Genomic DNA, 57,112 nt, shown 5'->3' with positions numbered 1-57,112 from the left:
AGATCCGAAGTGGCCGGTGAGATCCGGCCGGGGTGGGCGGATCGCGAGCACGCCTGGAGCGGGATCTACGCCGGCGTGCTGGCCTTCTGCAACAACACCAAGAAGCTCGCCGAACGCGGCCTGCGGCCGATCCGGTCCTGGCAGGAGCTGCTCGACGAACGGCTGCGCGGGGGCGTCGCCATCGCCCACCCGGCCACCTCCGGCACCGCCTACACCGCCCTGTGGACGCACATGGAGCTGGGCGGCCGCGATCCCGACGCCGCGCTCGGCTACCTGCGCCGCCTCCACCCGAACGTGCTGAGGTACAACTCGTCCGGCAGCGCGGCCGCCGTTCAGGCGGCCAAGGAGGAGGCGGCGGTCGGCGTCGTCTTCTCCCATGACTGCGTCGCCGCGCAGGAGCAGGGCTACCCGAACCTGCAGGTGACCTTCCCCCGGGAGGGGACCGGTTACGAGCTCGGCGGCCTGGCCGTGCTGGCCGGGGCGCACAACCCGGACAGCGCACGCAGATACGTCGACTGGGCGCTGAGCGGGGCGTCCCAGCGCCTGGGGCCGCTGGTGCAGTTCTACGCCCTGCCCACGAACACCAGGGTGCCCGCGCATTCCAAGGCGGCCGACCCGGCGGTGGCCAAGCTGGTGCCCTACGACGTGGAGGCCGCCGGCGGCGCCAAGCGGACGCTCGTCGACAGGTTCGGCGCGGAGATCGCCCGGCCGCCTGTCTAGGAACAGCCCTCGAACTGCTCTAGGAACAGCCCTCGAACTGCTCTAGGAACAGCCCTCGAACTGCTCTAGGAGCAGCCCTCGAACTGCGGGACCGCGATCACCGACAGGTCGATGCCCGACTTGCCGAACCACTTGTCGAGCAACATGTGCGCCGTGCCGTCCTGGTACATCTGGGTGATCGACCGGTTGAGCTCCTCGCAGCCGTCGATGTCGCCCTTGCGTACGCCGATCGCCGTCCGTTGCTCGTTGAAAGCCGCGCCCACCAGGTGCAGGTCGACGCCCGGCGCGGTGAGCAGCCCCGCCAGGATCTGGCTGTTGGTCGAGATGGCGTCGATCCGGCCGTCCTTGATCATCTCCAGGCAGACGTCGTAGTCGGGTGCCTGCACGGCGATCGCCGGGACCCGGCGCTCGTCGATGATCCGCTGGGCGATGTTCGTGCCCCGCACCCAGCAGATCCTGCGGCCCTTCAGGTCGCGGACGTCGCGGATGGCGTCCTTGTCGGCGGGCCGTACCGCGATGTCCTGGAAGTCGACGTGGTACGGCCCGGCGAAGTCGATCGACTTCTTCCGCTCCGGGGTGACCGACATGTGGGCGAAGACCAGGTCGGCGCGCCCGTCCGTGAGCACGGTGAGCTGGTCGCCGGCCTTGATCTCCAGCCAGCGGATCCGCTTGCCCAGCCGGGAAAGCAGATCCTTGGCCACGTCGACGTTGAAGCCGTCGTAGGTGCCGTCCTCCCGCTTGAAACTGATCAGCGGGACGTCGGAGCGGATGGCGACGACCAGTTCGTCCTTGTCCACGAGCGACTCCGGCCGTCCGGCGCCGCAGGCGGTGAGCAGCAGGATCAGGCAGATCAGCAGTTTCCTCACCGGTACTCCCTGAGGCGTGGCCGGACACCGGCCAGGACGAGCAGAGCGCCGGCGGCCAGCCCCGCGGGGATCGACTGCCACAGCCTCTCCAGGGCTTCGTCGCCGCGGTCGATGGCCCGCTCGAAGTCGGACTCGTGCCGCCGGACCAGTTCCTCAAGCACCTTGTCGTAGCCTTCGTAGATCTCGGCGAGCTCGCCGTCCCAGAATTTGATCGCCGCACCGGCGGGCATCGTCCGCATCCGCGCGTCGGCCCGCTGGAACCTCTGGTAGGCGGCGAAGAGCCGCCGCCGGTCGTGGCCGGTCAGGCCGCCGAGCAGTCCCTGGAAGTTCAGATGCAGCCTGCTCTGGTAGTCGGGCAGGCTGGTGGACTCGACGGCGGCGATCGTCCGGGCCTTGTCCAGGAAGATGTGTTCGTAGGTGTCCTTGCGGACGCGGTCGAGCAGGTAGCGGCTCTGGTCCCCGTGCATGCTCCTGCTGATCGCCCGTGCTCTGGTCAGGGTGAGCACCACGTCGAAACCGCGCCGCTTGGCCTCCTCCAGCGCCTGGCCCTGCCGGTTGAGCAGCGCCGTACCGGTTACCGCGCCGGCCGCGGCGAGCACGACGGCGACCAGCAGAGCCGGCGCGAAGACCCGGCGGAACCTGCGGGCCAGGTAGATCTGCAGGGTCAGCAGGCAGGCCAGCGCGAGCAGCCCGGCGACGATGACGGCGGAACGGGCCAGCGAGGTGGCCGAGCGCTCGGCGGCGTGCGCGCGCCTGACGATCGTCCCCGTCTCCAGGGTCAGGTTGTAGGCCTGGGGGAGCAGCTCGCGGTGCATGAGATCGGTGGCCTGCTGATAGGCCTCGACCACATGGTCGGGAGGCCGCCCAGCGGTGTGCCCGGACTGCCTGTCCAGCAGCCGGGCCCAGGCCGCCAGCCGCTCGTAGCGGCCCAGCCCCTCGATCAGCGACTCGACGGTGCGCCGCTCGGCCGGGTCGTCCAGGGCCAGCCGGTAGGCCTTGAGGAGGCTCTCGGAGACCTCCAGCCGCCGCTGGTCGTAGCCGGTCAGATCGGCCTGCTGCTGCGGACCGTACTCCCTGCCCAGCAGCAGGGCCTCGGCCACCAGCGCGTCCATCTCCGACATCTGCCGGTACAGGCCGGTGGTGGCGAGCACCTGCGGCCCGGCGTCATGCCCGATCGTCCGCAGGCCGGCGCTGCTGCTGGCCGCGCCGGCCAGGACCGCGGCCAGCAGCAGCGCCAACGCCAGCAGGGACAGCCCGGCCAGCGTCCGCACCCGGCGGGAGACCGCCTGCTCGCGCAGGACCTGCGGCATCGTCGTCACCGCCACCGCGTGGCCCGGCGGGGGACGCCGGGATCCCTGGTGCGCACCGTCCCTCCCGGAGATCGACTCGTGCTCCGTCGAGCATGGCCGCGTGCGCGGCGCCTCCGCAAGAGGGCTGGGCCGTCGGGAGGGAGCCGCCCGGCGATCCCCGCATCGTTTCGTCCCGACTCCAGGCCCAGGACGGGCGGTGACGGGTATGGTCGGATTCCGATGCAAGCGGCTTGCAAGGAAAAGTGAAAATAGTCTTGTTATGGCGTCTGTGACTGAGCTCAGGCCCGGCGATCCCGCCAGCCTCGGGGGCTACGCGCTCCGGGGCCGGCTCGGCGAGGGAGGCCAGGGCGTCGTCTACCTCGGAGCCGACGGGGACGGCCGTCTGGCCGCCGTCAAATGGCTGCGCCCCCACCTGGCGACCGACGCCGTGGCGGCCGAGCGGTTCGCCCGGGAGGCGGCCGCCGCCCAGAGGGTGGCGCCGTTCTGCACGGCGCAGGTGCTCGCCACCGGGGTCCAGGACGGGCGGCCGTACATCGTCAGCGAGTACGTGGACGGCCCGTCCCTGGAGCAGGTCGTCACCCGGGAGGGACCGCGGCCCGAGGCGGCGCTGTACCGGCTGGCCATCGGCACCGCGACCGCGCTGGCCGCCGTCCACCGGGCCGGCATCGTGCACCGCGACCTCAGCGCCGCCAACGTCCTGCTCGGCAGCGAGGGCTGGCGGATCATCGACTTCGGCATCGCCAGGGCGCTCGACGCGACCCCCACCATCACCGTCACCCCCGTGGGCACCCCGGCGTACATGGCGCCGGAGCAGATCCTCGACCAGCGCGTCGGACCGCCCGCGGACATGTTCGCGTGGGGCTGCCTGATGGTGTACGCCGCCGGCGGGCGCGAGCCGTTCGCCGCCGAGTCGGCGCCGCTGATCGTCCAGCGGGTCCTGTACGCGGAGCCGGACCTCACGCCGCTCGGCGGGACGATGCGCGAGATGGTGGCCGCCTGCCTGGCCAAGGACCCGGCGCGGCGGCCGACTGCCGAGCAGGTGATCCGCCGCCTGCTGGTGCAGCCCTCCTCGCACCCGGCCGACGTGGCACAGGCCACCGCCGTCCTCGCCGTCCCCGGCCCGCCGCCAGGGGGACCGGGGCCGGTCCCCGGAGGAGCGCCGCCGTGGGCCCCGCCGAACGGCCCGGGCGGGTGGCCGTCCGGGCCGTCCGGGGCGCGCCCGTTCAACGCGCCCGCCCCGGGCACGTTGGGCGCGCCGCCTCCAGGCTCGGCCGGGGTTCGTGGTCTCGCCCCGGGCCCGGCGGGTGCGCCGGTTCCAGGCTCGGCCGGGGCGCCCGGTCCCGGCCCGTACCGAGGGCCGCAGCCCGTTCCGGCCGCCGGGAGCAAGGGGCTGGGGTTGGCCGTGGCCGTCGCGGCCACGGCCGTCGTCGTGCTCATCGCCGTGGTCGCCGTGGTGGTGGTGTACCTCCGGGACCGCCCGGATCCGGTCACCACCTCGGCCTCGACCGCGTCGCCGAGCCCCACCCGCACGCCCGTGCCCACCACCGGCCTGGCGACCTCCAGCCCGGCCGACACGTTCGGCACCCTGTACGAGAGCCCCGCGGACCCGGTCAGGCTCACGACGTACAAGCTGCGCGACCCCAAGACGCGGACCTGGGTGTACTACGCCCGCGACACCCTCACCGGTCCTTTCACGAAATATCCGGGTCTGTGGGAGAACCTGCTGTCGCCCGACGGCCGCTACCTCGCGGGCCGCGGCAAGGAGTTCGTCGACGGCCACGACACCGTGCGGATCACCGACCGGGAGACCGGCGACACCTTCACCGTGGCCACCTCCCGCCAGCCGCTCAGCGCGTACGTCCAGGCCTGGTCGCGCGACAGCACCCGCGTCCTGGTGAACCTCGGCAACCCCGTCAAGGGCGTGTGGCAGTCGACCGGGTTCGCGATCGTCGACGTGGCCACCCGGCAGGCGAGCCTCGCCTCGCTCAGAGAGGGCTCGCTCAAGGGCATCCGTTACGGCTTCGACCACCTCGACAGCGGCGTGGTCGCCCTGGCGAACGACACCACCCAGCAGGCGCTGCGCTTCTTCGACGCGACCGGCCGGCGGGTCAGACACGTCCCGAACGTCGGCGCCGCGGTCGCCGAGGCGCTCTTCTCGCCGACGGGCGAGCGGTTCGTCACCAACTGCCCGGGGCTCGGCAACGGCACGAACTGCGTGTACGACTCGATCACCGGCACCGAGCTCAAGCGCTTCACCTCGCCGTGCGTCAGCCTGGCCACCTGGTACGACGACGAGCACGTGGTGTGCTGGGTGTGGACCGGACCGGGCGCCAGGAACCAGTTACAGGTGCTCGACTTCACCGGCACGGCGGTGCGCACCCTGCTCGACATGCCGGCCAACGCGACGAACATGGACGTGATCTACACCTACAGCCGCCCGTAATCAGCTCAGCGTCTCCCACCATCCGTCCACGGCCGGGGCGGCGTCGGTGTCCACGGCCTCGCCCGGCCGGGGCACCACGATCGAGACGTCGCGGGCCTTGGCCTCGCGCCACAGCCGCTCCACCGGCTCCGCCCACGGGTGCAGCGCCAGCGTGAACGTCGCCCAGTGCACCGGCAGCAGCAGCCTGCCGCCCAGGTCGAGGTGGGCGTTGACCGCCTCCTCGGGGTTCATGTGGATGTCGGGCCAGGCGGGGCTGTAGGCGCCGACCGGCATCAGCGTCAGGTCGAACGGGCCGTGCGCCGACCCGATGCCGCGGTAGCCCTCGAAGTAGCCGGAGTCGCCCGCGTAGAACACCCGCCTGGTCGGCCCGGCCACCACCCACGACCCCCACAGCGTGTCGTTGCGGGTGAGCGTGCGGCCGGAGAAGTGCCGGGCGGCGGTCGAGACGAACCGCAGCCCCGCGACCTCGGCCTCCTCCTCCCAGTCCAGCTCGATGATCCGGTACGCGGGCACGCCCCAGCGTTCGAGGTGCGCGCCGATGCCCAGCGGCACCAGGAACGGCGCCCGCTGCGCAGCCGTCAGCGAACGGACCGTGGCCATGTCCAGGTGGTCGTAGTGGTCGTGCGAGATGGCGATCGCGTCCACCTGCGGCAGCTCGCCCAGCGGCACCGGCATCGGATGGTGCCGCTTCGGGCCGGCGAACCGGGCGGGCGAGGGCCGCCTGCTCCACACCGGGTCGAACAGCACCCGCCGACCCTCGATCTCCACCAGCGTGGTCGCGTGGCCGAACCAGACGGCCCGCACCCCGGCCGACGCGTCGCCCGCGGACGGCACCCGCAGCGGCACCGGGCCCGCCGGGCGGCGCTGGTCGCGGTCGCGGGCCAGCTCGCGCACCATGCCGGCCGGCGGCGTGGACACGAGGGTGGTCTCGGGCATCGGGTTGACGAACGCGCCGTCCCTGAACTGCGGCGAGCGCCGGATCCGGGCCGCGCGGTCCGGACCTGACGTCAGGGGGCGCACGCCCAGCTCGGCGGGCACGTCGCGCAGCGCCCAGCCCGCCGCCGCCAGGGCCGCCCCGCCCATGAGGATCCGTCGTGCCGTCCGCAGTCGTGCCATCGCTCACTCTCCCCTGGAGTTCCGTCTCATGGTTGCTCAACTGACCGAGCCGCGCTCGGTGTTCCCGTCACGGCGATATATCGCGAGACGCCAGGTTAGCGCGATCATGAGGGCGTCTCGTTCCCGTCCGCCCGCCTCGACGGGTACGGCCACGGGTTGGGCCGGCACCGGCCGAGCGACATCGACTGCTGCACCATGACGGGAGCGAGCCGGCCGGGTGCCGGACAGGTGCTGTGGCCGTGGCCGAGCCCGTGGCCCACCTCGTGGTTGACCAGGTAGCTGCGGTAGGAGGCCAGGTCGCCCCCGTACTGCGGGACGCCGCGCGCCCACCGCAGCGCGTTGATCACCGACCGGTGGCCGTTCCAGCAGGACAGGCGGCCCCCGGTGTCCAGCGGCAGGCACTGCGAGTCGGTCAGCGTGGGGCTCGACAGGGCCACGCGCAACCGGACCGGGCCGTGGTCGACGCGCTCGAACCGCGCCCATCCGCGCGGGTCGTTCAGGATGCGGTGCACCTGCGCCGCGAACGCCTTCCCGTCGAACGGCAGGCCGCGTTCGACCTCCACCAGGTAGCGCACCACGGCGCCCCGCCCCGGCCTTGCGGGGGCCGCGCCGGGCACGACCGCGTACCGGCCGGACGCGGCGCGCGGCACCCGTGCCGGGCGCGGCGGCGTGGCGGCGTCCGCGCGCGGTCCAGCACCGGGGGAGGGACGGCCCCGCATCGCCGGGGACCGCTCCTGGAACCGCTCCAGGAACGGCGCCGGCAGCACGCCGCACCCGGCGGCCAGCAGCCCCAGGACCGCCGCCGACGCCACGAGCAGCGCGGCACGCGCCGCTGGGACGGGCGACACCGGCACGACCGGCACTTCCGGCGACGCCTGAGACGCCCGCGACCCTTGCGACGCCTGCGACACGGACGCGCGCAGGACGGACTTCACTGACGGGCGCACACACGTCTCCCCACTCGATCGCGGCGGGGAGGGGACGATCATACGATGGGCCGCCCCCGGCTTCCCGGCGTTCCGGAGAAGTGACCCGGCGCACCGCCCGGGGGTGCGGGGAAGCGCCACCCGCCCGCCGAGCGTGCGATCCGGGCAGGCCGTAAACGCGTGGACGTCCGGCGCGCGGGGCCAGTAGAGTGCGGGACCATGTCGAGCCCGGAGGCGTCAAGACGCCGGCCACCGGTCGTCCGGTGGCCTCTCATGCTGTCGCGCTGATCGGCCGCGCCCTCGTGGGCGCCGGCCCCCGCGACTCTGCCACCGGAACGTCCTCGCGCGGGTTGTGCCCGGCCTCGACCGTGCGTCCCCGCACCCATGACCGTGTCCGTGCCGCGTCAGCGTGGCCCGGGCGACCGCGGTCACGGGTGCGTCCGCGACGCCGGCGGGCCGCGCGGCGGCCGCGCCTCCGGCCCGCGGGCCCGCCACGAGCCGACGTCCCCGATGGCTCACCGGGGACGTTCGTTCCCGCGCCCGCGTCAGCCGGTACCGCGTTCCGCCGCTCCCTCGTCGATCCATGACGTCGATCCACGACGTGGTTGCGGAGTCCTGCTGTGCCGTTCGCCCTCTACCTGCTCGCCCTGGCCGTCTTCGCGCAGGGCACGTCCGAGTTCATGCTGTCCGGCCTGGTGCCGGACATCGCCCACGACATGCGCGTGTCCGTCCCGGCCGCCGGCGCGCTCACCTCCGCGTACGCGGCCGGCATGGTCGTGGGCGCGCCCCTCATGGCCGTCATGGCACTGCGCTGGTCGCGCCGCCGGGCGCTGCTGACGTTCCTCGTCGCGTTCCTGCTCGTGCACGTCGTCGGCGCGGTCACCACCAGCTTCGCGGTGCTGCTGGCCACGCGTGCCGCCGGTGCGCTGGCCGGCTCCGGGTTCCTGGCGGTCGCGGTGGCGACGGCCGCCGCCATGGTCCCGCCGGACGCCAAGGGCCGCGCCACGTCCGTCCTGCTGGGCGGCGTCACCGTCGCCTGCGTCGCAGGGGTGCCGGCCGGCGCGCTGCTCGGGCAGGTGTGGGGGTGGCGGTCGGCGTTCTGGGCGGTCGCGCTGGTCTGCGTGCCCGCCGTCGTCGCCGTCGTCCGATCCGTGCCGGCGGGCCCCGCGGGTGGGGTCCCGGGCGGCGTAACCGGGTCCGGCGCCCGCGGGGAGGCCCGTGCGCTGCGCGACCGGCGACTCCTGGCCGTCCTGCTGCTCGGCGCGCTGGTGAACGGCGCGACATTCTGCGCGTTCACCTACCTCGCGCCGCTCGTCACCGCCGTGACCGGGCTGGGGGCGGCGGCGGTGCCGGCGGCGCTGGCGCTGTTCGGAGCCGGGTCCTTCGTCGGCGTCACGGTCGCCGGGCGGCTGTCCGACAGGCGGCCCGGCCAGGTGGTGGCCGTCGGCGGCGCGGCGCTGCTGCTGGGCTGGGTCACGCTGGCGGTCGCGGCGGGGAACCCGGTGGCGGCGCTCGTCCTGGCGTTCGTCCAGGGCGCCCTGTCGTTCGCGGTCGGCTCGACGCTGATCGCGCGGGCGCTCTACGCGGCGGCGGGCGCGCCCACGCTCGCCGGCGCGTTCGCCACGGCGGCGCTCAACGTGGGCGCCACCGTCGGGCCGTGGGCGGGCGGGCTCGCCATCGGCGCGGGGCACGGATTCCGCGGCCCGCTGTGGGTCAGCGCGTCACTGGTGGCGGTGGCGCTGCTCCTCGCCCTGGTCAGCCGGCCGTCCAGCCGTGCAGCCGCGTCAGGCGCGCTGCCACCGCGGCGAACCGGCGCGGATCGAGCACCGCGCCCTCACGCCTGATGTCGTCCTCGCCCAGCACGAACACCCGGTCCAGCCGCAGGTGGGACACGGTGCCGTCGCGGCCCCACGCGCCGATCTCCAGCCAGTCGGGGCCGTCGCCGCCCCGGCTGGACAGCATCATGCCGAGCAGCCGCCGCCCGGTCCGGCCGACGATCAGCAGCGGCCGGTCCTTGCCGCGCGCCGGGTCCTCCTCGTACGGCACCCACGCCCAGACGATCTCGCCCGGGTCGGCCAGGCCGTCGAGGTCGGGGGAGTAGGCCAGTGTCGCGGCCTGGGCCGTCGACCGGATCTCACGCACGGCGCCGCGGGCCGGCCGGGGGTCCTCACCTGGATCACGCACGCGGCGATCCTACGGGACCGGCCCGGACGCCCTCAGCCGCGGGGCCGGGCCCGTGACCGGCCCCGAGCCCCGCACCGGCCCCGCCCGGCGGCACGCCGCCCCGGCAGCGATGGCGTGATGTGTGGGATGCGTGTCGTTGACGCCACCACGCCTGTCTCCGCAGGCTGGAGGCGTGCAACAACGCCATGTCGTCTTCGTCGTCTACGACGGGTTCCAGTCGCTCGACCTGGTGGGCCCGTACGAGGTGTTCCAGTACGCGGGCCGCGCCACGGGCGGCTACGCGTGCGACATCGTCGCGCCGCTGCCCGGATCGGTGCGCTCGTCCAGCGGGCTGCCGGTCCACGTCCGGCACGGCATCGCGGACCTCGCACCGGACGGCGTCGACACGCTCGTGCTGGCCGGCGGCCGCGGCGTCTACCAGGCGCGGCACGACCCCGGCCTGGTGCGGTGGGTGGCGGCCGCCGGGGCAGGCGCGCGGCGGGTGGCCTCGGTCTGCAGCGGGGCGTTCCTGCTCGCCGCGGCCGGCCTCGCCGAGGGGCGTCGGGTCACCACGCACTGGGCGCGGGCCGGGCAGCTCGCCGAGGAGCACCCCGGCGTGCGGGTGGACCGGGACCCGATCTTCGTCCGCGACGGGAACGTGTGGTCCTCGGCGGGCGTGACCGCCGGGATGGACCTGGCGCTCGCCCTGGTCGAGGACGACCTCGGCCAGGAGGTCGCGCTGTCCGTGGCCCGGTACATGGTGCTCTTCCTGCGCAGACCCGGCGACCAGTCCCAGTTCAGCGTGGCGCTGTGGTCCGCGCAGCCGTCCACCGACCCGATCCGCGCCGCCGTCCGGGCCATCCACGGCGACCCCGGAGCCCCGCACGGCATCCTCGACCTCGCCAGACACGCCGGGCTGAGCCCGCGCCACCTGCAGCGCCGCTTCACCGCCGAAGTGGGCACCCCGCCCTCCGCCTACGTCGAACGGGTGCGCGTCGAGGCGGCCCAGCGGGCGCTGGCCGAGAGCGACGACCCGGTCGACGCCATCGCCCGCCGCTACGGCTTCGGCACCGCGGAGACCCTGCGCCGCACCTTCCACCGGCGGCTCGGCATCGCGCCGTCCGACTACCGGGACCGTTTCCGATCCACCAAGGAGTACCTGTGACCACGTACGGGCTGCTGATCTTCGACATCGCGGAGGAGCTGGACTTCGCCGGCCCGTGGGAGGTGTTCACCTGCTCGGCGATGCTGCGCGACGGCACCGACCGGGCGGTCCTCGTCGCCGAACGCCCCGATCCGGTGCGGTGCAGCAAGGGCCTGCGCGTCCTGCCCGACCACACCTTCGACGACCACCCGCCGCTGGACGTGCTGCTCATCCCGGGTGGCCGCGGCGCCCGCGAGGTGCAGCCGCACAACCCGGTGGTGACGGACTGGATCGCCCGGACCGCCGAACGGGCCGCCTGGGTGAGCAGCGTGTGCACCGGCGCGATCCTCACCCACGCTGCAGGTCCGGGACGCGGGCGCCGCATGGCCACGCACTGGAACTACGAGGACGCGCTGGAGGCGCGCGGCGACGTGACCGTGGTGCGTGACGCCCGCTACGTGGTGGACGGCAAGCTGGTCAGCAGCCAGGGCGTCTCCGCGGGGATCGACAGCGCGCTGTGGCTGGTCGGCCGGCTGCACGGCCGCGACCACGCCCGCGCCGTCCGCCGCTACCTGCAGTACGACCCCGCCCCGCCGTTCCTCGCCGACGAGCCGCTCGCGTTCTGACCGCAGGGGCCTCGCGTTCTGAACGCAGGGGCAGGGACCGGCCTGCCCTACCGGGCGGGACCGGCTTGCCCGCGCCGGGCGGGCAGGCTTGTCCGCGCCGGGCGGGCAGGCCGGGTGCGTCAGGCGGGCCGCTCGGCGCGGTCGCCCGACCAGTCGGTGTGGAAAGCGCCCTCCCGGTCCACCCGCTGGTAGGTGTGCGCGCCGAAGTAGTCGCGCAGCCCCTGCACCAGCGCGGCCGGCAGCCGGTCGCGCCGCAGCCCGTCGTAGTAGGCCAGCGCCGACGAGAAGCCGGGCGTCGGCACGCCGATCTGCACCGCCGTGGTCACCACCCGCCGCCAGGCGTCCTGCGCCACGTTCAGCGCCGCCGCGAACGTCGGGTCGGCCAGCAGCGTCGGCAGGGCCGGGTCGGCGTCGTAGGCGGCGCGGATCCGGTCCAGGAACTTGGCCCTGATGATGCACCCGCCCCGCCAGATCGTCGCCATGGCGCCCAGGTCGAGGTCCCAGCCGTACTCCTTGGAGGCGGCGGCCATCTGGTCGAAGCCCTGCGCGTAGGCGACGATCTTGGACGCGTACAGCGCCTGCCGCACGTCCTCGATCAGCTCGCGCCCGCCCACGCCCGACAGCTTCGGCCCCTCCAGGCCCGACGCGGCGGCGCGCTGCTCGGGGTGGCCCGACAGGGCGCGGGCGAAGACCGCCTCGGCGATGCCCGTCACCGGCACGCCCAGGTCGAGGGCGCTCTGCACGGTCCACCGGCCGGTGCCCTTCTGCTCGGCCTGGTCGACCACCACGTCCACGAACGGCCGGCCGGTCGCCGCGTCCACCTGGTCGAGCACCTCGGCGGTGATCTCGATCAGGTAGGAGTCGAGCTCGCCCTTGTTCCACTCGCGGAACACCTCCGCGAGCTCCGCCGGCGACGCGCCGAGCGCCTGCCGCAGCAGGTCGTACGACTCGGCGATGAGCTGCATGTCGGAGTACTCGATGCCGTTGTGCACCATCTTCACGAAGTGCCCGGCGCCGTCCGGGCCCACGTGCACCGCGCACGGCACGCCGTCGACCTTGGCGGAGATGTCCTGCAGGATCGGGCCGAGCGCCTCCCACGACTCCGTCGAGCCGCCCGGCATGATGCTGGGGCCGTTCAGCGCGCCCTCCTCGCCGCCGGAGATGCCGGTGCCCACGAAGTGCAGGCCCTTGTCGCGCAGCGCGGCCTCCCGCCGCCGGGTGTCGGCGAAGTGCGCGTTGCCACCGTCGACGATCATGTCGCCGGGCTCCATCAGCTCCGCGAGCTGGTCGATGACCGCGTCGGTGCCCGCGCCCGCCTTCACCATGATGATCGCGCGGCGGGGCCGCTTCAGCGACGCGACGAAGTCCGCCAGCTCCTCCGCCGGCAGGAACGTGCCCTCGCCGCCGAACTCCTTCACCAACTGCTGCGTACGGCCCGCCGAGCGGTTGTGCACCGCGACCGCGTAACCGTGCCTCGCCAGGTTGCGGGCGAGGTTGCGCCCCATGGTCGCCAGACCGGTGACGCCGATGTCCGCCAAGTCCATCTCAGATCCTCCTCAGGAGCTACGCACCATGCAGCCCCGCCGGTTCGGCAGGATATTCCCCGCGTCTCAGTCGCTCTGGCGTACCCCCAGCTCGTCGAGCCGGTTCAGCATGTCCGCCGGGTCGGCGTACACCCGGAACGCGCCCGAACGTTCGAGCTCGTCCCTGCCGTACCCGCCCGACAGCAGCCCGATGCCCAGCGCGCCCGCCCGGCGGGCGGCGAGCAGATCCCACACGCTGTCGCCCACCACCATCGCGTGCCGCGGGTCCACATCCAGCAGCGCGGCGCCGGCCAGGAACAGGTCGGGGTCCGGCTTGGCCCGGCGCACCAGGTCCCGGGTCACCATCGGCGTGTCGTCCGGCAGCCCCAGCAGGCCCAGCGCCAGCCGCGCCGTACGGGCGTAGCCGCTGGTCGCGATCGCCCACGGCACGCCGCGCGAGGTCAGCTCGGCCAGCAGCTCGGGGGAGCCGGGCAGCGGCCGGACCGACCCGCTGTGTTCGAGGTAGGCGTCGGCGTGCGCGACCTGCAGCTCGTCGATCTGCTCCTGGGTGAGCTTCAGCCCGGTCTCGCGCAGCAGCGCGCTGACGAACAGGCCGCCGCTCATGCCGATGCGCCGGTGGATGCGCCACACCGACAGGTCGATGCCCATGCCCGACAGGGCCTGCCGCCAGGCGATCACGTGCTGGTAGACGCTGTCGATCAGCGTGCCGTCGAGGTCGAACAGGAAGGCCGGCGTGGGTGCCTGCGGGAACGCGGTCATCGGATCTCCTTGGACGTGCCGGGAGTGGTGTCCCGCGCCAGGATACGAGCCGGTCGTGGGCCGGTCCCGGTCGCGGGGCGGGGGCGGTCGGGCGGCGGTCGGGCGGCGGGCGTCGCGCTGCGGCGGCCGGGTAGGGGGAGGGGGTGACCGTCATCGAGGTGCTGGGCGCCGGGTTCAACTCGGCGGGGCGCGGTGACGGCGTCGCCCGGGCTCCGGGAGCGCTGCGGCGCGCCGGTCTGGTCGCCGCGCTCGCCGCCCGGCACGACGTCCGGGACGCCGGTGACATCCCCTTCGCCGCGCCGGTGCCCGAACGGGGCGGGTTTGGGCTGCTGGCCGAGGAGGCCCTGGCGTCCATGGTCGGCGGCGTCCACCGGAAGGTGGCGGCCGTCCTGTCCGGCGGCGCCTTCCCGCTGCTGGTCGGCGGCGACTGCCCGGTGCTGCTCGGCGCGCTGGCCGCCTGCCGTGACGTTCACGGCGCCGCCGGCCTGCTGTTCGTGGACGGCCACGAGGACGCCTGGCCGCCCGCCGCCTCGACCACCGGCGAGGCCGCCGACTGCGAGCCGGGCCTGGCACTCGGAGTCACCGCCGCCGGCTCTCCGCCCGCGGGGGTCGTGCCCGGCCCGGCGCCCCTGCTGCGCGCCGAGGCCACCGCGCTGCTCGGCCCGCGTGACGGCGCCGAACTGCTGGAGCACCGGATCGCCTCGCTGCGCGGCTCCCTGTGGTTCGCCACCGACGGGGAACTCGCCGGGCGCGTCGCGGAGTCGGCGGCCGACGCCGTGGCCGCCGTCGAGAGGGCAGCGCCGCGGTGGTGGCTGCACGTCGATCTCGACGTCCTCGCCACCCACGAGCTGCCCGCCGTGGACTACCCGCAGCCGGGCGGGCTGACCTGGGCGGAGCTCACCGAGCTCACCGCCCTGGCCCTGCGGCGGCCCGGCTGTACGGGGTGGTCGCTGACGATCTACAACCCGGACCTCGACGCGGACGGGCGCCACGCGGCGCGCATCGTCCGGTACGTCGGGGAGGCGCTGCCGGCCCGCTGAACCCGTCGGTCGTCGCGCCCGCGTCGACTGGTCAGCCCCGTCGGGCCGGTGGCCGGCGGGCCATGACAGCATGGCCGGATGAGGACCATCATCGCGGGCGGCCACGGCAAGATCGCGCTGCGGCTCGAACGTCTCCTCGGCGGCGACGCTACCGGCCTGGTGCGCGACCCCGGCCACGTGGCCGACGTCGAGGCGACCGGTGCCCGGGCGGTGCTGTGCGATCTCGAACGGGCGGGCGTCGAGGAGGTCGCCGAGATCCTGCGCGGCGCGGACGCGGCCGTCTTCGCGGCGGGCGCCGGGCCGGGCAGCGGCGTGGCCCGCAAGGACACCGTCGACCGGGCGGCCTCCGTCCTGCTGGCCGACGCCGCCGAGCGGGCCGGAGTGCGGCGGTTCGTCCAGATATCGTCCATGGGGGCGGGCCGGCCGCCGGAGCCCGGCACCGACGAGGTGTGGGCCGCCTACATCACGGCCAAGACGGAGGCCGAGCACGACCTGACCCGCCGTTCGCTCGATTGGACGATCCTGCGGCCCGGCGGCCTGACCGACGATCCCGGCACCGGGCTGGTGCGGCTGGACCTGGAGGTGCCGCGCGGGCGGGTGCCGCGCGACGACGTGGCCGCCGTCATCGCCGCGTTGCTGCGGGAGCGGGCCGGGCTGGGGCAGGTGCTGGAGCTGGTGTCCGGCGACACGGCGATCGACGACGCGATCGCCGGTCTCCCCTGATCCGTCGCTGATTTTGCGGTTAGCGGGCCGGGTGTTGGCTATGGCTTGCGGTCTCCACGGCAAGGGTCCCAGGTGCGTCGAGAAGGGATCCCGATATGTCGGATATGTCGTTCTTTTCGAGTGACCCGTTCAGGCGGTTCGACGAGCTCACCGGCCGGATGTTCGGCGACGCCTGGCCACCCGCACGCCCCAGCGTGCAGCGGGTGGACATCGGCAGGCTGCTCAGCGAGCCCGCGCGCGAGGTCCTCGCGAACGCCCTGGAGATCGCCGGTCGCCGGGGCGCGGCCGACCTCGACGCCATCGACCTGCTCGACGCGCTGACCGAGTACGACCAGACCCGGGCCACGCTCGAGGCCGCCGGCGTGGACGTCGGCACGCTGCGCGACCGCATCGACGCCGCCGGCCGGCCCGGCGACGAGGCGGGCGGCCCGCCCGGCGGGCAGCCCACCGCGCTGTCACCGGCGGCCAAGCGGGCCCTGCTGGACGCCCAGCGGATCTCCAACGCCGTCGGCTCCTCCTACATCGGCCCCGAGCACCTGCTGCTCGCCCTCGCCGCCAACCCCGGCTCCAACGCCGCCCGGCTGCTGCAGGAGCAGGGGGCCACCGCCGAGGACCTGCAGCGGGCCATGGTCTCCGGAACGGGCCGGCGGCAGGAGCGGGCGCCGGGCGCCACGCCGTCGCTCGACCAGTACGGCCGCGACCTGACCGAGGAGGCCAGGCAGGGCCGGCTCGACCCGGTCGTCGGCCGGGAGGACGAGATCGAGCAGGCGCTGGAGGTGCTCTCGCGCCGTACCAAGAACAACCCCGCGCTCATCGGCGAGCCCGGCGTCGGCAAGACCGCCATCGTCGAAGGCATCGCCCAGCGCATCGTCAACGGCACCGTCCCCGACACCCTCAAGGACCGCCGGGTCGTCGCGCTCGACCTGACCGGGATGGTGGCCGGGTCGAAGTACCGCGGCGAGTTCGAGGAGCGCGTGAAGAAGGTCATCGACGAGGTGCGCGAGCACGCCGACGAGACGATCGTGTTCATCGACGAGATGCACACCCTCGTCGGCGCCGGCTCGGCCGAAGGCGGCATGGACGCGGCGAACATCCTCAAACCCGCCCTGGCCCGCGGCGAACTGCACGTCATCGCCGCCACCACGATCGACGAGTACCGCAAGCACGTCGAGAAGGACGCCGCGCTCGAACGCCGCTTCCAGCCGATCCTCGTCTCCGAGCCCACCGTGGAGGAGACGATCGAGATCCTGCGCGGCCTGCGCGACGCCTACGAGGCCCACCACCAGGTACGCATCACCGACGAGGCGCTGCACGCCGCCGCCACCCTGTCCGACCGCTACGTCGCCGACCGGTTCCTGCCGGACAAGGCCATCGACCTGATGGACCAGGCGGCCGCCCGGGTGCGGCTGCGCTCCCGCACGCCCGCCACCGACGTGCGCGAGCTGGAGGAACGCCTGGAGGCGCTGCGCCGCGACAAGGACCAGGCCGTCTCGGCCGACGACTTCGACCGGGCCAAGGAGGTGACGACGCAGATCGACAAGCTCCGGCCCGAGCTGCAGCGCGCCCGGCAGGTCCGCGACGAGGTGCCGCAGGTGACGGTCGAGGACGTCGCCGAGATCGTCTCCCGGCGCACCGGCATCCCGGTTCGTCAGCTCACCGCGCAGGAACGCGAACGGCTCATGCACCTGGAGGAACACCTCCACCAGCGGGTCGTCGGCCAGGAGGAGGCCGTCACGGCCATCGCCGAGGCGGTCCGCCGCTCCCGCGCCGGCCTGTCGGACCCGAACCGGCCCATCGGCAGCTTCCTGTTCCTCGGCCCGACCGGGGTCGGCAAGACCGAGCTGGCCCGCGCCCTGGCGGCGGCCCTGTTCGGCGGCGAGGACCACATGACGCGCGTGGACATGAGCGAGTTCCAGGAGCGCCACACCGTGTCCCGGCTGATCGGCGCGCCTCCCGGCTACGTCGGCTACGAGGAGGCCGGCCAGCTCACCGAGGCCGTCCGGCGCCGCCCGCACGGCGTGCTGCTGCTCGACGAGATCGAGAAGGCCCACCCGGACGTGATGAACATCCTGCTCCAGATGCTCGACGACGGCCGCCTGACCGACGGCCAGGGCCGCACGGTCGACTTCACCAACACGATCGTCATCATGACGAGCAACATCGGCGCCCAGCTGATCCTCGACTCCGACGACCCGGCGGCCCTGGACGACCGCCTCATGGACCTGCTGCGCCACTCGCTGCCGCCCGAACTGCTCAACCGCATCGACGAGATAATCATCTTCAGGCGCCTGGAACGCGACCAGCTCAGCCAGATCGTCGAACTCCTGCTGGACCGCACCCGCCAGCGCCTGCGCGGCCAGGGCATGGACCTGGAGGTGTCGCCGGCGGCCGTGGACTGGCTGGCGGAGCGCGGGTTCCAGCCGGAGTTCGGCGCCCGGCCGCTGCGGCGCACGATCCAGCGCGAACTCGACAACAGGCTGTCCACGATGGTGCTGACCGGCGAGGTGAGCGAGGGCGGCCGGGTCGCCGTGGACGTGGAGAACGACGACCTCGTCCTGCGCGCCCACAACCCGGAACCGGTGGACGCCTGATCCACCACGCCGCCTTGACTGGGGGCAACACGCCCAGTTGATCACTTTATGTGGTTTTTATGTGACTCAATTGGATCTTGTCCGCGCATATCCGCGAAGTTACGCTCTACCCGTTTGCCAACATGCTCCGGGCTGCGCGATTCAGAAACCCCGTTTCTGCTTTACGTGGATGGAGCTTCGTCCGGCGCCTGCGGGTGCCCAGCGTGGTTCGGAGTGTGACGGCGTATGCGCCGGGTTTCGGCATGGGCTCGTTCGCGTGCAGCGATTCTGGCGGTCGCTGCGCTTCCTGGTCTTGTGTCGCTCGCTGTGACGCCGACGTACGCGCAGGCCGCTATGACGAGTGACTCAGCCGCATATCAAGGAGCGGTGGCCACGCCCCGGCAAATGACCGGCACGGCGGGCCGGCTTCCCGCTTTGGCCGATACGTCCCTGACCCGTGCAGGCCGTGGAACGCTCAACACCTCGTTAGCGAAGAATCCGGCGAAGGCCCTCAGCCTGGAGTCGCGTTCCCCTGAGCCGGAGAAGGCATCGAAGCTTCCGTCCGGTGTCGAGCGGGCGGATCGGCTGGACCGGATGACGCAGTCCGGTGACACGTTCCCGATGATCGATGATGTGTATCCCGAGCACGGGATGTTGCTGGGGTCGGTGACACCGTTGCTCACCGTCGAGGTCAGCCGGCTGGGCGCTCCACCAGCGATCAACAAGGGTTTGGAGTTCACTTTCACGATCTGCAGCAAGGTGGAGCCGGACCCCGACGCCGGGCCGTTCGATCCCGCGCCGACGCCGGTGTGTGTCAGCTCGCCCAAGCAGGTGTGGGGGGACACCTGGCGGGTACCGGCGGGCAAGCTGGAGTGGGGCAAGCAGTACGAGTGGTGGGTCCGCGTGGTGGACCTGGACAGCGGCGCGACGGCTCAGTCCGACAAGATGCTGGTGACGACTGGAGCGCGCCAACCCCTGACCAGCGCCCACCTGGGTGAGCGCGGCAGCGACGGCCAGGAGTTCCTTCCGGTCACGGGCAACTACACGAGCACGTTCGTCGATGCCCGGGTGGCGGTGGCGGGGCCGCCCCTGGCGGTCACGCGTACGTACAACAGTCTTGACGGACGCACCACCGGCATCTTCGGCGCAGGCTGGTCGACCCCATGGGACATGCGCATCACTCCGGAGCGGACGACCCCTGACCTGACCGATCTCCTGGTCACCTATCCCTCGGGCGGCCGGGTCAGGTTCGCGGACAAGGGGGACGGCACGTACCAGCCGCCGCCCGGCATGCACGCCACGCTGGCCGATGTGGAGGGCGGCGGCTGGCGGCTGATGGACACCTCGGCCACCAGCTACCACTTCGACGGCGCGGGCCGGCTGCTGAAGATCACCGACCGTCGGGGCCGGGCGCAGACCCTGCACTACGATGCTGACGGCAAGATCAGCAAGGTCACGGCGGTCGGGGGCAGATCACTGCACCTCACGTGGCAGGGCCCACGGGTGGCGTCGGTGTCCACCGACCCGGTGGACGGCAAGAGCTCCACCTGGACCTACACCTACACGGGCGACAACCTGACGAGCGTGTGCGCCCCGGTGGCGGCCCCGAACTGCACGACCTACACCTACGCGGACGGGTCCCGGTACCGGGCGACGGTTCTCGACTCCGAGCCGGTGGGCTACTTCCCACTTGGCGACGGCCAGTACGAAGCCCCTTCCAACCTGGGTAGTGACGGCCGTTCGGGCCAGTACAACGACGTCGCCATCGGGCAGCCGGGCGCGCTGGAAGGCAGCACGGACAAGGCTGCTGGCTTCACCAAGTCCTCGGTGATGATGCCCTCCAACATCCTGGCCAGGCTGCGCGAGCGCCTGTCGATCGAAGTCTGGTTCAAGACCAAACAGCACGGCATGATCTTCTCCGCGGCACCGTACGGATACGCGTACGGCGCGACGAACCCGGTCCTGTACGTCGGGACCGACGGACGGCTGAGAGGCCAACTGGGCGAACTCAGGAGCAACGGCGGCGACTGGACCTATGCGCCGATCACCAGCCCCGCCGCTGTCACGGACGACCGTTGGCACCACGCGGTGCTCAACGTGGCGGACGGCAAGCAGAAGCTCTTCCTAGACGGCCAGGTCGTCGGCGAGGTCGTCGGCGAGATGTACCCGGACTACCGGGAAGCCGCCTACCTGGGCAGTGGTGACCGCGCCAGCTCGTGGTCCGACACCCCCGGTGCTCCGAACATCAAGGGTGCGTTTTCCTTCGTGGGCTCGCTCGACGAGTTCGCGCTCTACGACAAGCCGCTGAGCGAAGCGGAAATCCAGGCCCACTTCGCGGCGAAGGTGAAGGTCTCCAACAAGCTGGCGAAGATCACGCTGCCCTCGGGGCGGGTCTGGGCGTCCAACACCTACGACGCTGCGACCGACCGCCTGAAGACGCACACGGACCGCCACGGCGGCACGTGGCAGATCGGCGCACCCGACAGCGACTGGTCCGAGCGGGTGGCGACCGTTACCGTCACAGACCCGCGCAACGGCACGCTGACCTACGGCTACGACGAGGGCCGCGGCTCCCGACTGACCTATCTGAAGGACCGCTCAGAGCTGCCGATGCGCTACGAGTACGACACCGGGGGCTTCCTGACAAAGGTCACCGACCAGAACGGCAACGCCTCCCGCTTCTACAACGACAAGCGCGGCAACCCCATCAGCACCCAGACGTGCCGCAGCGCGGGGAACTGTCAGCTCGCCTACGCCGAGTACCACGTCAACAAGGATGACCAGTTCGATCCACGCAACGACCGCATGCTCGTCCGCCGGGACGCACGTTCGTCGAGCGACACCGACAACAAGTACGCGACCCGTTGGGAGTACAACCAGTACGGCGAGCAGACCAAGGAGACGACTCCCGCGACCTCCGACTTCCCGACCGGCCGCTCCACCGGCGTGACGTACACCGACGGCACCGAGGCGGCGATCGGCGGCGGCACCGCCCCCGCAGGGTTACCGGCGTCGAAGACGGATGCGCGGGGCAACGCCTGGACCTACCGTTACACCGCGGTCGGTGACCTGGCCGAGCAGACCGACCCCGAAGGCCTGGTCACCAAGCTGGACTACGACACGCTCGGCCGCCTGATCACCTCGACCCAGGTGTCGGACGCCCACCCCGACGGGGTGAAGACGACGTTCACCTACGACGGTCTGAGCCGCCCGGTGACGCAGACCGAGCCCGGCGTGAAGAACGAGATCACCAACGTCACGCACACCAAGCGGACCACATTTGCCTACGACGGCGACGGCAACAAACTCAGCGAGAAGATCACCGACCTGACCGGCGGCGACGCCGAACGCGCCACTGTCTACACCTACGACCCGCTCGGCCGGGTCGAGACCGTCACCGACCCCGAAGGCGGCGTCGTCCGCCAGGCCTGGAACACCCTCGGCCAGTTGGTCCGGGTGACCGACCCCCGGGGGACCGTGATCGAGAACGGCTACACCGACCGCGGCCAGTTGCACACCCGCACCCTGAAGGGCTGGACCGGCAGCCCGGTCAACCCACAACCGGCCAAGGACGTGCTGCTGGAGTCGTACTCCTACGACGCGGCCGGCCGGCTGGCCGCGCAGGTCGACGCGATGGGCCGCAAGACGTCGTACGAGTACTTCAACGACAACCTGCCGGCCAAGAAGATCGCCGACGACGTAAAGCTGAATGGCTCCACCACCACCCGTGACGTCGTGCTGGAGGACAACACCTACGACGCGGCGGGTAACCAGACCAAGCTGGTGACCGGCGGCGGCACCACGACCACGGAGTTCGTCTACGACGCCGCCGCCCGCCTGACCTCGCAGACGTTCGACCCGGGCACGCTCAACCGCAAGGTCGCGTTCGTCTACGACGCCAACGGCAACGTGCTGAAGACGACGCTGACCGGCGCGGGCACCACCCGCTCCGAGGTGACCGAGTACGCCTACAACAAGGTCAACCAGGTCACCAAGTCCACCGTGGAGAACGGCGATGCCGACATCGTCGCCACCTCCACCTACGACGACCGCGGCCTGGCCGTCGCCAGCACCGACCCGCGCGGCAACGCGGCCGGGGCCGACAAGGACGCCTTCACTTCCACCATGCGCTACGACGTGCTCGGCCGCCTGATCGAGGCAACCGGCCCGCAGGTCAAGGTGGACAAGGCCGGCAGCTCCAGCGAGGTTCGCCCGTCGGCCCGGTTCGGGTACGACACGGTCGGCGCCCGCACCCACGAGACCGACGCGGAAGGCCGCACGATCACGTCGGTCTTCGACAAGGCCGGACGACTGACCAGCAAGAGCGCCCCCGCCTACACGCCTCCCGGCGGTACCGCGCTCACCCCCACGATCACGCACGCCTACGACGCGGCCGGTCTGCTGAGGGCCACCACCGACCCGCGCGGCTACACGAGCACGTTCGAGTACGACCAGCTGGGCCGGCAGGTCCGCGTCACCGACCCCGCTCCGGAAGGCCAGACCGCCGGCCGCTGGATTGCCGAGTACGACCTGGCCGGCGAGCAGCTCGCCGCGGTCGACCCGACCGGCGCCCGCGTCGAGGCGACCTACGACGACCTCGGCCGCAAGATCACCACAACGCAGGTGGAGCGCAAGCCGTCCGCGGCCGCCTACACCACCACGTTCACCTACAACGACGGCGGCCACCTCACCAAGACGGTCGCGCCCGGCAACCGCACCACCACCATCAAGGTCAACGCGGCCGGCGAGGCCACCGAGCAGACCGACCCGGCGACCAACACCACCAAGATGGCCTACGACCCGGCCGGCCGGGTCACCAAGGTCACCGACCCGCTGGGCAACGCCAGCGTCGCCGAGTACGACCTGGCCGGCCGCAAGATCGCCGTCAAGGACCTGAACGCCTCCGGCACCGTGCTGCGCACCACCGGCGCCGGCTACGACCTGGCCGGAAACCAGATCAGCAGCACCTCCGGCGAAGGCCACGAAACCCGGCAGACCTTCGACCCGCTCGGCCGGCTCACCGCACTCATCGAGCCGGTCAAGACCGGCGAGTCCATCACCACCAGCTTCGGCTACGACGCCGCCGGCGCCCGCACCCGGCTGACCGACGGCCGCGGCAACGCCACCTGGACCACCTACAACACCCTCGGCCTCCCCGAGACCGTCGTCGAACCGGCCACCACCGCCCACCCCGACGCCGCCGACCGCACCTGGACCGCCGCCTACGACGCCGCCGGCAACCCCACCGCGCTCATCCAGCCGGGCGGGGTACGCATCGACCGCACCTTCGACCACCTGGGCCGCCTCACCAAGGAGACCGGCGGCGGAGGCGACGCGGCCAGCGCCGAACGCACCTTCGGCTACGACCTGGCCAGCCGCCGAACCACGATCGGTGACCTGACCGTCGACTACAACGACCGCACCCTCCCCCTGGCGGTCAAGCGCGGCACGTCCACGCAGACGAGCTACGCCTACGACGGGCTCGGCAACCCCACCCAACGCGTCGACGCGGCCGGCACCGCCACCTTCACCTGGGACAACGTCGGCCGCCTGGAAACCGCCACTGACCCGGTCACCACCCGCAAAGTCACCTACGGTTACGACGCCGCCAGCCGCCTCAAATCCATGACCGCCGCCACCGGCACCACGGCCAGCGACAGCCAAGCCTTCACCTACGACGACCTCGACCGCCTCGAAACCCACACCCTCAAGCGGAACACCGGCGCCCAGCTCGCCAAGATCACCTACGGCTGGGACAAGGACGACAACCTCACCACCAAAACCACCGCCGGCACCGCCGCAGCAGGCACCAACACCTACACCTACGACCACGCCGGCCGCCTCACCTCCTGGCAAGCCCCCGGCGGCACCACCACCGCCTACGAGTGGGACGCCTCAGGCAACCGCACCAAAGCCGGCGACAAGACCTACACCTACGACGAACGCAACCGCCTCACCACCGGCGACGGAACCGACTACACCTACACCCCGCGCGGCACCCTCGCCACCCAGACCAAGAACGGCACCACCACCCAGCTCACCTTCGACGCCTTCGACCGCCTGGTCGCCGACGGCGACAGTCTCTACAGCTACGACGCCCTCGACCGCGTCACCACCCGCACCCGCGGCACCACCAAGCAACAGTTCGCCTACTCCGGCCTCGGCAACGACCTCGCCGCCATCACCGACACCACCGGCGGCGTCCAAGCCAAGTACGGCCGCGACCCGTCCGGCGGCCTGCTCGGCCAGCAGGAAGGCACCAACCCCGCCCTCGCCACCCTCACCGACCTGCACGGCGACCTGATCGCCACCTACACCAGCACCGCCCTGGCCACCACCACCGCCTACGACCCCTTCGGCACCATCACCGCCCAAACCGGAGCCAAGACCAACCTCGGCTACCAGGGCGAATACACCGACCCGGACACAGGCAAGGTCAACATGCACGCCCGCTGGTACCAGCCCGGCACCGGCACCTTCACCAGCCGCGACACCGCCACCCTCACCCCCAACCCCAGCGTCCAAGCCAACCGCTACACCTACGCCAACGCCTCCCCCCTCACCGGCATCGACCCCACCGGCCACTACACCACCCAACTCGACACCTGGGGCAGCTACAGCGTGGGTCGAGACCTCCAGGAAGTCGCCGAATCATACGCCAGCCTTGGCATCCTCAGCGGAGGCGGAGGCGGAGGCGGCGGTGGAGGTGGCCTGTGCGCGGGAGGCGCATGCTCACGAGGCGACATTGGCGGAGGTATGTCGGCTTGCGACATTTGGGGCTGCTCTGCGGCTAGTTACGGGTTCGCCGTCATGACAGACGAGGACATCAAAAGGTCCGGAATGATGCCTAACGGCCGCCCGGTTCCAGGAGACTTCTGGAGACAGTCGAAGCAGGTGCGTGAGGAATTGATGTACAGCCCTGTATTTGAAGCGTCCCAAGAGGAGGTCGACTTGCTCTGGGAGGTGATCAAGTACAAGCATTCGAAGGAGCCAGGCGGAGTTGCTGCAGGCGGCTCTGTCGCTGGAAAGGCCGATTGGAGCTATTGCAACAAAAAATTCGGCAAAAAGACGTGCGAGTCCTGGAGGCAGGCAGCTTTGCTTATTATGAAAGCGGAGCAATACGGCGAATATTGCCTACCTCCAAAAGATTCGAATGCGGCACATATGTGTGCCGGATGGCAAGTGGACCTTGGCATTGAAAAAGACGAGCACGACAGGTTAATGAAGGAGAAGTTCAAGAAGACTGCTTTCTATAAAGTCATCAGCTTCTTAACTGGGGACGCGCAAGCATGCATGAACGGCAGCTTCCTCGGTTGCATCTTCACTGCCGCGAATGTTCTTGGAGGCGCAGGGGCACAGGGTGCTAAAACGGCAGTATCAAACATGCCAAGGCTGGGTGCCGCTCTCGATCAGTTGGCCTCTGCGCAAAGGGTGGCGCCTGGGAGTTCTGGTAGACTCGCAGGTCAGGTAGTGCCCAAGAAGCAGGCAGAGGAATTAGCGAAATGGTTCGGATATGTAAAGACGAAGGAGAAGGCACACGGAGAGTATGTATGGAAATGCGCGAAGAGATGCAGTGGTCCAAAGTATATATCCTGGGATAACACTGGGCATAGTCCGGCGATCTTCAAAGGGGCTAATACGCCGGCCGACTTGCGCTCAAAGGCAACACGTGCAGGGGGATATGACTTGGTTAAACACGGTGGAGAGTACATTCTCCGATGGGTGGCTAAGTAGCGTGAAGACCTATGTAATCAGCCCGCTGGCTAATTCGTCCGATAGTGGTGGGGAGAGTTGGTCCTCCATCTCTGATATAGGATCTATGGTCGGCGACCGGAGGCTGGCCTGCCATGAATATCTTACGGCGGAAGATCTCCTCATTCGAGCGATACACCTGTTTGTGTCGCTGACAGATACCGATCGCTTGCGGGTTCGCCACCCAGAAGTTAGCTTTTGTAGTCCTCGCTGGCTGCCTCGCTTCTATGAGGGGGCAACTCTGACGATACAGGAGGCTGAAGATGTCTGCCGGGCTATTCTTCGGGATTTTGGTATATATGTAGAGCTAGTTCACGAGCAATCCTTGCAAATTAGATTCGGTTACGATCTTACCGTGTATGTAGCAATCTCAGCACCTGCGGACTCGGTAATCGAAGAATTGATGGATGTGGGGTTGTCTGTTAGAGAGGCGAGGTATGAGGACGTCTTCGAGTGCGATACGTCAACGGGGATAGAGATTCCGGTGAACGACTTCTTTTGGAGGAGGGTATCGCAGCTAGACGGCGACAAGGAGAACACGCTATTCATATTGGAGCGGTGGGCACACGGATTGGGAGGCGAGAAGTGGTACCGGATTTCACGGTCGCGTATGCCTGGCAAGTTCCTGACTCCATCTCCACATGCATCAATAACCGCATTTTCCGGCATTGACATCTTTATTGTCCAGCCTGGTAGGGATGCTATTCTGGAGGTATGTAAGCGAATTGTTGTCAGTCTAGATGAGCGGCCGTTGCTGCGGGTGGATAACTACTTTGAGTTGGATGGCGAACTCTCGGTCTCAAGTCTGGATAAATTCTCAGAGGTCCATAAGCTCCTTGCTTGCCAAAGCGAGCCGCTGGCCTTCTTTTTCCATCCGGGGGAACAAACTAGTCTTCCCCACGTGATGGGCATAGTTCCAGATGAGGATGGCCGCCTGCGCAGTATCTAATCATCTCGGTCTGGAATATACGAGTTGAAGTCTAGAGCCGGTCAGATTTGCAGGAATCCTTGATCGTGAGACTGGTCCGGGCCCTGCGTCCAAAAAATTGCCCATGGCTCGCTTGAGCAGCGACCTCGCTGTCCGAACGTGAGTGTCGGTTCCGGTATCCGGGGCATGAGAGCTTCCTGGGTAGCTGGTGAAGTAGGCCTGACCGGCGAACTCGACGGGACGGAGCATCCGTGGATGATAATATGTCTCCGAATGTAGCTTGTGCACGCCCGGCGGGCGGGGTGGGTCCTAGTCTCCTGAGAGGTGCACGTTGAGTAGAACATCAATATATTTTCGCGCTACTGCCGCTATACTGCTCCTGTCTGCATGCGCGACAACTCAAAGTAGTACCGAAGTGCGCGCTGCTTCCACATCCTCTGCGAGTAGTGTGTTCTCGGACAAACTTCTGCCCTCATTTGCACAGCTGAGCCCGCGCACAGTTGGCGAGCTGGCCCTAAACGGACGACTTCTAGATACGTCGGAAAAAGATTCGGTGATTCTGGATTCTGAAGGTGCGGTTCAGGAGGTAGGGCGCCAATTCTTTTCGGATGACGGAGACAGGCCTGTTGGTATATTTGCCGTCGAATATCGGAATGCAAGTGCTGCTCGCGAAGCCTTCGAGAAGGAGCCGCAACTCGGCCGCTTTCATGTAGCTGACGGATATCGCGCCGTACGCGTTGCTATGCATGACGTGACTCCGGGCGCGGACCGTCTGGTTGCGTTCTGCGCCGCGAAGAGTGGCCCGCCTGAGGTGGGTACCGAGAGTTGTCAAGGATGGAGTCTCCGGACCCAATACCGTGATGTCATACTCGAGATCCTGGTCAGAAAGGTGATTGAACCAGGAGCTTTTCGCAACATCCCAGAAGAGATACCGGTTGATATAGCTAGAATGCTTGATCGTCATATGCGCGACATCGGGTTCTCTTCTTAAGAGTTTCAGGATCAGACCGCGATATTTGTTGCGGCGATCTTCTGGGTCACCGTGGTGTGTCCCGAGTTTGGTTTGGCCGCGTCGGGTTTGCGGGTTATTCAGTCCGCAGTCGCGGACCGCCCGGTTCGTCAGCGACGACCATTTTTTCGGCGTCGTGATCGCGCGGTCCGTCGCTGCTCACGTCGCCCAGTGCCTGCCCCTCCCGCCACAGGCGACGTGCTCAGGACCGTGACGGCCGCTGTGCGGCGCAAACGCCAAGGCTGCATCGCCCGTTTCCAGGTGGCCGGGTGGAGGGCGCTTGCGGGTCAGGAGTCAGGTAGCGAATTCCGGACGGCTGCCGCAGTGGCGGTGGTGGTGCGGGTGAGGAAGCGGGCGATCACCTTGCGTTCCTCTGGGGTGAACTCGTCGATGGCGGCCGTCAGGTGGCGGCCGAGTGGGGCGAAGAAGCAGCCTGCCAGGCGGACGGCGGGCTCGTTGAGGGCGATCTCGGTCTTGCGGCGGTCCGTGGTGCTGCGGCGGCGTTCGACGTGGCCGACCTGTTCGAGGCGGTTGATGAGGGCGCTCGTGGCGGGTGGGCTGAGGTTGAGGGTGGCGCCCAGTTCGCCGGGGGTGAGGCGGCGGCCGGCGTTGGCGGCGTCGAGGATGACGACCAGGGCGTTCAGGTCGGTGCGGTGCAGGCCGTGCAGGACGGCGAACCGTTCGATGAACCGGTCGCTCTCCATGTTGAGCCGGCGGATCGCCACCATCAGGTCGTAGGCGCTCGGCGGCGGCGGGGTGTCCGGCGTCACGTTCCTCCCTCGTCCGGCTCGGGTGGGCGGGTCTATTGTTCCATGCTAAAAATGTTCCATCATGGAAAGACTTTCGTGGACGCGGACGTTGACTCCGGCGCGGACGCTCGCCCTCGGGGTGGCCGCCAGCGCGCTGCTGACCGGGCTCGTGTGGGTGCTGGGCCGGCGGCTGGCGGGGATCGAACTGCTGCCTGACCAGGGCGCCTCCTGGTACTACTGGAAGCTGCCCGAGCCGACGTTCTGGACCCGGTTGTCCGCCTGGACGGGGTACGCGGCGCATCAGGTGGCGTTCTGGGGGCTGATCTACTACGCGCAGACCCGCGTCCGCCGCTACGCCGCCGGGCTGCACCCGGTGAACGTGGTCGCGCTGGCGGTCAACGCCGGTTTCGTCGCGCTGCACACGGTGCAGACCCACCTGTTCTACGACGGGCTCGCCCAGGACGTGTCGATCTTCAGCTCGCAGGGCTCGGTGGTGCTGCTGCTGGTCGTCGTGCTGCTGATGGAGAACCGGCGGCGCGGGATGTTCGCCGGGAAGCCGGCGCCCCTCGGACGGCAGGTGGTCGACGTCGCCCGCCGCTACCACGGCTACCTGTTCAGCTGGGCCGCCGTCTACACCTTCTGGTACCACCCGATGGAGGCGACCGGCGGCCACCTCATCGGCTTCTTCTACATGTTCCTCCTGCTGCTGCAGGGCAGCCTGTTCCTGACCAGGGCGCACACCGCGCGCTGGTGGACGGTCAGCCTGGAACTGATGGTCGCCGTGCACGGCACGCTGGTCGCGGTCATGACGTCGGGGCCGGACGGGGCATGGCCGATGTTCCTGTTCGGCTTCCTCGGCGTCTTCGTCCTCACCCAGATGCACGGGCTGGGGCTGTCCGCCGGGGTGCGGTGGGTGCTCGCCGCCGCCTACGTGGGCGCGGTGGTGGTCGTGTACGCGCTACGGGGCGAATTGGGGGCCGCCGCCGGTGAGGTGGTGAGGATCCCGCTGATCGAGTACGCCCTGGTCGGGGTGCTGGCTCTGCTGGTCTGGCTGGTTCTGTGGGCCGTGGCCGGGGCTCGCGGGCGGCGGACACGGGAGCGCGGTCTGCCGGTCTCCGAGCGAACTTCAGCGTGAGGCCAGGCGGCGGCATTCCTCCAGGGTGTGGCGGGACAGCTCGTCCCGGACGGCCGGGACGCAGATCGGGGCCATGGACAGGCTCGTCACGCCCAGCCCCACCAGCAGCGGCGCCAGCAGCGGATCGCCCGCCGCCTCACCGCACACGCCGACCGGCTTGCCCAGCGCCTGGCCGGCCTCCGTGCACAGGGCGATGAGCTTGAGCAGCGCCGGCTGGCGCGGGTCGAGGAGGTCGGCGAGGCCCGGGTGCTGGCGGTCGGCGGCGAAGGTGTACTGGCTGAGGTCGTTCGTGCCGATGCTGAGGAAGTCGAGCTCCGCCAGCAGTTCCTCGGCCTGCAGGGCCGCGGCCGGGACCTCGATCATGGCGCCGACCCGGGTGAGGCCGCGGGCGCGGGCGCGGCGGGCGAAGTCGGTGGCCTCGGCGACGGTGGTGACCATGGGGGCCATCACCCAGGGTGCGGCGCCCGTGCCGCGCGCCGCCTCGGCGATGGCGTCGAGCTGCGTGTCGAGGACGTCCGGCAGCACCCGGTCCACGCGCAGGCCGCGGATGCCGAGCGCCGGGTTCGGCTCCGGCGGGAGCCCCAGGAAGGGGAGGGGCTTGTCGGTGCCCGCGTCGAGCGTCCGCACCACGACGAGCGGGGTCCGGGCGAACACCTCCGCGTACGCCGCCACCTGCTCGTCGAAGGACGGCGGCTGCCGCCGTTCCAGGAACAGGAACTCGGTGCGGAACAGGCCCACCCCCTCGGCGCCGCCGGCGTCGGACCCGAGGTCGGCGGCGGAGCCGATGTTGAGCAGCAGCTTGACCGGGTGACCGTCGGAGGTGCGGCCGGGGCCGGTGCTGCCGGCCAGCCGGACCCGCTCGCGGCGGTCGCCCTCCACGACGTCTGCCGCGTCCTCCGAGGTGAGGCCGACGGTGACGTCACCGGTGCGGCCGTCCACCGAGACGACCGTGCCGTCCGGCACGTCGAGGACGCCCCGGCAGGCGACGACGGCGGGCAGCCCCCGGCTGCGCGCCAGGATCGCGGTGTGGCTGGTCGGGCCGCCGCGCTCCGTCACCAGCGCCAGCACGTCCGCGCCGAGTCCCGCCGTGTCGGCGGGCGACAGATCCTCGGCGACGAGCACGTACGGGCGGCCGGGGGAGGGGACGCCGGGCATGGGCAGGCCCAGGGCGGCGGCCACCGCCCGGTGCCTGAGGTCGTCCAGGTCGGCCGCCCGTTCGGCCAGGTAGCCGCCGAGCGCCGCGAGCGTCTCCCGGTGGCCGGCGAACGCCGCGTCGAGGGCGTGCGGGGCGTCGCGGCCCTCCCGCGCGTGCCGTTCGGCGTCCTCGCGGAGCATCGGGTCCTCGGCCATCATGGCGAGCGCGTCGAGGACCTCCGCGGCGGTGGCGTCGGAGGTGTCCGCGGCGCGGCGCCGCAGGTCGGCCGCGACCGCCTCCAGCGCCTTGGCGATCGTCGCCACCTCGGCGGCCGGGTCGGCCACCGGCCGGGCGGCGGGCAGCGCGGGCGGGCCGGCCATGCGGACGACGGGGCCGGCCGAGCGGCCCGGGCTGACGCCCAGGCCGCTCAGCCGCCGCCGGGACGGGCGGGCCGGTTCAGGCATCAAGGGTCTCCTCCGCGTCGAGGTCGCGTGCGAGCAGGGCGGCAAGCGCGTCCAGCGCCTCCTCCGCGCCGGGCGCGTCCGACTCCAGTGTCACCTCCGTACCCCGCGAGGCGCCCAGCGACAGCACCCCGAGCATGCTGGTGGCCGGGACGGTCCGCTCGCCGGCCCTGACACGCACCGGCACGCCGAGCCGCACCGCCTCCTGGACGAACAGCTTGGCGGGACGGGCGTGCAGGCCGCTGGCCGAGGCCACGGTCACCGTTCGGTGGTGCAGACTCATGCGATCCTCCTCAGGGCTCGATCGTGACCTTGATGGCCGCGCCCCGGCTGACGAGGTCGATCCCGTCGAGCACCCGGGTGAGCGGCAGCCGGTGGGTGATGAGGTCGGCCACCGGCACCCGGCCGTCGGCGATCAGGCGGAGGGCCTCGGCGTTGTGGGCGGGGCTGGAGCCGTTCGCGCCGACGATGGTCAGCTCGCGGTAGTGCACCAGGTTGGAGTCCAGCCGGATGATCGGGTCATCCTTGGGCAGCCCGCCGAAGAAGCTGATCCGGCCCTGCCGGGCCGCCATCCGCACGGCCTGCTCCTGGGCGACGCCCGAGGCCGCGGCGGTGATCACCACGTCGGCGCCGCGGCCGCCGGTGAGCTTGAGCACCTGTTCCACCGGGTCGGAGTCGATCACGGCGTCCGGCGTGACCAGGTCGGCCGCCATCGCCAGCCGTTCGGCGTTGACGTCCACCAGGAACACCCGGGCCGCGCCGCGCGCCCGCGCCAGCCGCACGTGCAGGCAGCCGATCGGGCCCGCGCCCATCACGACGACGTCGTCGCCCGGGCCGACGCCCGCCAGCGTCTGGCCGTTCAGCACGCAGGCGAGCGGCTCGGCCACCGACGCCTCGGCGAACCCGACGCCGTCCGGCACGGCGTTGACACCGCCCACGGCCAGCACCTTGGCCGGGACGACCATGTACTCGGCGAAGCCGCCGTCGTAGTGGTAGCCCATCGACTCCTGGTCCGGGCAGACGGTCAGCCGGTCGCGCCGGCACTCCGCGCAGGTGCCGCACGGGATGGCGGCGATCACCTGGACGCGTTCGCCGGTGTCGACCACCTCGCCGGCGATCTCGTGGCCCATCACCCGCGGCGGGCGGATGTGGTGGTGACCGAACTTGAAGATCTTCGCGTCGGTGCCGCACGTCGAGCAGTTGCGGACCCGGATCTTCAGCTCGCCGGGGCCGGCGACCGGCTCCGGCGCATCCTCCACGCGGATGTCGCCGGGTGCGTGGAATCGGGCGACCTTCACGTCAGCTCCTTGATCACTTGGTGGACCTCTGTCGCCTCGCGCAGGTTCCTGGCGCGTTCGGGGTCGAGCAGGATGTCGGCGAGGGCGGCCAGCAGGGGCACGTGGCCGTCGCCCCTGGCGGCGATGCCGACGCACAGGGTCACCCGCTCGCCGTCCCAGTCGACGCCGCCGGGGAAGCGCACGACGCAGATCGCGTCCCGCCGGACGACCTCCTTGGCGGCGGCCGTCCCGTGCGGGATGGCGACGCCCTCGCCGACGTAGGTGGAGATCGAGCGCTCGCGCTCCAGCATGGCCTCGACGTACGACTCGGCGACCGCGCCGACCTCCACCAGGACGCGTCCGCAGCGGCGGATCGCCTCGGCGCGGTCGGCGGCGCTCTCGTGCAGCAGCACGGCGCGCGGGTCGAGCAGGTCCGGCCGCATGGCCGGGGCGTCCGCGGGCTGGTCAGGCATGCACCGTGCCGCCCTTCTTGATCGTGTCGACGAGCCGGGTGACGGCCGGGTCGCCGAGGAAGATCTGGAACGGCACCAGCAGCTTGCCCGGGGCGGCGGCCCGGGCGCGGGCGGCCAGCCCGGCGTGGCAGAGCACCACGTCGGCGTCGGCCGGGATGGAGTTCACCGGGGTGTGCTCGACGGTGACGCCGGTGTCCCTGAGCTGCTTGCGGAGCTGGGTGGCCAGCATCACGCTGCTGCCCATCCCCGCGTCGCAGGCCACGATGATCTTGCGGATGTCCTTGCTGTCGATTCCGGTCATCTGGTCAAGCCTCCTTGGATACGGATCGGGCCCGCGGCTCGCGGTCGTCCTGCTCGGGGTCATGGTCGTGGTCGTGCGCTACGGGCGCCGCGGACGGCTCCGGCTCGGCGGCAGTCCCGGCGGGCTCCGGGGCGGGCTCCTCCTTCTCGCCGCGGCCGAAGCCGAGCAGGACGGCGGCCACGGCGAACGTCACGGCCGTCGCGACGACGATCCCGAGGATCACGCCGAACCAGCCGCCCTTCGGGGTCACCGCCAGGTAGGCGAAGATGCTGCCCGGTGACGGCGTCGCCACCAGCCCGGCCCCGGTGACCATGAACGTGAACACCCCGGCCGCGCCGCCCGCGATGACGGCCAGGATGAGCCGCGGTTTCATCAGCACGTACGGGAAGTAGATCTCGTGGATGCCGCCGAAGAAGTGGATGATCATCGCGGGAGCGGTGCTGGGACGGAGCCCGCGCGGCCCGAACATCAGGTACGCCAGGAGCAGGCCCAGGCCGGGGCCTGGGTTCGACTCCAGCATGAACAGGATCGACTTGCCGTCCTTGAGCGCCTCGGTGACGCCGAGCGGACCGAGCACTCCGTGGTTGATGGCGTTGTTGAGGAACAGCACCTTGGCGGGTTCGACGAGCACGGAGGCCAGCGGCAGCAGGCTGTGGCTGATCAGCCACCCGACCGCGTCGCCGGCGGTCTCGGTGATCTCTCTGACGACGGGGCCGATGGCCCACATGCCGGCCACGGCCATCGCGCCGCCGACGATGCCGGCCGTGAAGTTGTCGACGAGCATCTCGAAGCCGGCCTTGGTCCGCTGCTCCGTGAACTTGTCCACATATTTCAGGATCAGGGCCGTCAAGGGGCCGATGATCATGGCACCCAGGAACATCGGGATGTCCGACCCCACGATGACGCCCATCACGGCCACCGCGCCCACCACCGCGCCGCGCTGGCCGTGGACCATCCGGCCGCCGGTGTAGGCGATGAGGACCGGGAGCAGGGTGGTGATGATCGGGCCGACCATCTTGGCGAGCTGCTCGTTCGGCAGCCAGCCGGTCGGGATGAACAGGGCCGTGATCAGGCCCCAGGCGATGAACGCGCCGATGTTCGGCATGATCATGCCGGCCAGGTGGCCGCCGAGCCGCTGGATGGTGGCCTTGACCCCGGTTCCGTAGACCGGGGGCGTGTACGTGTCGGCCATGGTGCTCCTTCAGGGATGCGCGGGCTCCGGAGTGGGTGGTTCGGGCAGGGGGGTGGTGCCGGAGGGAGCCGTGGAGGGGTGACCGGGCTCGGAGGGGGCGGCGGACCGGCGGTCGGTGGAGGCCGGGGCACCGGAGACGTGCTCGGGTGAGCGGGGTTCGGCGGGGACGGAGGTGAGGGGGCGGGCGGGGTCGGGCGGGCCGGTGCGGACGCCGTCGCGGTGGATGTCGGCCGGGCCGGGCACGCGGCTGCCGGGCATCCCGACCGCCGCCGCCCCCCAGGCCAGCGCCTCCACCAGGGCCGCCTCGCCGCTCGCACCGCCCGCGAGGAACCCGGCCAGCATGGCGTCACCCGCGCCGACCGAGCTGCGCCGCTCCGCGACCGACGCCTCGCCGTACCAGATGCCGCCGTCCTCGACGAGGACGGCGCCGTCGGCGCCGAGGCTGGCCAGCACGGTACGGGCGCCCGCCGCGCGCAGCCGGAGCGCGGCCTCGACCGCGTCGCCGACCGTGCGGATCGGCATGCCGGTGGCGGCGGCCAGCTCGTCGGCGTTCGGCTTGACCAGCGCGGGCCCCGCCGGAACTGCGGCGACCAGGGCGGGCCCGCTGGTGTCGACGGCGACGTGGATGCCCGCCCCGGCGAAGCGCCGGCACAGCCGGGCGTAGACGTCGGCGGGCACCTCCGGCGGCAGGCTGCCGGAGGCCACGACCCAGTCGGCCTCGTGCGCGGCGGCCAGCACCGCGTCGGCGATCGTGTCCAGCTCGGCGGCCGACAGCGCCGTGCCCGGCTCGTTGATCTTGGTGATGGTGCCGTCGGGTTCGGCCAGCGTGACGTTCGACCGGGTGACGCCCGAGACGGGCACGGTGACCATGTCGAGCCCCTCGTCGGCGAGCAGCCGGACGAGCTGCCTGCCCTCGTCGCCGCCGAACGGCACGACGGCCCGCGAGGCGACGTCGTTGGCCAGCAGCGCGCGGGAGACGTTCACGCCCTTGCCGCCGGGGTCGAGGTGCGCGGCGGCGGCGCGGATCACGGCGCCTCTGGCCAGCGCGGCGATCTCGATGGTGCGGTCGAGGCTGGGGTTCAGCGTGAGGGTGAGGATCATGCCCGGACCACCTCGGGGCCCGCCGCCGCCAGGTCGGCGGCCAGGGCCGGATCCACACCCGAGTCGGTGATCACCACGTCGATCTCGCTCAGCTCGGCGAACCTCGCGAGGTAGGTGTTGGTGAACTTCGTGTGGTCGGCCAGCAGCACGCTGCGCTGCGCCGCCCGCACCATGGCGCGTTTGATCGCCGCCTCCGCCGGATCGGGCGTGGTCAGGCCCTTGGCGACCGAGCAGCCGTTGGTGGCCATGAACGCCACGTCCACGTGCAACTGCGCCAGGGGCTGCAGCGCCCAGTCGTCCACGGTGGCCAGGGTGCGGCCGCGCAGCCGGCCGCCGAGCAGGATCACGTGGAGGTTGGCCCGAGAGGCCAGCGCGATGGCCAGCGGCGGTGAGTTGACCACCACGGTCAGCTCGCGGTCGGCGGGCAGCACCTGCACGAGGCGGCCCGTCGTGGTGCCCGCGTCGATGATGACCGAGCCGTCCTCGGGCAGCTCGGCGAGCGCGGCCTTGGCGATGCGCTCCTTCTCCCCGGTCATCACCTCGTCACGGGCGGCCAGCGCCGGCTCGAACCCCAGCCGCTCCACGGGGATGGCCCCGCCGTGCACCCGGCGCAGCACGCCGGCCCGCTCCAGGGCGGTGAGGTCGCGGCGGATCGTCTCGGTGGTCACGTCGAGACCGTCGGCCAGCGTCACCACGTCGACCCGGCCCGCCGCCCGCGCCCTGCGGAGGATCTCCTGCTGCCGCTCCTCGGCGTACATGATGTTGGTTCACCGCCGTTTCCGTTTGGTTTCATCTGTGTTTATATCCGCTTATGTGGGCGCGTCAAGGTCTGGTAGGTATAGCGCATGCAAAGCAAGCCGTGGGCCGTCATGGCCGCAGCCGTCCCCCTCGCCGTCGGATGCCTCCACGGCTCGCCGGCCGCCGCCTTACCGGCGCGGGGCCCTGCCGGGCAGCAGCAGGCCGCCGCCGTGGCCCCGCACGTGCCCCCGCGCGTGCCGGCGGGCACCACGGCGGCATGGGTGGTGTTCGACCGGAGGGCCGGCTCCGCCGGGAAGATCGTCGCGGCGCGGAACGCGCACCGGAAGTACCGCTCCGCGTCCGTGGTCAAGATCCTCATCGCCCTCGACTACCTGGAACGGCGCACGACCGTTCCGGCGGCCGACGCCCGGCTGCTCAGGGAGATGCTGCGGTCCAGCGACGACGCCGCGGCCACCACGCTGTGGTCCCGCTCGGGCCGGGGCGCGATCATCACGCGGACCGCGCGCAGGCTGGGCCTCGCCGACACCGCCCCGCCGCCCGCGTCCCACCCCGGGTTCTGGGGCTACACCTCAATCAGCGCGTACGACATCGTGCGCACGTACCGCTACCTGCTCGACACGGCCGAGCCGCGGGTGCGCGAGACCGTCCTCGGCCACCTGCGGCGCGCGACGCCGTGCGGCAACGACGGCTTCCACCAGTACTTCGGCATCCCGAGCGCGGTGCCCCGGCCGTGGGCGGTCAAGCAGGGCTGGTCAGGGTTCGGCACGGTGCCGCCCACGCGCTGCGCCGCCTCGGCGGCGGGCGGCTCGACGGGCGGCCCGGCCGGCGGCCGGGTGGCGGGCGCGGCCATGGGAGGGTCGGTCTCCGCGGTGGCGCGGCGGGCGGCCGGGACCGGCGTGCCCGACTACGGGCGTCCCGTCCTGCACTCCACGGGTCTGACCGGCGACGGCGACCGCTACGTGATGGCCGTGCTGACCGCGCACCCCGCCGGCGGCTCGTGGAACGACTCGGTGCGGCGCGTCAACCGGCTGACGGTGGACCTCTACCGAGGGCTGTCCTAGGGGCGTCTCGGCCATGGCGGACCAGCTTTCCAGGAGCTTAAGGTCGTCCACCGAGGCGCCGGGGGCGGCGCTGTAGGTGCACACGGTCAAGCCCTCGTCCCTGGGCAGCTCCATCACCTCGTGCGTCGGGAGGTCGGTGCTGACAGCACCGGGGTGCATCCGGCGGTCCGTGGTACCGGATCACGGGCTGGCGGGGTGGGAGCCGAGGTCTCGGACGGCCTGTGCGAGCGCGCGGATGAGGTCGGTTTCGGCTCCACTGCGCCAGACCAGCGCGAACGGCGGAGCGTCCATGTCGCGAACCGGTAAGTAGACGTGTCGGGTCGCATCCAGTACCGAGTCATGTGAGCGGGGAAGAGGTTGACGATCTCCTCCAGACTGATCAGGGTGAGGATCTCCTCGGAGTTGCGCACCAAGGGGCCACGTTCATCAGACGGCCCGCGCGGGTGTGGGGTGGGACGAAGCTGTTCGCCTAGTAGTCCGGCCTCGATTCAACAGGGGAGTGCTGGAAATCACCGAGCACCTCCAGCGAGACCAACGTGCGCCGGGCAAGCCTGTGATCGGCCGCGACCGCCAGCACCCGCGGCTCAGCGAACACGATCGGGCCCACGGTGAGATCGGGTTCCTCAACCGGCAGCCAGCAGACCAGGACATCGACCTCGCCGCGGCGCAGCACGGAGAACGGGTCCACGAAGGACGCCTGCTGAACCTGCAGCTTCCACCAGGGATGGCGGGCGCGGAAGACATCCCAGTAGGGACGCAGGTCATGGGCATTGATGGACAGCATGCCGACGCGGAGCACAGCGGTGATGCCGCGAGCAGCCAGGCGGGCCCGTTCCAGACTGTCGCGTAGACCGGGCGCAGGTCGTCGCGGAGTTGGCGGCCGAGGGGGGTCAGGCTGATACGGCGGCGGTTGGAGCGGTCGAACAGCGGGGCGCCGAGGCCGGGTTAAGCGTGCGAAACGACCCCGCCAGGGGTCGCAAAAGATTTTCAAGTCTGGTGGTCACCTCTGCCTGCGCCGCAACGTCAATGCGGTGTCGGCCCCGACGGGGCCGGTGACCTATGACCTCCCTTCTTGAAGGAGCAGCATCATGCAAGCGCGTATGACGAACCCTGCCTACGTCCTGCCCGACGGGCTGAAGGGCATCGGCACCATGTTCAAGGCCATCAACCAAGGCGGCATCAGCCACGAACTGCAGGAGATCGTCGCTCTGCGCGCCAGCCAGATCAATGGCTGCTCGGCCTGCGTCCACGCCCACAACCAGAACCTCATCAAGGCCGGGGAGAGCGTCGAGCGGATCGGGGCGGTGGCCGCCTGGCGGGAGGCGCCGTTCTTCACCGACGCCGAACGCGCCGCGCTGGAGCTGACCGAGGCCGTCACCCGGCTGGCCGACCGCTCCGGCGAGGCGGTCAGCGACGAGTTGTGGGACCAGGTCGCCGACCACTACGACGAGAAGCAGATCTCGGCGCTGCTGTTGCTCATCGGAGTGACGAATATGTTCAACCGGCTGAATGCCGCCATCAAGGAACCCGCCGGCACCTCCTGGAACTGACGCACCGGAAGGGAAACCCACGATGAGCGATCTCGACATGACGGCGATGTATGCCATGCACGACGCCCTGCGCCGCGAGCTGGCACACATCACCCGCGTCACCGCCAAGACCGGCGACGAGCCGCAGCGCATCTTGCGCACCGCTGCCGGCTGGCACATGTTCAAGAAGTCCCTGCACATCCACCACACCGCCGAGGACGACGCGTTGTGGCCGGCGCTGCGCCAGAGTCTGGCCGACCGGCCCGACGACCTGGTGCTGCTGGAGGTGATGGAAGCCGAGCACGCTGCCATCGACCCGCTCATGGGGGCGATCGATGCGGCCCTGGCCGACCCCGATGCCGACTGGGGCCGGCTCGGCGATCTCACGGACGCGCTGGCCACCGGACTGGCCGCCCACCTCAAGCACGAGGAGGACGCGGCGATCCCACTGATCCAGCGGACCGCCACCGCGCAGCAGTGGGCGCACTTCGGTCAGGTCCATGGGCAGCGGATCGGCCCTGACGCACCCCGGTTGATCCCGTGGCTGCTGGAAGGCGCCGACGAGCAGACCGTGGCGACGATGCTGGCACCGCTGCCCGAGACCGTCCGCGCGGCGTACGCCGCCCAGTGGCAGCCGGCGTACGCCTGTCTCGACCGCTGGAGTGCCGAATCATGACGGCCATCGCGCTGGTCACCGGAGCCACCCGAGGAATCGGCCACGCGACCGCCCGGCTGCTGGGCGAGCGGGGCGTCACCGCGATCGTCGGCGCCCGCGACGACGTACACGGCAAGGCCGCCGCCGAACCGCTGGGGCTGCCGTACGTGCGCCTGGACGTCACCGACGCCGGCAGCGTCCGAGCCGGCCAATGCTCAACTTGGCGTACTGCTCCTCCAAGGCCGCACTGAACATGATCACCGTGTCCTATGCCAAAGAACTGTGGGACACCCCGATCAGGGTCAACGCTGTCGACCCGGGATGGGTCAAGACCGACATCAACCATGGCACCGGCATCAAGAGCGTCGAGCAGGGCGCCGCACCGATCATCACCATGGCGCTCCTGAACACCGACGGCCCCACCGCCACCTTCGTCCAGGACGAAGGGGCGCTCCACTGGTGAACCCCTGAGAGCCTGCTGGCGAAGGCTTAAGTGCTGGCGGGCATAACAGGGGCTAGCTAGCCGGTCCTGCCGACAGCCGCCGGTCCTGCCGACGGCCGGCCGCCCGGCGCGGAAGCCCTCTCCTTTGTCGAGTCGGCCGTGTCCCCTGCTCGTCTCCCACTCGACCTCGATCGCTCATATATTGAGACGAAACTTCTCTCATCATGAGATGATCGGTAGGGTGCGGGTGTACGGACGAGGCCGAAGGAGTTCTGATGGACGCCGTCTACACCCATGGGCACCACGAGTCGGTGCTGCGCTCGCACCGGTGGCGCACGGCCGGCAACTCGGCCGCCTACCTGCTGCCCCACCTCCTGCCGCACATGAGCGTGCTGGACGTGGGCAGCGGCCCCGGCACCATCACGGCCGACCTGGCGACCCTGGTCCGCCACGTCACCGCGTCAGAGGTCACCGCGGAGGCGCTGGAACTGGCGCGGGCCGAGGTGACGGCCAGGAAGCTGGCCAACGTCGACTTCGCGGTCGCCGACGTGCAGGCCCTGCACTTCGCCGACGACACGTTCTGCGTCGTGCACGCCCACCAGGTGCTCCAGCACGTGGGCGACCCGGTCGCGGCGCTGCGCGAGATGAGGCGGGTCACCAAACCCGGCGGGATCGTCGCGGCCCGCGACAGCGACTACGCGGCCTTCGCCTGGTATCCGCGGCTGCCCGCGCTGGACGACTGGATGGAGCTCTACCAGCGGATGGCCCGCGGCAACGGCGGCGAGCCCGACGCCGGACGGCGGCTGCTGTCCTGGGCCCGCGCCGCCGGGTTCGACGACGTGACGGCCACCGCGTCGGTCTGGTGCTTCGCCACGCCCGAGGACCGGGCCTGGTGGGGCGACATGTGGGCCGAGCGCGTGCTGCGCTCGCAGATGGCCCGGCAGGCGCTCGACCGCGGCGCCGCCACGGAGGAGGACCTGCTGCGGATGTCCGAGGGGTGGCGGGAGTGGGCGGCGGCCGGAGACGGCTGGATGTCGATCACACACGGCGAGGTCCTCTGCCGCGCGTGAGAAGGAGCTGCCGCGCGTGGGGGAGAACTGCCGCGCGTGAGGGGGGAACGGCCGGGCCTGCCGGTCGCGGTGGTCTCCGGCCGTGCGTGGACGGGGCGGGTCAGAGGCCGGAGCCGAGGGTGCCGGCCCGCTGCCACCGCGGGTCGCGGTAGAGCACCACGTCGGCGCCGTCGAGCAGCTCGTCGGGCGCCGACAGCATGGTGATCTCGCCGGCGGCCTGCAAGCCCAGCAGCACGTCACGCACCCGGGGCCCCACCGGCAGGCGGCCCGCCGGCAGGCCGAGGCCGTCGCGGACCGCGTCGGCGATCTCCGACAGATGGAACGGCCCGTCGAACCCGGCCACCACCTCCCGCACCACGCTCACGGTGATGACCTGCTCCGCCTCGGCGTGGGCGAGCTGCCAGACCATCTGCTCACGGCGCCGCCCGGTGGCCGCGCAGGCCGTGCAGCCGCGGTCGAGGCCCGGCGCCACCTGCTCCTCCGCCGAGCCCAGGCACACCGTGCACTGGCCGGTCTCGGCGGCATGCAGCTCGGCGGCCATGCGACCGTCCAGCCGGGCGCCGCAGCCACAGGTGTGGGCGTCGCCCAGGATGGCGGCGGACGGCGGGGTGATCGTGTGCTTCGTCATCGGCACGACTCTACCTTCGGCGCCGCCACGTCGCGCCCGGCACTCGCGTCCCTACCCCCGCAGGGAGGCGAGGCTGCGCAGGCGGCGCAGCGCCTTGCGGGCGGCGGCGGCGACCTGCTCGTCCGGATGCCGGTCGATGATCACGTGTAGCACCCGCTCGCTCCAGGGGTGGTCGCCGAGCGCGAGCAGCGCGATGGTGCTCGCCTGCTGCTCCGGCGCCATCCCCATGGCCATCGACTGGATGACCTCGTCGGTCTCGCCGCCGAACTCCAGCAGCGCCGCCGCCATGTCCACGAACACCCAGGCGATCTCCTCGGGTGACGGCCGCTGCTCGTCCCGCCCCATCCGGGCGGCGACGACCGAGCCCAGCTTCCGCACGCCGAGCAGCCGGTCGAGCACCCGCCTGCCGTCGTCCCCCAGGTCCAGGGCGAGCAGTTCGACGCCGATCGCCCGGGCCAGCGGGCTCACCTCGGGCAGCGCGGCGCCGATCTCCTCCGCCGCCCTGGCCCGGTCCCTGCCCACGAGCCAGCCGGTCAGCTCCTCGATCCGTTCGGCCTCCCGATACGAACGCAGGCCGTGCAGCAGGGCCGCCGCGTCACGGCCGGCGAACGAGCCCATGATCGGGATCTCCTGGCCCGTGGCCTCGGCGATCATCTCCCGGGCCGTCCAGAGGCCGAGCGGGGTCAGCGCGTACGAGCCGGCGGACTCGGTGTCCTGCTGCGCGGTGTGCTCCGGTCGGTTGTGCTCCTGCCGGGCCAGGCCCAGGGACGACAGCGCGGCCGGCAGGTCGCCCACCGGCTCCCGGCCGAGGAACAGGCGCACCACCTGCAGGAAGACGACCTGGTCGCGGCCGAACAGGTGGCGGCGCACGTCCGTCCACACGCGCAGCACGTCGTCGGCGGCTCCGCCGCGCAGCACCGCGACGGCGTCGGGCCCGGCGGCCCCGTCGCGCAGACCGGCGAGGTCGCCGGGCTCGATCCCGGGCACGGGCTCCTCCCGCGATCCGGTCGGGGGAGCGTCCGGGGGAGCCAGGAGCAGTGCCGTCAGCGGGGTGGCCCGCACGGCGGCCGCCAGGTCGGCCCGCGACGGCAGGCGGATCGGCGGCTGGAGCGGGAGCGTGTCGTCGTCGTAGGTGCCCACGCCCCCATCCTGTCGGAACAGTCGTCACATCACACTAAGGAGGGCGGGGTCCGGGGCGTGTGGGGGCTGGGGTCCGCCGGGTCGAGCGGGGTGGAGGGGCTCAGTCGTCCTGGCGGAAGATGATGGCGGTGCCCAGTGCCGCGGCGGCCGGGACGAACAGCCGTCCGGGCCCGGTCCGGGTGACCGGGACGTCGTTGCCGCGCAGGAGCCGCTCGGTGGCGGCGAGGTCGCGTACGGACACCGTGTAGGCGACGAACGCCGGCAGGGCGGCCGGCCGCTCGCCGGGCAGCAGGTCGGCGAGCGCCGACGCGGGCACGACGGTGACGTTCGCCTGGTCGAAACGCAGCACCTCGCCGCCCCGCGCCTGCCCGAAGTAGGTGCCGTAGCGGCGCTCCAGCTCGGGCAGCGCCGGGTCGGCGACGCACAGCACGCATTCCACCAGCCCGGTGGCGCCGTTGGGATGGTCGAGGTGGCGCCGGTCGTCGAGCGGCTCGGCGGTCGTGTTCTCGGCGAAGCCGATCCTGCCTTCCGGTACGCGGCCGGGCGGCAGGTCCGGATCGGAGATCTCCAGGTAGCGGGCGGGTTCCATCCTGGTTCCCGTGGCGGTCTCGACGGGTCGCTGGACGGCGTGGACGCCGCCGTGGCCGACGCCGCCGGCTGTCAGCCGCGCGGCTACGCCGTCGATGTCCGGGGTGTTGGCGATCATGATGTGGACGCCCTGGAACCGCCGCAGGAAGAACGTGATGTTGGCTGCGGTGGCGCGGATGGCGGCCGTCAGCGCCGGCAGTTTGTCGTCGGGGACCAGCAGCGGGATCGGGCGAGCCTGGCCGGGCAGCCGGCCTGCGTCGTCGATGACGGCCACGAGCTCGACGAAGTTGCCGGGGAAGTACACGTGCGTGTTGGCCACGCCGAACGGCTCGGGCCGTCCTCCGGCGACAGGTGGGAGGACGGGACAGGCGGGCGCCGGCACGGTGAAGCCGAGCCGCCGGTAGCGCTCCATCGCCTGGTCGAGGTCCTGGACCAGGTGCCCCACGTGGTGCAGGCCGGTGACGTCGTCGCCCATGAGGGCCACCTCCGAAAAAATTGATAGTCAGCTCTCAAGTGAGAGTAAACCATCATTTGTGGGTGCGGTACATTCGGCGCATGGGGGACGGCGGGCTGCGCGAACGCAAGAAGGCCAGGACCAGGGAGGCGATCCTGCGCGAGGCGTTCAGGCTCTTCCGTGAGCGCGGCTACCACGCCACCACCGTCGAGCAGATCGCGGAGGCCGCCGAGATCTCCCCGGCCACCTTCTTCCGCTACTTCCCGACGAAGGAGCATCTGGTCGCGCTCGACCGCTTTCCGCCTCTCGTGGAGGCCCTGGCCGCGCAGCCGCCGGGCGCGCCCGTCGCCGTGCTGCGCGGAGCGTTCCGCGCGGCCTTCGCCGCCCTGTCCGCCGAGGAGGTCGCGGCCGGGCGGGCGCGGGAGGTGTTCGCGGCCACCGTGCCCGAACTGCTGGTGGCCAACCTGCGCCGCAGCCCGGGGCTGATCCGTGAGGTCGCCGGGATCGTGGCGGACCGGGCCGGATGTCCGCCGGACGACCCCCGGATCCGTAACGCCGTCGGCGCGGTCTTCGGGGTCGTGGCCATGGTGTGGCTGCGCTGGGCGCAGGACCCCGGCATGGACGGCCCCGCCGAGATCGACCGGGCGCTGGCGCACCTGGAGTCCGGCCTGGGCCTGTAGGCCTGCATCGCGTCGCACCGGACCTCCATTTACCCCCGAAGTGGGGCAAATCGTGACGAAATACCAGGTCAGGCGCAGGGACAAATCCGGACAATTCGGGCAATGGGTCGGTTGGGTGGGCGTTCACGGCAGGGCGGCCGGGTACACGGTGCTCGTCACCTACCTTCGGAGCCAGCCATGACGGTCACCCGCCCGCGCGTGCCCGCGCCCGCCGGCCCGCGACGGCCCTCGCCGCCGCGACCGGTCGCGCTGCTCGCGCTGGTCGGCGTCCTGTACGGGGTGGCCCAGCTCGTCCTGGTCTCACCCCGGACGGGCATCGGCTGGGACGAGGCCGTCTACGCCAGCCAGTACGCCGCGCACGCCCCGCCTGCGCCCTTCAGCGCGCCCCGCGCCCGGGGGATGCCGCTGCTGGTCGCCCCCGTGGTCGCGGTGACCGACTCGGTGCTCGCGCTGCGCCTGTACCTCACGGCCGTGTCGTCACTGGCCCTGGTCGGCGCGTTCGCCGTCTGGATCCGCGTGCGGGCGGACCGGTCGGTGCCGCTCGCCGCGCTGCTGTTCGCCGGGTGCTGGCTGTCGCTGTTCTACGGCAACGAGGCCATGCCCAACCTGTACGTCGCGCTCGGCGGCGTCGCCGCCACCGGCCTGCTCGTCCTGACCGTCCGCGCGATCCGCGAGTCCGCCGTCCGCACCGGGCGGGGGTGGGACCCGGGAGCCCGGCGCGCGTGGGGCGCGGCCGGCGGGGCGGATCGGCGACGCCTGTGGGGGCCGGCCGCCGGGCTGGCCGCCGCGCTAGCCGTGGTCTCGCTCATGCGCCCCTCGGACGCGCTCGTCCTCGCGGTCCCGCTCGCCGTCGCCGCGCTCGTCCTGCTGCGGCGGCGCGCGCTCGTCCCGCTCGCCGCCGTCGCGGCCGGCCTGGCCGTCGGATGGGGCCAGTGGCTCGCCGAGGCCGAGCAGGCGTACGGCGGCGTCGCGGCCCGGTTGCGCGGCGCCGGGCAGGCCAACCTGACCGGCTGGACCGTGTCGCTCGCGGAGCACGCCAGGGCGCTGGACGGGCCGTCGCTGTGCAGGTTCGGGGTCAGGTGCGGCGACGTCTCCCCGGTGGCGCTCGCGTGGTGGCTGGCCATCCCGCTGATGACGCTGCTCGGCCTGTGGACGGCCCGCCGCGCCGGCGGGCTCGGCCCGCTGCTGCTGGCCGCCGTCACCGGCGCCGCGACCGCGCTGCCCTACCTCTTCTACGTCGGCTACGCCGCTCCGCGCTTCCTGATGCCGGCGTACGCGCTGCTGTCGCTGCCCGTCGCGCGGGCCGTCACGGGGCTGCGGCCGGCCGGGCGGTGGCGGGCGCCCGTCAGCGCGCTGCTGGCCGCCGGCGTGCTGGCCCACCTGGCGCTCCAGGGCGCGTACGCGTACCGGATGGCGGCCGGCACGTACCGCGACCGGGAGCGGATGGAGCTGGCCGCGCACGCGCTGCGCGAGGCGGGGGTGCGCCCGCCCTGCCTCGTCTACGGACAGTCGGGCGTGCAGATGGGCTACCTGATCGGCTGCGACTCCCAGGGCGTCACCCAGCGGTTCGCCCGCCGGCAGCCCGACCGCGTCCGCGCCGCCGTCGACCGGGGCGCCCAGGTCGTCATCGTGCACACCCGGGTGCCGCTGCCGCCGTACGCGCGCGCGTGGCGGCCACTCGACCTGCCCGGCCGGTGGCAGGCCCGCCTCGCCCCCTGAGCAAGGCCCGATGATCCCAGCCAGGAGGAGTGACATGCTGAATCGCGCACCATCGCAGAATCCGGCGCCGCTCTCCGCCCGGACCGGCGCCCCGGTCCGGCCCCGCGCGGCGGGAGCCTGGTCATGAGCGCCGGGGCCCGGACCCGGCCGCGGGCGGCACGCGAGACGCCGCGGGAGTCGCTGCTGTCGGCGGCGCTCATCGGGATCGGCCTCATGGCCGCCGTGGACGAGCTGGTCTTCCGCCAGCTACTGGCCTGGCACCCCTTCCTCGACCGGGCCACGCCGCGCCTCGGGCTGCTGTCGGGCGGCCTGCTGCACGCCGCGGAGCTGGTGGCCGTCGTGGGCGGGCTCTTCTGGCTCGCCGACCTGCGCCGCCGGGCCGCGCTGGCGGCGCCGGCGGCCTGGGCCGGGTTCCTCATCGGGGCCGGCGGGCTCCTGGTGGCCGACGGCGTCGTCGGCCACCGGACGGCGCGGGCGTACGAAGTCCGGCACGGCGTCGAGCCGCTGCCCCACGACCTGGCCTGCACCCTGGCGGGCCTGGTGCTGCTGGCCTGCGGCATCGCCCTCGCCGTCCGGGCCGGACGGCGGCCGGGCCCCGCCCGCGAGCCGGACGGCGGGCCGCGGATGACGGAGCGTCGGTCATGACGCCCGGCCAGCACGCCGGGTGGGCCGCCTGGCTGCCCGCGCTGCTCGCGACGCTCATCCCCGCCACGGTCTACCTGCTGGCGGCCTGGCGGGCCGGGGGAGCGAGCGGCGACCCGGCCGTCCGCGACCGCCGGTGGAGCCCCTGGCGGACCGCCTCGTGGCTGGCCGGCTGCGTGCTGACCGGCGTGGCGCTGTCACCGCTCGTCCCACCCGGCGACGTCGGCCACATGGTCCGCCACCTGCTGCTAGGCATGTTCGCACCGCTCGGGCTGATCATGGCCGCGCCCGTCACCCTGCTGCTGCGGGTCGCCCCGCGGCGCCTGGCACGCCGCCTGACCCGGCTGCTGCGCACCCGCGTGGTGCACGTCCTCACCCATCCCGTCACCGCGGCGCTGATCAGCGTCGGCGCCCTGTACGTCGTGACGCTCACCCCGCTGTACGCCGCGAGCATGGCGAACCCGAGGCTGCACCACCTGGTGGACCACACCTACCTGGCCACCGGCTGCCTGTTCACCTGGGCCGTCGCCGGGCCCGACCCGGCGCCGCACCGGCCCGGCGTGCCCACGCGGGTCGCCGTCCTCATCGGGGCGGCCGCCGCGCACGGCTGGCTGGCCAAGCACCTGTACGCGACGCTGCCCGGCTTCCAGCAGGCCGCCCAGGTCATGTACTACGGCGGCGACGTCGCCGCGCTGCTGCTCGCCGTCGCGCTGTTCGCCGCCTGGTACCGCCGTGCGGGCCGCCGCCGCCCCGCCCCGGTGCCCGCCTGACCGTCACCGACAACCGGCCACCCGGCCGGCCGGGGGTCACAGGTGCGCCCGGCGCACGTCCATCAGGAACTCCTCCACCCGAGCCCGGTCCGGGGCGGCCGGCAGGACGCTGCCGGCCGCGGCCAGCTCGGCGCGCAGCGCCGCCTGCCAGGCGGCCACCTCCGCCCACGGCCGCTCGCCGCGCCGCACCGCGAGCAGCCGGTCACGGTGCTCGGCCACCCGCACCATCGGCTCACCCGTGCGGACCAGGTGCAGCCCGCTCAGCAGCAGCCGGATCATGTGCATGGCCTGCTTCCACTTCGGCGCACCCGGGTCCAGCCGGCGGAACTGGGCGTCGGCGTACCCCGCGAACGTCTCGTGCGCCCGCCGCGACAGGAACGCCGTCCGCAGCCCGACCAGGCGAGCCCCGAACGGCGTGACCACCTCCACGATCGGCGACCACAGGCACTCCAGCACGGTGGGGTTCGCGTCCAGGGCCAGCAGGCAGAACCGCTCCACCTCCCACGAGAACTGCTCCGGCAGCGGCCCGTCGCGGTGCGTCACCGGCTTGGTCAGCCGCCAGAAGTCCTCCGTCGGCGCCACGAACACGCCGCGGCGGTCGGTGTCGGAGCCGTCCACGTCCAGCCCGTACGCCCGCGACCCCACCACCACCGACAGGATCACGTCGTCCATCCACCGCCTCCTCGTGCCGGTCCGGACACCGTACCCGGCACGATCACCGGGCGGCGCGCCGGGGGAGGGGGTTGCGCCGACGCCGGGGCGCTGATCTGATCGACAGGGTGAGCGGTTACGACGACGTCCACCGGCGCAGCATCGAACGACCCGAGGAGTTCTGGGCGGAGGCGGCGCGGGCCGTCGACTGGGAGGCGGCCCCCGGGACCGTTCTGCGCGAGGGGCGGTGGTTCCCCGACGGGCGGCTCAACACCTGCCACAACGCCCTCGACCGGCACGTCGCCGCCGGGCACGGCGAGCGCACGGCCCTCGTCTACGACAGCCCCGTCACCGGCACCGTCCGGGCCTACTCCTACGCCGAGCTGCTCGACCAGACCGCCCGCACCGCCGGGATGCTGCGCGACCTGGGCGTGCGCGCCGGCGACACCGTGGTCATCTACATGCCGATGGTGCCGGAGGCGGTGGTGGCGATGCTGGCCTGCGCCCGGATCGGCGCCGTGCACTCGGTCGTGTTCGGCGGGTTCGCGGCGGCCGAGCTGGCCGTGCGCATCGACCACGCCGAACCCGTGGTGGTGCTGTCGGCGTCGTGCGGCATCGAGCCGTCCCGGCTGGTGGCGTACAAGCCGCTGCTCGACGCCGCCCTGGAGCAGGCCACGCACCGGCCCGCCCACTGCGTCATCCTGCAACGCCCCCAGCTCCCGGCGTCGCTGGTCGAGGGGCGCGACCTCGACTGGGAACAGGCGGTGCGCGCCGCCGCGCCCGCCGGCTGCGTCCCCGTGGCGGCCACCGACCCGCTCTACATCCTCTACACCTCCGGCACCACCGGCGCCCCCAAGGGCGTCGTCCGCGACAACGGCGGCCACGCCGTCGCCCTCCTGTGGAGCATGACGCACGTGTACGGGGCCGCGCCCGGCGAGGTCTTCTGGGCCGCCTCCGACGTCGGCTGGGTGGTGGGCCACTCCTACATCGTGTACGGCCCGCTGCTGGCCGGCTGTACGACCGTGCTGTACGAGGGCAAACCGGTCGGCACCCCCGACCCCGGGTCGTTCTGGCGGGTGGTGTCCATGCACGGCGTCCGGACCCTGTTCACCGCGCCGACCGCCATCAGGGCCATCAAGAAGGAGGACCCCGCCGGAGACTTCGCCGCCAGGTGGGACCTGTCGTGCCTGCGGCACCTGTTCCTGGCGGGGGAGCGGCTCGACCCCGACACCCACCGGTGGGCCACCGAGTTGCTCGGCGTGCCCGTCATCGACCACTGGTGGCAGACCGAGACCGGCTGGCCCGTCGCCGCCAACTGCGTCGGCCTCGGCGCGCTGCCCATCAAGCCCGGCTCGCCCACCAAGCCCGTCCCCGGCTACGACGTGCACGTCCTCGACCCCGACGGCGCCGACTGCCCGCCCGGCGCGGAAGGAGCCGTCACCGTCAGGCTGCCGCTGCCGCCCGGCACGCTCACCACGCTGCACCGCGACCACGACCGCTTCACCGAGTCCTACCTGTCGCGCTACCCCGGCCACTACCTGACCGGCGACGGCGGCCACCTCGACGACGACGGCTACCTCTACGTCATGGGCCGCATCGACGACGTCATCAACGTCGCCGGGCACCGCCTGTCCACCGGGCAGATGGAGGAGGTCGTCGCCGCGCACCCCGACGTGGCCGAGTGCGCCGTCATCGGCGTCGCCGACGAGGTCAAGGGCGAGCTGCCCGTCGGGTTCGTGGTGCTCAAGGCCGGCGCCGGGCGCGACCCGGCCGAGGTGGAGCGGGAGGTCACGGCGCTGGTGCGCGAGCGCATCGGCCCGGTCGCCGCCTTCCGCCGGGCGGTGGTGGTCGGCCGGCTGCCCAAGACCCGGTCCGGCAAGATCCTGCGGGCCACGATGCGCGACATCGCGGCCGGGCGCGCCTACCGCACGCCGTCCACGATCGAGGACCCGGCGGCGCTGGAGGAGATCGCCCGCGCGCTCTGACCCCCGCCCCCCGCGACCGGTTCGGAGGCCCTGATGACGGAGACCCTGAGCTACGCCGACGCGCTGAAGATCCTCGGCTGCAACGAGAACCGGCTCGTCAAGGCCGCCGAGTTCGCCGCCAACGCCACGCGCACCGGCTGGGCGCTCGCCGGGGGCGGGCGGATGGCGCTCACCCTGGCCGACCTCAGGGAGGACGCCGTCAGGTACGGCGAGCACGTTCTGCGCCGCGCCCCCGGCTGGAAGGGCGACGTCAACCGGCACACCCGGACCCGGCGGCTGGCGGCGGCGCACGCCGTGGTCGTGGTGTCGGCCTGGTTCGAGGCCCTCGACGAGGCGAAGCTGCCGTTCGCGCTGAGCCGGCTCGGCCTGGACCGGGGCGAGCAGGCGGCGCTCGCCCTCGGCGGGCCGCCCGCCGACGGGTTCGCCCGGCTCGCCGAGGCCCTGCTGGCCCGGCGGCTGCCCGCGCCCGCCCCGCACCGCCCGTACGCGGCGACCCGGGAGGCCGTCGCCGCCGTTCACCGCGAGATGTCGCAGGCCATGACCCGGTACGTGCGCGGCACCCCCGTGTGGGACGGGCTGTCTCCGGACGACCAGGCGCGCCTGCCCGCGCTGCTCGCCGACGGGCCGCCGGCCAGGGCGCTGCGGATCTACGACGAGGACTACCGGCTGCTGGCGGCCGCCGGCCCCGAGCTGGCGGTGTGGAGCCTCGGCCCGGCCGGCGACGAGGGCCGCCCGGGTGTCGGCCCTGGCAAGGGCCACGCCAGGGCCGACACCCGGGCGGCCGGGATCGGGCTGTCGCGGGTGGCGCGGCTGCTGGCCGAGCTGGCGCCGCCCCGCGTCGGCGACCACCCCGTCGTCCACCGGGTCAGGCTGGCCGCCAGCGCCCTCGACCAGCCGCTCATCGCCGCCGGCGCCGTGCCCGACGACGTGACGCTGCCGCTGCTCGGCGAGGGGTACGTCAACCCGCGGATGCGGGTGGCCGAGATGACCCGCGAGGCCACCCCCGCGGTGAAGAGCTGGTGGGAGGAGCAGGCGGGGCTGCCCGACGCCGAGGCGTTCCTCGTCGGCCACCTCACCTCGCCGTACGCCACCGGGGCGCCGCTGGTCGTGCTCGGCGAGCCGGGCGCCGGCAAGTCGAAGCTGACCGAGGTGCTCGCGGCGCGGCTGGCCAGCTCGGAGTTCCTGCCGATCAGGGTGGAGCTGGGCGACGTCGCCGCCGGGTCGTCCGTCACGGCGCAGATCGAGCAGGCGCTCACCGTCCTGCTCGGGGAGGAGACGACGTTCGCCGAGGTGGTGGAGGCGGCCGCGGGCGCGCTGCCCGTGGTGCTGCTCGACGGGTTGGACGAGCTGGTCCAGGCGGCCGAGTCCGACCGCTACGACTACGTGGAGCAGGTGCGCGCCTTCCAGCGCCGCCAGGCGGGGCTGGGCCGGCCCGTCGCCGTCCTCGTGACCTGCCGGACCGTGGTGGCCGACCGGGTGCGGTTCCCGCACGGCGTCCTGGCGGTGCAGCTCCGGCCGTTCGACGACGACCAGGTGCGTGCCTGGCTGGAGGTCTGGGCGCGGGCCAACCGCGCGCCGCTCGCCCGCCACGGCCGCCGGCCGCTGCCCGCCGCCGTCGCTCTGGCCCAGGGCGAGCTCGCCCGGCAGCCGCTGCTCCTGCTGCTGCTCGCCCTGTACGACGCGGCCGGCAACGCGCTGTCCGGCGACGGTTCCGGGCTGGGCCGCGCGCAGCTCTACGAGTCGCTGATCAAGGACTTCGCCGCCAGGGAGCTGGACCGGGATCCGGCCGTGCGGGCGTTGTCGGCGGGCAGGCGGCGCAGGCTGGTGGAACGGGAGCTGGTCCGGCTCGGGGCCGTGGCGCTGTCGATGTTCGTCCGTGGCCGGCCCGCCGTCACCGGTGACGAGCTGCGGGGGGACGTGGCGGCGCTGTGCGGGGCCGAGGCGGGGCGGGAGTGGGCCGGGCGCGCGACCGGAGGGTTCCTCTTCGTGCACCGGGGCGAGACGCGCGGCCACGCGTTCCTGCACGCCACGTTCGGCGAGTTCCTGGTCGCCTGGCTCGCCGTGTACGCGGTGCGCGACCTGGTGCGGCGGCAGGACCTGGCCGAGGACGAGCTGGTCGCCGTCTCCCCGCAGGACGCCGACGACGATCTGCTGTACGCCGTCACGTCGTTCTCCTGCCTGGCCGAGCGGGGCCCCATCGTCGGGTTCTCCATGGAGCTGCTGCGCAGGCTGCCGCAGGAGGTGCGGGTCCGCGCCGCGAACCTGCTGGCCGGGCTGCTGCGTGGCGCCCTGCACGAGCGGCGGCGGCGCTCCTTCACCGGCTTCGCCCCGGTACGGCACCCCCTGACCCGCCGGCTGGCCGCCTACTCCGCCAACCTCGTGCTGCTGGTCCGGGGCGTGTCGGAGGAGCCGGTCGGCGTCTCGGCGCTGCTGCGCGACACCCCCGACTTCGAGCGGTGGAGCTCGTACGCGCACCTGTGGAAGAGCCAGCTCGGCCGCGAGGGATGGACCGGGCTGATCCGCGGCCTGCCGGCCTGCCGGGTGCCGGGCGACGTGCTGCTGGGCGGCGCGGCGGAGCCGTGGGACTTCGACGCGGCCGGCTGGTGGTTCGCCGGCCCGGACGGGCGTGCCCCGGGCTCCGGGGAGCAGGTGGTCTGGTTCGCGACCAGGGCCCCGGACGAGCGGCCGTACCTGCTGAACCGCGATCTGGACCTGCTGACCGACTCGCTGCCCGACCGCGACGGCGTCGTCGTCGTGGCCCGCACGTCGGGCCGCGTCGTCACCCTCGGCCGCCTGGTCGAGGAGCTGCTCATGAGCGGTTCGCTGCCCGTCCGCGAACGCGTCGCCCGCTATCTGGACGCCATCGCCGCCCTGACCGCACTGCCCGCCTCGCGGGGCTGGCGCAAGCTGGACCTGCTGCTGCGCGCGCTCGCCCTGGAGGGCCCCGACCTGCCGTTCGAGGACCGCGCCCGGATCGCCGCCGAGCTGCTGGCGGCGGGCGTGGGCCGCGACGCGCTGCGGCCGCTGCTGGAGTCGATGCTGTTCGAGCGGACCGACAGCCTCACCGTGCTCACCGGGGCGGGCGTCCCCGAGGAGTTGCTGCGCGAGGCGCATCCGTCCTAGACGGCTGCGGCGGGCGGGTCGCGTCCAGGGCGAGTGGTCGCCTGGAACCCCCTCGGAGTGGACCTGTAGCACCAGTCCACTTGGCCGCTACCTTACCGGCATGCTTGTTCTTCGCCGGTACGGCGGATCGCGGTGAGGCTCACCGTACTCGGAGGCTGCGGGGCCTGGCCGGCCGCCGGTCAGGCGTGCAGCGGCTACCTGGTCGAACACGACGGTTTCCGGGTCCTGATCGATCCGGGGTACGCCGTCCTGCCCAGGTTGCTGCGGCTCGCCGGGGCCGAGGAGATCGACGCGGTGCTGGTGACCCACGGCCATCCCGACCATTGCGCCGACCTGAACCCGCTCCTGCGCGCCCGGGCTCTGGGTGACGCGCGCCCGCCCGCGCTGCCGGTGTACGCGCCGGAGGGAGCGCTCGACGCCGTCCTCCGCCTGGACGCCCGGATGTCGGCCCGCGGCGTCGTGCCGCACGACCTGGTGCCGTCCCGCGCGCTGGAGGTGGGGCCGTTCCGGCTGGACACCTGGGCGTTGCCGCACCACGTGCCGAACGCCGGGCTGCGGCTGAGCGGCGGCGGCAAGGTGATGGCCTACACCGGCGACACCGGGCCGGCCGACACGCTGGTGGATCTCGCCAGGGACGCCGACCTGCTGCTGGCCGAGGCGACCTACCCGGAACAGGTTCCCGGCGAGGACGCGCCCTACCTCTCCACCGCCGCGCAGGCGGGACGCACCGCGGCGGCGGCAGGCGCGGCGCGCCTCCTGCTCACTCATCTGTGGCCGGGCACCGAGCCCGAGCCCGCGCTGGCCGCGGCGGCGAGGTCCTACTCCGGCGAGCTGGCCGTCGCCTCCCAGGGCACCACCGTGTGCCTGTGAGCGCGACGCGGACCGGCCGCTGCGATGCGGATCGGCCGGTGCGACGCGGACCCGGGCCGCCGCGGCCGGTGCTCAGCCGCGGGCGTCGGAGGCGGGCAGCTCCACCGTGATCGTCAGCCCGCCCTCCTCGCGCGGCCGGGCGGTGACCGTGCCGTGGTGCGCCTCGGTGATGACCCGCACGATCGACAGGCCGAGGCCGCTGCCCCGGTCGGAGCGCAGCCGGTCGCCGTGCAGCCGCCGGAACGGCTGGAAGATCGTCTCGATCTCGTACGGAGGCACCTGGAGCCCGGTGTTGGCCACCACGAGCTCGACCCGATCGCCTCGGTGCCGGGTCGTCACCCACACCTCGCCCTTGGGGTGGTTGTGCCGGACGGCGTTCTCCACGAGGTTCTGCACCAGCCGCTCCACCAGCACCGCCTCGCCCGTCGTGGGCGCGGCGTCCAGCAGCCGGTGGATCGTCACCTCCCGCTCCGCGGCCTCGCCGGCGGCCTGGTCGAGCACGTGCTCGGCCACGTCGCTCAGGTCGAACGGCTGCCGGTCCAGCACCGCCTGCTCGCCCTCGGTGAGCGCCAGCAACCCGTCGATGAGCCGCTCGTGCCGGGCGTTGACCAGCAGCAGCGACTCGCCGAGCCGTTTGACGTCGTCCGTCGCGTCGGGCCGGCGCACGGCCACGTCCACCAGCGTCCGGTTGATCGTCAGGGGGGTGCGCAGCTCGTGCGAGGCGTTCGCGACGAACCTGCGCTGCCCGTCGAACGAGCGGGCCAGCCGGCCGAGCATGGTGTCGACGATGTCGGCCAGCTCCTTCAGCTCGTCGGACGGCCCCCGGTGGTCGATGCGCTCGGTGAGGTCGTGGGACTGGGCGACCCGCCGCGCGGTCATCGTGACGGCGGTCAGCGGCCGCAGCACCCATCCGGCCACCCGCCAGCCCAGCCCGAACGCCGCCGCGGCGACGGCCGCCACCGTCAGCGCGCCCATGAGGCGCACGTTCGCCAGAACGTCGCGCTGGTAGACGGACAGGACGTGCAGCACCCGGTCGCGGACGACCTCGTAGGCTTCCTGGTAGCGGTAGAGCCGCCCGAAGAACCGCCCGGCGTACTGGGCGTCGATGTAGTCGGGGGTGACGAGCCCGGTGCGGTAGGCCAGGCTCTGCTGCACCACCAGGTAGAGCGCGGTCACCGCGAGCGCGGCCAGGACGGCGGCGACCCCGGCGCAGGCCAGGGCGAAACGCAGGCGGATGCTCACGGGATGCGGTACCCCGAGCCGGGGATCGTCTCGATGACCTGCGGCTCGCCGAGCTTCTTGCGCAGCTTCGTCATCGTCGTGCGGACCGTGTTGGTGAACGGGTCGATGTGCTCGTCCCACACCTTCTCCAGCAGGGTCTCGGCCGACACCACCGCCCCCTGGGCGCGCAGCAGCTCGGCCAGCACGCCGAACTCCTTGCGCGCGAGCGGCACGTACCTGCCGTCCCGGAACACCTGCCGGTGCGCCCAGTCCAGCCGCACCCCGGCCCGCTCCAGCATCGGCGGGTCGGGCGGCCGGGACCGGCGTCCCAGCGCGTGCACCCGCGCGACGAGTTCCTCGAACGCGAACGGCTTGGGCAGGTAGTCGTCGGCCCCCAGCGACAGCCCCGCCACCCGGGAGCGCACGTCGCCCGCGGCGGTCAGCATGAGCACCCGCACCAGCCGGCCCTCGCCGGCCACCCGCGCGCACACGTCGTCGCCGTGGACCAGGGGCAGGTCCCGGTCGAGGATCAGCACGTCGTAGTCGTGCACCGTGAGCCGTTCCAGCGCGGCCTCGCCGTCGTAGGCCACGTCCACGGCGAGCGCCTCGCCGCGCAACCCCTCGGCGATCGAGTCGGCGAGCATCCGCTCGTCCTCGGCCACCAGAACCCGCACCCCTGCCCCCAAAGATCGCAAATGACGCCAGTGTGGATCAAGCGGCATAACGCCCGCATAACCACTTTCGGTGCCGCTCACGTTAGCGCCTGATCGCTGGACTGCCTCCCCTACGGCCGGACCCGACCGGCCCGACCCCGGGGGAACGACCAATGACACCCACCCTGCGGGCGACGCCGCGACCGCTCAACGCCGCGCGGCCGGACGGCCGGACCGGGCGGGGACACCGCCTGTTCGCGGTCGCCCTCGCCCTCGCCGCGGCCCTGCGCGCGCTCGTCATGCTCGGCTACGACACCGCCCAGCTCTACTGGTACGACTCCTTCACCTATCTGGACACCGCGCTCCACCTGCGGCCCAACGGCGCCTTCCACCCGGCCGGCTACTCGTGGTTCCTGTGGCTGATGCGGCCCTTCCACAGCGTCGAAGTGATAGCCGGGGTGCAGCACCTGATCGGCCTCGGCGTCGGCGTCATGATCTACGTGCTGCTGCGCCGCCGGTCGCTGCCCGGCTGGGGGGCGACGCTCGCGGCCCTTCCCGTGCTGTTCGACCCGTCGTTCCTCCGGCTGGAGCACGCGATCCTGTCGGACACGCAGGTCATCGCCCTCGTCGTCGGCGCGCTGCTGGCCGTGATGTGGCGGGAGACGGTGTCCGTCCGGCTCGCCGCCCTCGCCGGGCTGCTGCTCGCGCTCGCCGGGCTGACCCGCACCGCCGCCGTGCCGCTGATCGGCCTGGCCCTGCTCCACCTGCTCATCCGGCGCGCCGGATGGCGGCCGTTCGTGGCCATGGCCCTGGCCGGCACGCTGCCGCTGGCCGCCTACGCCGGCTGGTACGCCCAGCACCACGGCAGGTTCGCGCTCAGCGGCTCCGACGGGGTCGCGCTGTGGGCCCGCACCATGACCTTCGCCGACTGCTCGGTCGTCAAGCCGCCCCCGCGGGAGGCGCCGCTCTGCCCGAACGGCACCGTCGTCGACGCGGCCTCCGAGTACGT

The 57,112-nt window shown here is 72.2% G+C and carries 49 protein-coding genes (2 of these 49 only partly in view); 25 read left to right on the top strand and 24 right to left on the bottom strand.

Features of this window, described 5'->3' with window-relative positions; all coding sequences use genetic code 11:
* Nucleotides 1-720 carry the 3' portion of an ABC transporter substrate-binding protein gene (locus tag ACGF0J_RS13700; RefSeq protein ID WP_393145383.1) on the top strand. It extends 360 nt beyond the left edge of the window, so only the last 720 of its 1,080 coding nucleotides appear in the window; the start codon falls outside the window, past its left edge; the stop codon is at nt 718-720.
* Between the two features lie 65 nt (nt 721-785).
* On the opposite strand, the gene ACGF0J_RS13695 is transcribed toward ACGF0J_RS13700, so the two are convergent.
* Entirely contained in the window at nt 786-1,586 is an 801-nt protein-coding gene (locus ACGF0J_RS13695) for a substrate-binding periplasmic protein (protein WP_393145381.1), read from the bottom strand.
* A complete protein-coding gene (locus ACGF0J_RS13690; protein WP_393145379.1) occupies nt 1,583-2,896 on the bottom strand; it encodes a hypothetical protein in 1,314 nt (437 codons plus the stop codon). Before ACGF0J_RS13690 ends, ACGF0J_RS13695 begins: the two co-directional genes overlap by 4 nt.
* 268 nt (nt 2,897-3,164) lie before the next feature.
* On the opposite strand from ACGF0J_RS13690, the gene ACGF0J_RS13685 reads away from it, so the two are divergent.
* Nucleotides 3,165-5,339 (top strand): protein kinase, encoded by a 2,175-nt coding sequence (locus ACGF0J_RS13685; RefSeq protein WP_393145377.1) that lies wholly within the window; start codon nt 3,165-3,167, stop codon nt 5,337-5,339.
* Here the strand turns inward: ACGF0J_RS13685 and ACGF0J_RS13680 are convergent, their stop codons facing one another.
* Complete coding sequence (locus tag ACGF0J_RS13680) at nt 5,340-6,455, bottom strand: MBL fold metallo-hydrolase (RefSeq protein ID WP_393145375.1); 1,116 nt, start codon at nt 6,453-6,455, stop codon at nt 5,340-5,342. It abuts the gene before it with no gap.
* A 104-nt stretch (nt 6,456-6,559) separates the two neighbouring features.
* The gene (locus tag ACGF0J_RS13675; protein ID WP_393145373.1) at nt 6,560-7,402 is read right to left on the bottom strand and encodes a DUF3152 domain-containing protein; all 843 of its coding nucleotides are present in this window, start codon (nt 7,400-7,402) and stop codon (nt 6,560-6,562) included.
* A 599-nt stretch (nt 7,403-8,001) separates the two neighbouring features.
* Between ACGF0J_RS13675 and ACGF0J_RS13670 the strand changes: the two genes are divergently transcribed.
* Nucleotides 8,002-9,225 (top strand): Cmx/CmrA family chloramphenicol efflux MFS transporter, encoded by a 1,224-nt coding sequence (locus ACGF0J_RS13670; protein ID WP_393145371.1) that lies wholly within the window; start codon nt 8,002-8,004, stop codon nt 9,223-9,225.
* Here the strand turns inward: ACGF0J_RS13670 and ACGF0J_RS13665 are convergent.
* Entirely contained in the window at nt 9,137-9,565 is a 429-nt protein-coding gene (locus ACGF0J_RS13665; protein ID WP_393145369.1) for a type II toxin-antitoxin system PemK/MazF family toxin, read from the bottom strand. The genes ACGF0J_RS13670 and ACGF0J_RS13665 overlap by 89 nt on opposite strands.
* A gap of 172 nt (nt 9,566-9,737) precedes the next feature.
* Here ACGF0J_RS13665 and ACGF0J_RS13660 point away from each other — a divergent pair, with 172 nt between their 5' ends.
* Nucleotides 9,738-10,709, top strand: coding sequence for a GlxA family transcriptional regulator (locus ACGF0J_RS13660; protein ID WP_393145367.1), 972 nt, complete (start codon nt 9,738-9,740; stop codon nt 10,707-10,709).
* Complete coding sequence (locus ACGF0J_RS13655; protein WP_393145365.1) at nt 10,706-11,314, top strand: DJ-1/PfpI family protein; 609 nt, start codon at nt 10,706-10,708, stop codon at nt 11,312-11,314. Before ACGF0J_RS13660 ends, ACGF0J_RS13655 begins: the two co-directional genes overlap by 4 nt.
* Nucleotides 11,315-11,433: 119 nt before the next feature.
* Here the strand turns inward: ACGF0J_RS13655 and gndA are convergent, their stop codons facing one another.
* Entirely contained in the window at nt 11,434-12,858 is a 1,425-nt protein-coding gene (gene gndA, locus ACGF0J_RS13650; RefSeq protein ID WP_393145363.1) for an NADP-dependent phosphogluconate dehydrogenase, read from the bottom strand.
* Between the two features lie 66 nt (nt 12,859-12,924).
* Nucleotides 12,925-13,617, bottom strand: a complete 693-nt coding sequence (locus tag ACGF0J_RS13645) for an HAD family hydrolase (RefSeq protein WP_393145361.1) — start codon at nt 13,615-13,617, stop codon at nt 12,925-12,927.
* A 143-nt stretch (nt 13,618-13,760) separates the two neighbouring features.
* Here ACGF0J_RS13645 and ACGF0J_RS13640 point away from each other — a divergent pair, with 143 nt between their 5' ends.
* The 5 genes from ACGF0J_RS13640 to ACGF0J_RS13620 all read left to right on the top strand — a co-directional run bounded on the left by ACGF0J_RS13640 (nt 13,761) and on the right by ACGF0J_RS13620 (nt 26,651).
* Nucleotides 13,761-14,657 carry an arginase family protein gene (locus tag ACGF0J_RS13640; RefSeq protein ID WP_393145359.1) on the top strand — a complete coding sequence of 299 codons (897 nt, stop codon included), beginning with the start codon at nt 13,761-13,763 and terminating at the stop codon, nt 14,655-14,657.
* A gap of 78 nt (nt 14,658-14,735) precedes the next feature.
* A complete protein-coding gene (locus ACGF0J_RS13635) occupies nt 14,736-15,380 on the top strand; it encodes an NAD(P)H-binding protein (protein ID WP_393145357.1) in 645 nt (214 codons plus the stop codon).
* 95 nt (nt 15,381-15,475) lie between these two features.
* Nucleotides 15,476-17,971 carry an ATP-dependent Clp protease ATP-binding subunit gene (locus ACGF0J_RS13630; protein WP_393145355.1) on the top strand — a complete coding sequence of 832 codons (2,496 nt, stop codon included), beginning with the start codon at nt 15,476-15,478 and terminating at the stop codon, nt 17,969-17,971.
* 366 nt (nt 17,972-18,337) lie between these two features.
* A complete protein-coding gene (locus ACGF0J_RS13625; protein WP_393145353.1) occupies nt 18,338-25,684 on the top strand; it encodes an RHS repeat-associated core domain-containing protein in 7,347 nt (2,448 codons plus the stop codon).
* Nucleotides 25,685-26,057: 373 nt separating this feature from the next.
* A complete protein-coding gene (locus tag ACGF0J_RS13620) occupies nt 26,058-26,651 on the top strand; it encodes a hypothetical protein (protein ID WP_393145351.1) in 594 nt (197 codons plus the stop codon).
* Between the two features lie 508 nt (nt 26,652-27,159).
* Here the strand turns inward: ACGF0J_RS13620 and ACGF0J_RS13615 are convergent.
* Nucleotides 27,160-27,594: a hypothetical protein gene (locus ACGF0J_RS13615; RefSeq protein ID WP_393145349.1), complete on the bottom strand. Its 435-nt coding sequence runs from the start codon at nt 27,592-27,594 to the stop codon at nt 27,160-27,162.
* Nucleotides 27,595-27,926: 332 nt separating this feature from the next.
* Nucleotides 27,927-28,409 (bottom strand): MarR family winged helix-turn-helix transcriptional regulator, encoded by a 483-nt coding sequence (locus tag ACGF0J_RS13610; RefSeq protein WP_393145347.1) that lies wholly within the window; start codon nt 28,407-28,409, stop codon nt 27,927-27,929.
* Nucleotides 28,410-28,470: 61 nt separating this feature from the next.
* Here ACGF0J_RS13610 and ACGF0J_RS13605 point away from each other — a divergent pair, with 61 nt between their 5' ends.
* Entirely contained in the window at nt 28,471-29,523 is a 1,053-nt protein-coding gene (locus ACGF0J_RS13605) for a hypothetical protein (protein ID WP_393145345.1), read from the top strand.
* Here ACGF0J_RS13605 and ptsP read toward each other — a convergent pair.
* From ptsP to ACGF0J_RS13565, 8 genes are read right to left on the bottom strand one after another with little or no spacing between them, the layout of a single operon-like run.
* Nucleotides 29,515-31,122 carry a phosphoenolpyruvate--protein phosphotransferase gene (gene ptsP, locus ACGF0J_RS13600; RefSeq protein ID WP_393145343.1) on the bottom strand — a complete coding sequence of 536 codons (1,608 nt, stop codon included), beginning with the start codon at nt 31,120-31,122 and terminating at the stop codon, nt 29,515-29,517. The two genes, ACGF0J_RS13605 and ptsP, sit on opposite strands and share 9 nt — an antisense overlap.
* Complete coding sequence (locus ACGF0J_RS13595; protein ID WP_393145341.1) at nt 31,115-31,402, bottom strand: HPr family phosphocarrier protein; 288 nt, start codon at nt 31,400-31,402, stop codon at nt 31,115-31,117. The genes ptsP and ACGF0J_RS13595 overlap by 8 nt, the downstream gene beginning before the upstream one ends.
* Nucleotides 31,403-31,412: 10 nt before the next feature.
* Nucleotides 31,413-32,417, bottom strand: coding sequence for a zinc-dependent dehydrogenase (locus tag ACGF0J_RS13590; RefSeq protein ID WP_393145339.1), 1,005 nt, complete (start codon nt 32,415-32,417; stop codon nt 31,413-31,415).
* On the bottom strand, nt 32,414-32,869 hold the full coding sequence (locus ACGF0J_RS13585; protein ID WP_393145337.1) for a PTS sugar transporter subunit IIA: 456 nt from the start codon (nt 32,867-32,869) through the stop codon (nt 32,414-32,416). The genes ACGF0J_RS13590 and ACGF0J_RS13585 overlap by 4 nt, the downstream gene beginning before the upstream one ends.
* The gene (locus tag ACGF0J_RS13580; RefSeq protein ID WP_393145335.1) at nt 32,862-33,170 is read right to left on the bottom strand and encodes a PTS lactose transporter subunit IIB; all 309 of its coding nucleotides are present in this window, start codon (nt 33,168-33,170) and stop codon (nt 32,862-32,864) included. Before ACGF0J_RS13580 ends, ACGF0J_RS13585 begins: the two co-directional genes overlap by 8 nt.
* 4 nt (nt 33,171-33,174) lie before the next feature.
* Nucleotides 33,175-34,362, bottom strand: coding sequence for a mannitol-specific PTS transporter subunit IIC (mtlA, locus tag ACGF0J_RS13575; RefSeq protein ID WP_393145333.1), 1,188 nt, complete (start codon nt 34,360-34,362; stop codon nt 33,175-33,177).
* A 9-nt stretch (nt 34,363-34,371) separates the two neighbouring features.
* Entirely contained in the window at nt 34,372-35,463 is a 1,092-nt protein-coding gene (gene pfkB, locus ACGF0J_RS13570; protein WP_393145331.1) for a 1-phosphofructokinase, read from the bottom strand.
* Entirely contained in the window at nt 35,460-36,221 is a 762-nt protein-coding gene (locus ACGF0J_RS13565) for a DeoR/GlpR family DNA-binding transcription regulator (RefSeq protein WP_393145329.1), read from the bottom strand. Before ACGF0J_RS13565 ends, pfkB begins: the two co-directional genes overlap by 4 nt.
* A gap of 87 nt (nt 36,222-36,308) precedes the next feature.
* On the opposite strand from ACGF0J_RS13565, the gene ACGF0J_RS13560 reads away from it, so the two are divergent.
* Nucleotides 36,309-37,283 carry a hypothetical protein gene (locus tag ACGF0J_RS13560; RefSeq protein ID WP_393145327.1) on the top strand — a complete coding sequence of 325 codons (975 nt, stop codon included), beginning with the start codon at nt 36,309-36,311 and terminating at the stop codon, nt 37,281-37,283.
* Nucleotides 37,284-37,752: 469 nt separating this feature from the next.
* On the opposite strand, the gene ACGF0J_RS13555 is transcribed toward ACGF0J_RS13560, so the two are convergent.
* The gene (locus tag ACGF0J_RS13555) at nt 37,753-38,067 is read right to left on the bottom strand and encodes a LysR substrate-binding domain-containing protein (RefSeq protein ID WP_393145325.1); all 315 of its coding nucleotides are present in this window, start codon (nt 38,065-38,067) and stop codon (nt 37,753-37,755) included.
* Nucleotides 38,068-38,371: 304 nt separating this feature from the next.
* On the opposite strand from ACGF0J_RS13555, the gene ACGF0J_RS13550 reads away from it, so the two are divergent.
* From ACGF0J_RS13550 to ACGF0J_RS13530, 5 genes are all read left to right on the top strand, one after another.
* Nucleotides 38,372-38,833, top strand: a complete 462-nt coding sequence (locus ACGF0J_RS13550; protein WP_393145323.1) for a carboxymuconolactone decarboxylase family protein — start codon at nt 38,372-38,374, stop codon at nt 38,831-38,833.
* Between the two features lie 22 nt (nt 38,834-38,855).
* On the top strand, nt 38,856-39,488 hold the full coding sequence (locus tag ACGF0J_RS13545; RefSeq protein ID WP_393145321.1) for a hemerythrin domain-containing protein: 633 nt from the start codon (nt 38,856-38,858) through the stop codon (nt 39,486-39,488).
* Nucleotides 39,485-39,718, top strand: coding sequence for an SDR family NAD(P)-dependent oxidoreductase (locus tag ACGF0J_RS13540; protein ID WP_393145319.1), 234 nt, complete (start codon nt 39,485-39,487; stop codon nt 39,716-39,718). Before ACGF0J_RS13545 ends, ACGF0J_RS13540 begins: the two co-directional genes overlap by 4 nt.
* An 11-nt stretch (nt 39,719-39,729) precedes the next feature.
* Nucleotides 39,730-39,930: a hypothetical protein gene (locus tag ACGF0J_RS13535; protein ID WP_393145317.1), complete on the top strand. Its 201-nt coding sequence runs from the start codon at nt 39,730-39,732 to the stop codon at nt 39,928-39,930.
* A gap of 254 nt (nt 39,931-40,184) precedes the next feature.
* The gene (locus ACGF0J_RS13530; protein ID WP_393145315.1) at nt 40,185-40,979 is read left to right on the top strand and encodes a class I SAM-dependent methyltransferase; all 795 of its coding nucleotides are present in this window, start codon (nt 40,185-40,187) and stop codon (nt 40,977-40,979) included.
* 100 nt (nt 40,980-41,079) lie between these two features.
* Here the strand turns inward: ACGF0J_RS13530 and ACGF0J_RS13525 are convergent, their stop codons facing one another.
* The 3 genes from ACGF0J_RS13525 to ACGF0J_RS13515 all read right to left on the bottom strand — a co-directional run bounded on the left by ACGF0J_RS13525 (nt 41,080) and on the right by ACGF0J_RS13515 (nt 43,810).
* Complete coding sequence (locus tag ACGF0J_RS13525; protein WP_393145313.1) at nt 41,080-41,607, bottom strand: hypothetical protein; 528 nt, start codon at nt 41,605-41,607, stop codon at nt 41,080-41,082.
* Nucleotides 41,608-41,658: 51 nt separating this feature from the next.
* On the bottom strand, nt 41,659-42,747 hold the full coding sequence (locus ACGF0J_RS13520; protein WP_393145311.1) for a hypothetical protein: 1,089 nt from the start codon (nt 42,745-42,747) through the stop codon (nt 41,659-41,661).
* Between the two features lie 100 nt (nt 42,748-42,847).
* The gene (locus ACGF0J_RS13515; RefSeq protein ID WP_393145309.1) at nt 42,848-43,810 is read right to left on the bottom strand and encodes a VOC family protein; all 963 of its coding nucleotides are present in this window, start codon (nt 43,808-43,810) and stop codon (nt 42,848-42,850) included.
* Between the two features lie 62 nt (nt 43,811-43,872).
* Between ACGF0J_RS13515 and ACGF0J_RS13510 the strand changes: the two genes are divergently transcribed.
* The 4 genes from ACGF0J_RS13510 to ACGF0J_RS13495 all read left to right on the top strand — a co-directional run bounded on the left by ACGF0J_RS13510 (nt 43,873) and on the right by ACGF0J_RS13495 (nt 47,600).
* Nucleotides 43,873-44,469, top strand: a complete 597-nt coding sequence (locus ACGF0J_RS13510; RefSeq protein ID WP_393145307.1) for a TetR family transcriptional regulator — start codon at nt 43,873-43,875, stop codon at nt 44,467-44,469.
* Between the two features lie 177 nt (nt 44,470-44,646).
* Nucleotides 44,647-46,188: a hypothetical protein gene (locus tag ACGF0J_RS13505; protein ID WP_393145305.1), complete on the top strand. Its 1,542-nt coding sequence runs from the start codon at nt 44,647-44,649 to the stop codon at nt 46,186-46,188.
* A 123-nt stretch (nt 46,189-46,311) separates the two neighbouring features.
* On the top strand, nt 46,312-46,833 hold the full coding sequence (locus ACGF0J_RS13500) for a DUF2243 domain-containing protein (RefSeq protein ID WP_393145303.1): 522 nt from the start codon (nt 46,312-46,314) through the stop codon (nt 46,831-46,833).
* A complete protein-coding gene (locus ACGF0J_RS13495; protein WP_393145301.1) occupies nt 46,830-47,600 on the top strand; it encodes a cytochrome c oxidase assembly protein in 771 nt (256 codons plus the stop codon). Before ACGF0J_RS13500 ends, ACGF0J_RS13495 begins: the two co-directional genes overlap by 4 nt.
* A gap of 36 nt (nt 47,601-47,636) precedes the next feature.
* Here the strand turns inward: ACGF0J_RS13495 and ACGF0J_RS13490 are convergent, their stop codons facing one another.
* Entirely contained in the window at nt 47,637-48,272 is a 636-nt protein-coding gene (locus ACGF0J_RS13490; protein WP_393145299.1) for a DNA polymerase beta superfamily protein, read from the bottom strand.
* 107 nt (nt 48,273-48,379) lie between these two features.
* Here ACGF0J_RS13490 and ACGF0J_RS13485 point away from each other — a divergent pair, with 107 nt between their 5' ends.
* From ACGF0J_RS13485 to ACGF0J_RS13475, 3 genes are all read left to right on the top strand, one after another.
* Entirely contained in the window at nt 48,380-50,236 is a 1,857-nt protein-coding gene (locus tag ACGF0J_RS13485) for a propionyl-CoA synthetase (RefSeq protein ID WP_393145297.1), read from the top strand.
* A 33-nt stretch (nt 50,237-50,269) separates the two neighbouring features.
* Entirely contained in the window at nt 50,270-53,359 is a 3,090-nt protein-coding gene (locus tag ACGF0J_RS13480; protein ID WP_393145295.1) for an NACHT domain-containing protein, read from the top strand.
* A 132-nt stretch (nt 53,360-53,491) separates the two neighbouring features.
* The gene (locus ACGF0J_RS13475) at nt 53,492-54,229 is read left to right on the top strand and encodes an MBL fold metallo-hydrolase (protein ID WP_393145293.1); all 738 of its coding nucleotides are present in this window, start codon (nt 53,492-53,494) and stop codon (nt 54,227-54,229) included.
* 72 nt (nt 54,230-54,301) lie between these two features.
* Here ACGF0J_RS13475 and ACGF0J_RS13470 read toward each other — a convergent pair whose 3' ends face one another.
* Together ACGF0J_RS13470 and ACGF0J_RS13465 are read right to left on the bottom strand one after the other, a co-directional pair.
* On the bottom strand, nt 54,302-55,471 hold the full coding sequence (locus ACGF0J_RS13470; protein WP_393145291.1) for a sensor histidine kinase: 1,170 nt from the start codon (nt 55,469-55,471) through the stop codon (nt 54,302-54,304).
* Nucleotides 55,468-56,124, bottom strand: coding sequence for a response regulator transcription factor (locus ACGF0J_RS13465; protein ID WP_393145289.1), 657 nt, complete (start codon nt 56,122-56,124; stop codon nt 55,468-55,470). Before ACGF0J_RS13465 ends, ACGF0J_RS13470 begins: the two co-directional genes overlap by 4 nt.
* Before the next feature lie 152 nt (nt 56,125-56,276).
* Between ACGF0J_RS13465 and ACGF0J_RS13460 the strand changes: the two genes are divergently transcribed.
* A protein-coding gene (locus ACGF0J_RS13460; protein ID WP_393145287.1) for a hypothetical protein crosses the window boundary here: on the top strand, nt 56,277-57,112 show its 5' portion. Its footprint extends 589 nt past the window's final position; 836 of the gene's 1,425 nt are visible here — the first part of the coding sequence; the start codon lies at nt 56,277-56,279; its stop codon lies beyond the right edge, outside the window.

It is taken from the genome of Nonomuraea sp. NPDC047897, assembly GCF_043204415.1.
In the GTDB taxonomy this organism is placed as follows: Bacteria; Actinomycetota; Actinomycetes; order Streptosporangiales; family Streptosporangiaceae; genus Nonomuraea.
Note: the sequence above shows the minus strand (reverse complement) of the source record. Positions and strands in the feature narration are given on the sequence as shown.

What these genes read in the sequence shown, in the direction of transcription:
- ACGF0J_RS13635 (WP_393145357.1), top strand. Translation starts at nt 14,736, where the DNA reads ATGAGGACCATCATCGCGGGCGGCCACGGCAAGATCGCGCTGCGGCTC.
- pfkB (WP_393145331.1), bottom strand. Translation starts at nt 35,463, where the DNA reads ATGATCCTCACCCTCACGCTGAACCCCAGCCTCGACCGCACCATCGAG.
- ACGF0J_RS13540 (WP_393145319.1), top strand. Translation starts at nt 39,485, where the DNA reads ATGACGGCCATCGCGCTGGTCACCGGAGCCACCCGAGGAATCGGCCAC.
- ACGF0J_RS13530 (WP_393145315.1), top strand. Translation starts at nt 40,185, where the DNA reads ATGGACGCCGTCTACACCCATGGGCACCACGAGTCGGTGCTGCGCTCG.
- mtlA (WP_393145333.1), bottom strand. Translation starts at nt 34,362, where the DNA reads ATGGCCGACACGTACACGCCCCCGGTCTACGGAACCGGGGTCAAGGCC.
- ACGF0J_RS13545 (WP_393145321.1), top strand. Translation starts at nt 38,856, where the DNA reads ATGAGCGATCTCGACATGACGGCGATGTATGCCATGCACGACGCCCTG.
- ACGF0J_RS13680 (WP_393145375.1), bottom strand. Translation starts at nt 6,455, where the DNA reads ATGGCACGACTGCGGACGGCACGACGGATCCTCATGGGCGGGGCGGCC.
- ptsP (WP_393145343.1), bottom strand. Translation starts at nt 31,122, where the DNA reads ATGCCTGAACCGGCCCGCCCGTCCCGGCGGCGGCTGAGCGGCCTGGGC.
- ACGF0J_RS13495 (WP_393145301.1), top strand. Translation starts at nt 46,830, where the DNA reads ATGACGCCCGGCCAGCACGCCGGGTGGGCCGCCTGGCTGCCCGCGCTG.
- ACGF0J_RS13480 (WP_393145295.1), top strand. Translation starts at nt 50,270, where the DNA reads ATGACGGAGACCCTGAGCTACGCCGACGCGCTGAAGATCCTCGGCTGC.
- ACGF0J_RS13550 (WP_393145323.1), top strand. Translation starts at nt 38,372, where the DNA reads ATGCAAGCGCGTATGACGAACCCTGCCTACGTCCTGCCCGACGGGCTG.
- ACGF0J_RS13615 (WP_393145349.1), bottom strand. Translation starts at nt 27,594, where the DNA reads ATGACGATCAAGCATTCTAGCTATATCAACCGGTATCTCTTCTGGGAT.
- ACGF0J_RS13515 (WP_393145309.1), bottom strand. Translation starts at nt 43,810, where the DNA reads ATGGGCGACGACGTCACCGGCCTGCACCACGTGGGGCACCTGGTCCAG.
- ACGF0J_RS13645 (WP_393145361.1), bottom strand. Translation starts at nt 13,617, where the DNA reads ATGACCGCGTTCCCGCAGGCACCCACGCCGGCCTTCCTGTTCGACCTC.
- ACGF0J_RS13525 (WP_393145313.1), bottom strand. Translation starts at nt 41,607, where the DNA reads ATGACGAAGCACACGATCACCCCGCCGTCCGCCGCCATCCTGGGCGAC.
- ACGF0J_RS13585 (WP_393145337.1), bottom strand. Translation starts at nt 32,869, where the DNA reads ATGCCTGACCAGCCCGCGGACGCCCCGGCCATGCGGCCGGACCTGCTC.
- ACGF0J_RS13630 (WP_393145355.1), top strand. Translation starts at nt 15,476, where the DNA reads ATGTCGGATATGTCGTTCTTTTCGAGTGACCCGTTCAGGCGGTTCGAC.
- ACGF0J_RS13580 (WP_393145335.1), bottom strand. Translation starts at nt 33,170, where the DNA reads ATGACCGGAATCGACAGCAAGGACATCCGCAAGATCATCGTGGCCTGC.
- ACGF0J_RS13500 (WP_393145303.1), top strand. Translation starts at nt 46,312, where the DNA reads ATGAGCGCCGGGGCCCGGACCCGGCCGCGGGCGGCACGCGAGACGCCG.
- ACGF0J_RS13690 (WP_393145379.1), bottom strand. Translation starts at nt 2,896, where the DNA reads ATGCCGCAGGTCCTGCGCGAGCAGGCGGTCTCCCGCCGGGTGCGGACG.
- ACGF0J_RS13490 (WP_393145299.1), bottom strand. Translation starts at nt 48,272, where the DNA reads ATGGACGACGTGATCCTGTCGGTGGTGGTGGGGTCGCGGGCGTACGGG.
- ACGF0J_RS13565 (WP_393145329.1), bottom strand. Translation starts at nt 36,221, where the DNA reads ATGTACGCCGAGGAGCGGCAGCAGGAGATCCTCCGCAGGGCGCGGGCG.
- ACGF0J_RS13505 (WP_393145305.1), top strand. Translation starts at nt 44,647, where the DNA reads ATGACGGTCACCCGCCCGCGCGTGCCCGCGCCCGCCGGCCCGCGACGG.
- ACGF0J_RS13605 (WP_393145345.1), top strand. Translation starts at nt 28,471, where the DNA reads ATGGAAAGACTTTCGTGGACGCGGACGTTGACTCCGGCGCGGACGCTC.
- ACGF0J_RS13555 (WP_393145325.1), bottom strand. Translation starts at nt 38,067, where the DNA reads ATGCTGTCCATCAATGCCCATGACCTGCGTCCCTACTGGGATGTCTTC.
- ACGF0J_RS13560 (WP_393145327.1), top strand. Translation starts at nt 36,309, where the DNA reads ATGCAAAGCAAGCCGTGGGCCGTCATGGCCGCAGCCGTCCCCCTCGCC.
- ACGF0J_RS13595 (WP_393145341.1), bottom strand. Translation starts at nt 31,402, where the DNA reads ATGAGTCTGCACCACCGAACGGTGACCGTGGCCTCGGCCAGCGGCCTG.
- gndA (WP_393145363.1), bottom strand. Translation starts at nt 12,858, where the DNA reads ATGGACTTGGCGGACATCGGCGTCACCGGTCTGGCGACCATGGGGCGC.